General features: G+C 63.6%; 38 protein-coding genes, 5 tRNA genes, 1 rRNA gene, 1 other RNA gene and 1 pseudogene. 21 read left to right on the forward strand and 25 right to left on the reverse strand.

What is annotated here, in order from left to right:
* A 23S ribosomal RNA gene (locus tag C446_RS15935) occupies positions 1-2487 on the forward strand; the annotation flags it as partial.
* A 539-nt stretch (positions 2488-3026) separates the two neighbouring features.
* Here the strand turns inward: C446_RS15935 and C446_RS15940 are convergent.
* The 4 genes from C446_RS15940 to C446_RS15955 form a co-directional block, all read right to left on the reverse strand.
* The gene (locus C446_RS15940; RefSeq protein ID WP_006674161.1) at positions 3027-3293 is read right to left on the reverse strand and encodes a HalOD1 output domain-containing protein; all 267 of its coding nucleotides are present in this window, start codon (positions 3291-3293) and stop codon (positions 3027-3029) included.
* A gap of 148 nt (positions 3294-3441) precedes the next feature.
* The gene (locus C446_RS15945) at positions 3442-3651 is read right to left on the reverse strand and encodes a hypothetical protein (RefSeq protein ID WP_006674162.1); all 210 of its coding nucleotides are present in this window, start codon (positions 3649-3651) and stop codon (positions 3442-3444) included.
* 342 nt (positions 3652-3993) lie between these two features.
* Positions 3994-5358, reverse strand: coding sequence for a DUF7125 family protein (locus C446_RS15950; RefSeq protein WP_006674163.1), 1365 nt, complete (start codon positions 5356-5358; stop codon positions 3994-3996).
* Positions 5359-5678: 320 nt separating this feature from the next.
* Positions 5679-5954, reverse strand: a complete 276-nt coding sequence (locus tag C446_RS15955; protein ID WP_006674164.1) for a PadR family transcriptional regulator — start codon at positions 5952-5954, stop codon at positions 5679-5681.
* Between the two features lie 233 nt (positions 5955-6187).
* Here C446_RS15955 and C446_RS15960 point away from each other — a divergent pair, with 233 nt between their 5' ends.
* From C446_RS15960 to C446_RS15970, 3 genes are all read left to right on the forward strand, one after another.
* Positions 6188-6925 carry a queuosine precursor transporter gene (locus tag C446_RS15960; RefSeq protein WP_049920295.1) on the forward strand — a complete coding sequence of 246 codons (738 nt, stop codon included), beginning with the start codon at positions 6188-6190 and terminating at the stop codon, positions 6923-6925.
* A 108-nt stretch (positions 6926-7033) separates the two neighbouring features.
* Positions 7034-8113, forward strand: a complete 1080-nt coding sequence (locus tag C446_RS15965) for an aminopeptidase (RefSeq protein ID WP_006674166.1) — start codon at positions 7034-7036, stop codon at positions 8111-8113.
* A gap of 298 nt (positions 8114-8411) precedes the next feature.
* Positions 8412-9038: a DUF309 domain-containing protein gene (locus C446_RS15970; protein WP_006674167.1), complete on the forward strand. Its 627-nt coding sequence runs from the start codon at positions 8412-8414 to the stop codon at positions 9036-9038.
* A 75-nt stretch (positions 9039-9113) separates the two neighbouring features.
* Here the strand turns inward: C446_RS15970 and azf are convergent, their stop codons facing one another.
* On the reverse strand, positions 9114-9869 hold the full coding sequence (gene azf, locus C446_RS15975) for an NAD-dependent glucose-6-phosphate dehydrogenase Azf (protein WP_006674168.1): 756 nt from the start codon (positions 9867-9869) through the stop codon (positions 9114-9116).
* A gap of 131 nt (positions 9870-10000) precedes the next feature.
* On the opposite strand from azf, the gene C446_RS15980 reads away from it, so the two are divergent.
* From C446_RS15980 to C446_RS15990, 3 genes are all read left to right on the forward strand, one after another.
* A complete protein-coding gene (locus C446_RS15980) occupies positions 10001-10369 on the forward strand; it encodes a dihydroneopterin aldolase family protein (RefSeq protein ID WP_006674169.1) in 369 nt (122 codons plus the stop codon).
* A gap of 141 nt (positions 10370-10510) precedes the next feature.
* Positions 10511-11218 (forward strand): YqjF family protein, encoded by a 708-nt coding sequence (locus C446_RS15985; RefSeq protein ID WP_006674170.1) that lies wholly within the window; start codon positions 10511-10513, stop codon positions 11216-11218.
* 336 nt (positions 11219-11554) lie between these two features.
* On the forward strand, positions 11555-12040 hold the full coding sequence (locus C446_RS15990) for a DUF5790 family protein (protein ID WP_006674171.1): 486 nt from the start codon (positions 11555-11557) through the stop codon (positions 12038-12040).
* A gap of 79 nt (positions 12041-12119) precedes the next feature.
* Here C446_RS15990 and C446_RS15995 read toward each other — a convergent pair whose 3' ends face one another.
* The gene (locus C446_RS15995; RefSeq protein WP_049920297.1) at positions 12120-12878 is read right to left on the reverse strand and encodes a creatininase family protein; all 759 of its coding nucleotides are present in this window, start codon (positions 12876-12878) and stop codon (positions 12120-12122) included.
* Positions 12879-13093: 215 nt separating this feature from the next.
* Here C446_RS15995 and C446_RS16000 point away from each other — a divergent pair, with 215 nt between their 5' ends.
* Positions 13094-13438, forward strand: a complete 345-nt coding sequence (locus tag C446_RS16000) for a DUF5789 family protein (RefSeq protein ID WP_006674173.1) — start codon at positions 13094-13096, stop codon at positions 13436-13438.
* An 81-nt stretch (positions 13439-13519) separates the two neighbouring features.
* On the opposite strand, the gene C446_RS16005 is transcribed toward C446_RS16000, so the two are convergent.
* Together C446_RS16005 and C446_RS16010 are read right to left on the reverse strand one after the other, a co-directional pair.
* Positions 13520-15460, reverse strand: a complete 1941-nt coding sequence (locus tag C446_RS16005; protein ID WP_049920298.1) for an ABC transporter ATP-binding protein — start codon at positions 15458-15460, stop codon at positions 13520-13522.
* 76 nt (positions 15461-15536) lie between these two features.
* Positions 15537-16103: a DUF192 domain-containing protein gene (locus C446_RS16010; protein ID WP_006674175.1), complete on the reverse strand. Its 567-nt coding sequence runs from the start codon at positions 16101-16103 to the stop codon at positions 15537-15539.
* A 68-nt stretch (positions 16104-16171) separates the two neighbouring features.
* Here C446_RS16010 and C446_RS16015 point away from each other — a divergent pair.
* Positions 16172-16245: transfer RNA gene (locus tag C446_RS16015), tRNA-Val, on the forward strand.
* A 351-nt stretch (positions 16246-16596) separates the two neighbouring features.
* Here C446_RS16015 and C446_RS16020 read toward each other — a convergent pair.
* The gene (locus C446_RS16020; RefSeq protein ID WP_006674176.1) at positions 16597-17043 is read right to left on the reverse strand and encodes a DUF7344 domain-containing protein; all 447 of its coding nucleotides are present in this window, start codon (positions 17041-17043) and stop codon (positions 16597-16599) included.
* 218 nt (positions 17044-17261) lie between these two features.
* On the opposite strand from C446_RS16020, the gene C446_RS16025 reads away from it, so the two are divergent.
* The 3 genes from C446_RS16025 to C446_RS16035 all read left to right on the forward strand — a co-directional run bounded on the left by C446_RS16025 (position 17262) and on the right by C446_RS16035 (position 19364).
* A tRNA-Phe gene (locus C446_RS16025) sits at positions 17262-17335 on the forward strand.
* A gap of 849 nt (positions 17336-18184) precedes the next feature.
* Positions 18185-18691: a DedA family protein gene (locus tag C446_RS16030; protein ID WP_006674177.1), complete on the forward strand. Its 507-nt coding sequence runs from the start codon at positions 18185-18187 to the stop codon at positions 18689-18691.
* A 154-nt stretch (positions 18692-18845) separates the two neighbouring features.
* Positions 18846-19364, forward strand: coding sequence for a cupin domain-containing protein (locus C446_RS16035; protein WP_006674178.1), 519 nt, complete (start codon positions 18846-18848; stop codon positions 19362-19364).
* 138 nt (positions 19365-19502) lie between these two features.
* On the opposite strand, the gene C446_RS16040 is transcribed toward C446_RS16035, so the two are convergent.
* The 3 genes from C446_RS16040 to C446_RS16050 all read right to left on the reverse strand — a co-directional run bounded on the left by C446_RS16040 (position 19503) and on the right by C446_RS16050 (position 22370).
* Complete coding sequence (locus tag C446_RS16040) at positions 19503-19946, reverse strand: carboxymuconolactone decarboxylase family protein (protein ID WP_006674179.1); 444 nt, start codon at positions 19944-19946, stop codon at positions 19503-19505.
* A 67-nt stretch (positions 19947-20013) separates the two neighbouring features.
* A complete protein-coding gene (locus tag C446_RS16045) occupies positions 20014-21858 on the reverse strand; it encodes an FAD-binding protein (protein WP_006674180.1) in 1845 nt (614 codons plus the stop codon).
* 440 nt (positions 21859-22298) lie between these two features.
* A tRNA-His gene (locus C446_RS16050) sits at positions 22299-22370 on the reverse strand.
* Positions 22371-22541: 171 nt separating this feature from the next.
* On the opposite strand from C446_RS16050, the gene C446_RS16055 reads away from it, so the two are divergent.
* Complete coding sequence (locus C446_RS16055) at positions 22542-22997, forward strand: DUF5814 domain-containing protein (protein WP_006674181.1); 456 nt, start codon at positions 22542-22544, stop codon at positions 22995-22997.
* 403 nt (positions 22998-23400) lie between these two features.
* Here the strand turns inward: C446_RS16055 and C446_RS16060 are convergent, their stop codons facing one another.
* From C446_RS16060 to C446_RS16080, 5 genes are all read right to left on the reverse strand, one after another.
* Complete coding sequence (locus tag C446_RS16060; protein WP_006674182.1) at positions 23401-23820, reverse strand: ribbon-helix-helix protein, CopG family; 420 nt, start codon at positions 23818-23820, stop codon at positions 23401-23403.
* A 142-nt stretch (positions 23821-23962) separates the two neighbouring features.
* Complete coding sequence (locus C446_RS16065; RefSeq protein WP_006674183.1) at positions 23963-24520, reverse strand: VOC family protein; 558 nt, start codon at positions 24518-24520, stop codon at positions 23963-23965.
* 98 nt (positions 24521-24618) lie between these two features.
* A complete protein-coding gene (locus C446_RS16070) occupies positions 24619-25254 on the reverse strand; it encodes an RPA family protein (RefSeq protein WP_006674184.1) in 636 nt (211 codons plus the stop codon).
* Between the two features lies 1 nt (position 25255).
* Positions 25256-26185, reverse strand: a complete 930-nt coding sequence (locus tag C446_RS16075; protein WP_006674185.1) for a hypothetical protein — start codon at positions 26183-26185, stop codon at positions 25256-25258.
* A 200-nt stretch (positions 26186-26385) separates the two neighbouring features.
* Positions 26386-26976 carry a MogA/MoaB family molybdenum cofactor biosynthesis protein gene (locus C446_RS16080; protein WP_006674186.1) on the reverse strand — a complete coding sequence of 197 codons (591 nt, stop codon included), beginning with the start codon at positions 26974-26976 and terminating at the stop codon, positions 26386-26388.
* Positions 26977-27066: 90 nt separating this feature from the next.
* On the opposite strand from C446_RS16080, the gene C446_RS16085 reads away from it, so the two are divergent.
* Positions 27067-28533, forward strand: a complete 1467-nt coding sequence (locus tag C446_RS16085) for a DUF6498-containing protein (RefSeq protein WP_006674187.1) — start codon at positions 27067-27069, stop codon at positions 28531-28533.
* Positions 28534-28563: 30 nt separating this feature from the next.
* Here C446_RS16085 and C446_RS16090 read toward each other — a convergent pair whose 3' ends face one another.
* Positions 28564-29910 carry a CobW family GTP-binding protein gene (locus C446_RS16090; protein WP_006674188.1) on the reverse strand — a complete coding sequence of 449 codons (1347 nt, stop codon included), beginning with the start codon at positions 29908-29910 and terminating at the stop codon, positions 28564-28566.
* Positions 29911-31116: a GTP-binding protein gene (locus tag C446_RS16095; protein ID WP_006674189.1), complete on the reverse strand. Its 1206-nt coding sequence runs from the start codon at positions 31114-31116 to the stop codon at positions 29911-29913.
* 125 nt (positions 31117-31241) lie between these two features.
* On the opposite strand from C446_RS16095, the pseudogene C446_RS16100 reads away from it, so the two are divergent.
* Positions 31242-31358, forward strand: a pseudogene (locus C446_RS16100) (CopG family ribbon-helix-helix protein); the annotation flags it as partial.
* A 76-nt stretch (positions 31359-31434) separates the two neighbouring features.
* On the opposite strand, the gene C446_RS16105 reads toward C446_RS16100, so the two are convergent.
* Positions 31435-32403, reverse strand: a complete 969-nt coding sequence (locus C446_RS16105; protein WP_049920300.1) for a glycosyltransferase — start codon at positions 32401-32403, stop codon at positions 31435-31437.
* 317 nt (positions 32404-32720) lie between these two features.
* On the opposite strand from C446_RS16105, the gene C446_RS16110 reads away from it, so the two are divergent.
* Positions 32721-33920 (forward strand): SDR family NAD(P)-dependent oxidoreductase, encoded by a 1200-nt coding sequence (locus C446_RS16110; protein WP_049920296.1) that lies wholly within the window; start codon positions 32721-32723, stop codon positions 33918-33920.
* Positions 33913-34926: an NAD-dependent epimerase/dehydratase family protein gene (locus C446_RS16115; protein WP_239639524.1), complete on the forward strand. Its 1014-nt coding sequence runs from the start codon at positions 33913-33915 to the stop codon at positions 34924-34926. Before C446_RS16110 ends, C446_RS16115 begins: the two co-directional genes overlap by 8 nt.
* A gap of 102 nt (positions 34927-35028) precedes the next feature.
* On the opposite strand, the gene C446_RS16120 is transcribed toward C446_RS16115, so the two are convergent.
* A tRNA-Asn gene (locus tag C446_RS16120) sits at positions 35029-35101 on the reverse strand.
* A 157-nt stretch (positions 35102-35258) separates the two neighbouring features.
* Here C446_RS16120 and cca point away from each other — a divergent pair.
* A complete protein-coding gene (gene cca, locus C446_RS16125; RefSeq protein ID WP_006674194.1) occupies positions 35259-36749 on the forward strand; it encodes a CCA tRNA nucleotidyltransferase in 1491 nt (496 codons plus the stop codon).
* Positions 36750-36846: 97 nt separating this feature from the next.
* Here cca and C446_RS16130 read toward each other — a convergent pair whose 3' ends face one another.
* From C446_RS16130 to C446_RS16140, 3 genes are all read right to left on the reverse strand, one after another.
* Complete coding sequence (locus C446_RS16130) at positions 36847-37929, reverse strand: histone deacetylase family protein (RefSeq protein ID WP_006674195.1); 1083 nt, start codon at positions 37927-37929, stop codon at positions 36847-36849.
* A gap of 1 nt (position 37930) precedes the next feature.
* Positions 37931-38362: a histone gene (locus C446_RS16135; RefSeq protein ID WP_006674196.1), complete on the reverse strand. Its 432-nt coding sequence runs from the start codon at positions 38360-38362 to the stop codon at positions 37931-37933.
* A gap of 64 nt (positions 38363-38426) precedes the next feature.
* The gene (locus C446_RS16140; RefSeq protein ID WP_006674197.1) at positions 38427-39884 is read right to left on the reverse strand and encodes a single-stranded DNA binding protein; all 1458 of its coding nucleotides are present in this window, start codon (positions 39882-39884) and stop codon (positions 38427-38429) included.
* Between the two features lie 354 nt (positions 39885-40238).
* Between C446_RS16140 and C446_RS16145 the strand changes: the two genes are divergently transcribed.
* Together C446_RS16145 and C446_RS16150 are read left to right on the forward strand one after the other, a co-directional pair.
* Positions 40239-40311: transfer RNA gene (locus tag C446_RS16145), tRNA-Arg, on the forward strand.
* Between the two features lie 351 nt (positions 40312-40662).
* On the forward strand, positions 40663-41553 hold the full coding sequence (locus C446_RS16150) for a lipase family alpha/beta hydrolase (RefSeq protein WP_006674198.1): 891 nt from the start codon (positions 40663-40665) through the stop codon (positions 41551-41553).
* Between the two features lie 108 nt (positions 41554-41661).
* Here the strand turns inward: C446_RS16150 and rnpB are convergent.
* Positions 41662-42205, reverse strand: an RNA gene (gene rnpB / locus C446_RS16160) — RNase P RNA component.
* A gap of 199 nt (positions 42206-42404) precedes the next feature.
* Here rnpB and C446_RS16155 point away from each other — a divergent pair.
* Positions 42405-43004 carry a TIGR00296 family protein gene (locus tag C446_RS16155; protein ID WP_006674199.1) on the forward strand — a complete coding sequence of 200 codons (600 nt, stop codon included), beginning with the start codon at positions 42405-42407 and terminating at the stop codon, positions 43002-43004.
* The last annotated feature ends 374 nt before the right edge of the window (positions 43005-43378 follow it).

Below are 43378 nucleotides of genomic sequence, written 5' to 3' on the forward strand. Positions count from 1 at the left end.
AGACTAAACACTCCTCAAGACCGATAGCGAACAAGTAGCGTGAGCGAACGCTGAAAAGCACCCCAAGAAGGGAGGTGCAATAGGGCGTGAAATCAGTTGGCGATAGAGCGACGGGGCACGAAAGGTCCTGATCAAAATGACCGTAGCGCGAGCTACCAGTAAGAAGATCGGGAAGCCGGTGTTCCGTCGTACGTTTTGAAAAACGAACCAGGGAGTGTGTCTGATTGGCGAGTCTAACCCGTTCATCGGGGAAGGCGTAGGGAAACCGACATGGCCGCAGCATTGCGAGGGCCGCCGTGTTCAAGCGCGGGGAGTCAATCGGACACGACCCGAAACCGGATGATCTAGACATGGGCAAGGCGAAGCGTGCCGAAAGGCACGTGGAGGCCTGTTAGCGTTGGTGTCCTACAATACCCTCGCGTGACCTATGTCTAGGGGTGAAAGGCCCATCGAATCCGGAAACAGCTGGTTCCGACCGAAAGATGTCGAAGCATCACCTCTGCCGAGGTAGTTCGTGGGGTAGAGCGACGGATTGGGGGACCGCCCTCCGAGAGGAGTGCGCCCCCCTGTCCAACTCCGAACCTACGAACGCCGTTAGACGCAGGGAGTCCGGTGCACGGGGTAAGCCTGTGTACCGTGAGGGAGACAACCCAGAGCTGGGTTAAGGTCCCCAAGTGTGGACTAAGTGCGATCGAAGGTGGTCCCGAGCCCTAGACAGCCGGGAGGTGAGCTTAGAAGCAGCTACCCTCTAAGAAAAGCGTAACAGCTTACCGGCCGAGGTTCGGGGCGCCCAAAATGATCGGGGCTCAAGTCCACCACCGAGACCTAGCCGTGCCTGTTACAGGGCAATCGCGTAGGTCGGCGTTCTGTTCGGGTGGAAGCACGGCTGAGAAGTCGTGTGGACCGTTCAGTAACGAAAATCCTGGTCATAGTAGCAGCGTTAGTCGGGTTAGAACCCCGACGGCCGAACGAGTAAGGGTTCCTCAGCAATGCTGATCAGCTGAGGGTTAGCCGGTCCTAAGTCTCACCGTAAGTCGAGTGAGTCGAAAGGGAAACAGGTTAATATTCCTGTGCCAGTGTGCACTCAAAGCCGACGCTTTGGGGCCGCCTCTACCGGGCTTTCGCCCGGTCGAACAGTCGAAGTTCGTGGAAGCCGTAATGGCACGAAGCGACCGAATGGCTGGATAGCGCAAGAGAGGTCAACCTAGAGCCCGTGAAAAGGCAAGCACACTGTCCGTACCGAGATCCGACACAGGTACTCGTGGCGGCGAAAGCCAAGGTCTGTCGGGATCAACCGACGTTAGGGAATTCGGCAAGTTAGTCCCGTACGTTCGCAATAAGGGATGCCTGCCTCGCGAAGAGGCAGGTCGCAGTGACTCGGGCGCTCCGACTGTCTAGTAACAACATAGGTGACCGCAAATCCGCAAGGACTCGTACGGTCACTGAATCCTGCCCAGTGCGGGTATCTGAACACCCAGTACAATGGGACGAAGGACCCGTTAACGGCGGGGGTAACTATGACCCTCTTAAGGTAGCGTAGTACCTTGCCGCTTCAGTAGCGGCTTGCATGAATGGATCAACGAGAGCGCCACTGTCCCAACGTTGGGCCCGGTGAACTGTACGTTCCAGTGCGGAGTCTGGAGACCCCCAAGGGGAAGCGAAGACCCTATAGAGCTTTACTGCAGGCTGTCACTGAGACGTGGTCGCCATTGTGCAGCATAGGTAGGAGGCGCTACACAGGTACCCGCGCTAGCGGGCCACCGAGCCAGCATTGAAATACTACCCGATGGTGACTGCGACTCTCACTCCTGGCGGAGGACACTGGTAGCCGGGCAGTTTGACTGGGGCGGTACGCGCTTGAAAAGATATCGAGCGCGCCCCAAGATTTCCTCACCCGCGTCGGAGACGCGGGATAGAGCGCAAGAGCATACGGAAGTCTGACAGTGTCCGGCCCAACGACGGACGCTGACGCGAAAGCGTGGTCTAGCGAACCAATTAGGCTGCTTGATGCGGCCAATTGCTGACAGAAAAGCTACCTTAGGGATAACAGAGTCGTCACCCGCAAGAGCACATATCGACCGGGTGGCTTGCTACCTCGATGTCGGTTCCCTCCATCCTGCCCGTGCAGAAGCGGGCAAGGGTGAGGTTGTTCGCCTATTAAAGGAGGTCGTGAGCTGGGTTTAGACCGTCGTGAGACAGGTCGGCTGCTATCTATTGGGGGTGTAACGGTTCCTGACAGGAACGTGCGTATAGTACGAGAGGAACTACGCATGGGTGCCACTGGTGTACCGGTTGTTCGAGAGAGCACGTGCCGGGCAGCCACGCACCACGGGGTAAGAGCTGAACGCATCTAAGCTCGAAACCCACCTGGAAACGAGGAACCACTGAGGCCACTCGTAGAAGACGAGTTCGATAGACTCGGGGTGTACGCGCCAAGGCAACGAGGCGTTGAGCCCGCGAGCACTAATCGGCCAAGCCACACAGTCATATCGCATTGGATCTGGAACCCGGGAACGGGTCCAGACGCATACTGGACTACACGTAGACACGGTATCGCCTGACCGATCCTGGTGTTNCCCATCCCGAACACGGAAGATAAGCCCGCCTGCGTATCGGCAACTACTGGAGTGGGAGACCCTCTGGGAACGTCGATTCGCCGCCCCATTCATACTTCATCACTCACACTGACAGTGGCAACGGCGGTTCGATTCCGCCAGTCAGCATCTTAGCGGTTAGCGCGGATTGATCGTTTTGTACGCTAATTGTATTTTCACCGTTGAAAGCGACTAACCTGCATCCCGAGCCGACCGGACAGCAATCATCTCGAGTCCGATCTGCATCGGGTCGTTTTAGTGTAGACGGTCTGTACTGTCAACGTCGTCCGTCTCAGCTATCGGCCAGGTCATTGGATAACGAGTGTTGGTCCAAACCCTCCTGAACCGTCCTGCCAGTACCAACTGAAACAGGTCTCGAGCCAGTGAGCACCCTACCAGCTCTTCGAAGTGGCCGATTCTCCGGCGTCGACGTCACACGATGACCGGGGCTGGGTCTTCGATCGTAATCTCGGTCGGACCGTCGATTCGAACGGTGTACCCCTCGTACTCGAACTCGAGCGAGGGGGCCACGCCGTCAGCGTTCGCGTTTCGGGTTCGAAACAGGGCGTCGATAGCATCGGGGTCGATCGCGGAGTGGAGCGGGGGCTCGAGGTTCGTCGACGTTGTACCTTCGTGTTCGGCGAGTTTCTCGACGACGCGATAGCTGACCGAACGTGTGTCGTGTCGATTACGGGACATACCTTCCGCTGCCAGATTCTCAAATATAAATCCCCGTGGCGGTGTAATGACGCACGTCTGTCGTCCGTCAGACGTCAGTCCGCGGCGGTCGGAAGGCGGCCCCGTTCGTGGTGGTCGGTCGTGACTTCGGCAGCCGGAACTCTCCGATTTAGCCTGACTCCTCGTCCAGTTCACTGAACACGTGCCAGAGCCCGAGAAGGGCCGCGACGAAAACGACCCCGATCCCACCCCGGAGTGCGAGTTCTTCCAGTCCGGTCGCTTCGGCGTGGACGAGTCCGCCGGCCCAGCCGCCGACGACGACCGCGAGCCCGGTCGCGGCGACGACCATGATCAGGAGTTGGTCGGTGGAAACGTTCATCACTCCGATTCAGTCGCCATCGTGGGTAAGCGCCGAGCCTGAATGCGCTACGTCAGACCCGTCTCGTCTATTCGGTGATACGGTCGATGGATTCGAAACGTCCACGCGATCGTCGACTGGCACTGTTTCGAGTAGGGTTCCCAATCCGTCACGCTCCGGACACCGAGCGTTCGTACGGCCGTTATAGTACCAACTGCAACGATTTGACACTGATCGCCGATCCGTCTGGTGAGCAGGTTCGCACTGACCTGTAGTGGCTACTATGTAGTGGCTACTATAGACTCGGGGCGGCCAGGAGAGCATGTCGTCGGGGCTTGCCGGGCCGTGGCCGATCGGCGATAGCTACCGGCCGTCGTCCGGCCACGAGCAGATGTCGTGCTCGAGGCTGGTTTCGTCGGCTCTCACGTCCGCTTCGTCCGTCCCGAACTCGAGTTCGAGGACGGGGTTACTGTGCGGGTCTCGACGGCACTTCGATACCGCGAGCCTCTGTTCGACGCCGGTCTCGACGCCTGCATCGATCGTCCGGACGTCGAATACTGTATCGACGGACTGAAGCGTCGTCTCCCGTCGGTCCGATCGCGAGGACGAGTCGGAGAGGCAGTGTAGCAGAGCCACCCCACCGGTCTCTCGCATCCGTTCGCCGAGCACGCTGAGGAAGTTGACGTACGATTCGCTGCCCGTTCGCTCGAGCGGTCTCACGGAATCGATCACGAGGGTCGCTCCGTCGGGTAATACTTCGATCAATTCGGTAGCGTGTGCTAACGGTGCGTCTCGATCGAGACGACGAATCGTCGGGTTTCCGGTTCGAACCTTCGTCGACTCGAGTGCACGTCGGACATCGTCGGCCGAGCGGCCGGCTGTCAAGTAGAGGGTTCCTCGAGTTGCGGTCGCTTCGTACAACAGGAGTTCGGCCTGACTCGTCGGTGCACCGCGTATTGCCACGACGGTCCCCGGCTGTACGCCGCCGAGTTCTCGGTCGACGACCGGGTTGCCGGTTGCCAGGCGCGTCTCGTCGCTGTCGTGTCGAATCGGCTGGCGTGGGGTACCGTTCGTCTCGTGGATGGCCGCCGCGAGTTCGTCGAACGCGGCTCGCGTCGCGATCGCGGTCAACGGCGATTCGTGTTCGGGAACGGTCTCCAGAACTGGAACGCCGATTTTCGACGCGAACGCGTCGGTAACACCGTTGCTTTCGGTGACGACCGCACCCTCGACGGAAACGTCGAGGCGATGGGAGGCCTCGATCGTCGCCTGGCTTGCCTCGACGGCTCGATCACTGGTCGTGGTCACCACGACGACTCCATCGGCGTACTCGAGCGGGTCGACGGCGTCGGATTCGATTCCGGCCGGTCGGTCGATCAGAACTCGCGTATCGCTCGACTCGAGTCTCTCGAACGCGGCCTTGAGGTCGGCCTGCGCTGTGGATTTCGGGGTAGGGAGGATTCCGACCTCGGTGTTTTCCGCTGTCTCGCCATCACCCCCGCCTGTGCTGGCTGTCCGTCGCTGGAGGACTGTCTCGAGCGAGTCGTCGGAAGCGAGCGCAGCGAGGGTCGGCGTTCGATCGACCTTTGCGACGGCGTGTAAGTGAGGTGGCCGTCGATCGGTACTCGCGGCGATTACTGGCGTTCCCGCACGAGCCAACGCGTCGGCCAGGCCGACCGTAACTGTCGTCGTTCCACAATCGTCCGTCCCGCCGGCGATGACGAGCATGCCGTGATTGGCGTCGGCTTCCGTTTTGAACCCCTAGATAGACGTGGGGTAGTGCCGGTGACCCGAGAGCAACGTAGCTCACCGTACCGAGTTACAGCGGATCGTACGAACCGGATTCCAGCGGTTTTCGGTGGCCTCTCCCCCGGTAGCTACGTCGTGCGTTATCGTCGGCGTTTGTCGTGGCGGCGCTTTTCGCCGTTTCGGTGGCAGTAGCACCACTCCGGGGACCAGCCGGCGAGGTATCGTCGAGAGCACACTCGTCTCTCTTCCTCCCCTTTCCTGCGGCTCGGTCCGATCCGGACACGGCCGATGGCTGTCCGTTACACCTCTACGTACTGGCTCTCCCACTCACGTCGTTCTTCGATTGCCCGACGCCCATCGTCGGTCATCGCGTAGTAGTTGGTTCGGCGATCGAGTTGTCCCTTCTCGACCAGCTCTTTGTTGACGAGGGTATCGAGGTTCGGATAGAGTCGGCCGTGATTGATCTCCGAACTGTAGTAGCTCTCGATCTCGTCTTTCACGTCCTGGCCGGACGGCTGGTCGGCACCTGCGATGACGTACAGGAGGTCGCGCTGGAATCCGGTCAAATCGTCCATGTTTCACCCGTCTAATCACACCACACGACTGACTATTTGTTATCGATCCCGTATCACGGCCGTTGAGGCTGTTTTAGATGACTTACCGTGACTTGTGGCGGCTTGTTCAGTGTTTCACTGTTCGTAATGGTGATTTGGTGACACGTATCCGAAGCCGACAGTAATGGGTACGGATGCGGGCCCATGAGCGGATCTCGAACGGTTTAGGTAGTCCCGACCGATACGCGACGGGCATGGCTCGATCGCACTCCGATGACTCCCGCCGCGGTGGTCCGGTGCCGACCGTGCCCCAAGTGGCACTGATCGGCCTCTTCGTGACCGCGCTAGTGACGGCACAGTTGACCGCGTCGAAAGTGCTCGCGTTTTCCCTCCCGGTTTCGCTCCCACTGACTGGCACGGAACTGGTTCTCCCCGGGGCGGCGCTTGCTTACGCACTCACCTTCCTCGCGAGCGATTGTTACACCGAACTCTACGGGCGGCGTGGGGCCCAGATCGTCGTCAACGTGGCGTTCGCGTTGAACTTCGTCGTCCTCGCGCTCGTCTGGTCGACGATCGCAGCGCCGGCTGCTGACACCAGTATCGACCCCGACATGTTCGCCGACGTCCTCGGGGCCTCGACCAACATCGTTGCGGGGAGCCTGCTGGCGTACGTCGTCAGTCAGAACTGGGATGTGATCGCGTTCCACCGAATCCGAGAATACACTGGCGGCGATCGGCTCTGGCTCCGTAACATCGGATCGACGGCGACGAGCCAGGCGATCGACACCGTCATCTTCGTCGCCGTCGCCTTCGCCGTCGGCCCCGCCCTCCTCGATGTCGGGGTGGTGCTCTCGCTCGAGGAACTCGTGGCGTTGATGATCGGCCAGTATCTGCTGAAACTCGGCATCGCCGTCCTCGATACGCCGATCGTCTACGCGGTCGTCGCTCTCGTTCGCTCGAGGGCCGACCGCGTCGCCGATGTCCCCTCGTAAGGGTGCCATATAGCGGTCGTCTGCTGGCTGTTCGTGGAGTCCCGTCGATCGTGGCTTTCCGGCGGAGCGCAACGCTGGGGTTTTGTACGCTGCTCGTAATCACCGGATATGGACGAACGCGTCCGCGAACACGCCGAGGTACTGGTCGACTGGAGCGCCCGCGTCGAGGACGGAGACGATGTCGTGCTGTCGGTCGGGCCGGACGCTCACGAACTGGCCGTCGCCGTCGCCGAAGCGCTCGGCGAGCGCGGGGCCAACCTGGTCGCGACCTACAGCTCCGGTGAGATTACGCGCGCGTACCTTCGTGCTCACGACGGCGACTTCGACGAACCGACCCACGAGAAGGCGTTGCTCGAGGAGGCGGACGTTTACCTCTCGCTGGGAGGCAGCCGTAACGCGAGCGCGACGGCGGACGTTTCCGGCGAGACGCGACAGTCTTATCGCGACGCTCGGCGCGAGGTCCGCGAGCAGCGGTACGATACGCGCTGGGTGTCGACGTACCACCCGACCCGGTCGCTCGCCCAGCAAGCCGAAATGGCCTACGAGGAGTACACGGAGTTCGCCTACGACGCGATCCTGCGGGACTGGGAATCGTTCGCCGAGGAGATGTCCCGGATGAAAACACTGCTCGACGAGGGATCGGAGGTACGACTCGTTTCCCAGGACACCGACCTCACCATGCGGATCGACGACCGGACTGCGGTCAACAGCGCCGCGTCGGTCGCCTACGACTCACACAACCTGCCAAGCGGCGAAGTCTTCACCGCGCCGTACGCCACCGAGGGAGAGGTCACGTTCGACGTTCCGATGACTCTCCGGGGCGAGACGGTTCGGAACGTCTTCCTCGAGTTCGAGGACGGCGAGGTCGTCGACTACGAAGCCGAGCAGGGCGAGTCCGTCGTCGGGGACGTGCTCGACACCGACGAGGGGGCCCGCCGCCTGGGCGAACTCGGCATCGGGATGAACCGTGCGATCGACCGTTACACGGACAACATCATGTTCGACGAGAAGATGGGGGATACCGTCCACCTCGCGGTTGGTCGCGCCTACGACGCGTGTCTTCCGGCCGGGGAGTCGGGCAACGACTCCGCCGTCCACGTCGACATGATCACCGACGTCAGCGAGGACTCCCGTCTCGAGATCGATGGGGAAGTCGTCCAGCAGGACGGACAGTTCCGGTGGGAGTGACTCCTCGAAGTCGTTCTCCGATACCCTAATCGGCGAGTAGTCACCTATTACGCTCCGTCAGGCGGCCACAACTGCAGTAATCGGTCTCATACTAATGGGGGAGTCGCTCGTCCCTTCGAGTACCGCCTCGCCGGTGGCGGCCAGTAACCGGCCGGGACCGCTGCCTCCCGCTCCCCGTTTTTACAGTTGTCTGCCCGCCCGGCCGGAGGCGGAAGATATCCGGCGTCATCGCTTTCGTCGCGTCTCGCGTCTTCTCTTGAGCGACAGCCACAGGCCTCTCGAGCGCCAACGCGGAAGTATGCACGACCAGCTCCGTGCCGGAGCCGCCGTCTACAACGATGGCCACTACCACGCTGCCCACGACGCCTGGGAAGAGCACTGGCTCGACCTCGAGTCGGGTACCGATGACGAACAGCTGCTTCACGGCTTGATCCAGTTGAGCGGGGCCGTCTTCCACGCCCACCGTGGGAACTGGCAGGGAACCGTCGGGCTGGCCGACAGTGCGCGGGGCTATCTCGACGGGCTGCCAGCCACCTATCGTGGCGTCGCACTCGCGTCGCTCCGTGACTACCTCGCGTCGCTGTCGGCCGATCCGGAACTGATCGAACGCCGGTCGCCGGTCCGAATCGAACACGACGGGGTGACGCCGACGCTCGACTCGCTGGACGTCGCCGAGACTGGAATCGCCGCGGTCACTCTCGCCCAGGAGTTCGGGTACGACGAGGGACCGATCGAACGGGCCCGGACGTACGCCCGACGGGACCTCGAGGACGGGGACGACGACAGCCGGTTCATCTCGCTTCTGTTCGATTTCGTCCGCGAAGAAAAACATCGGGGCATCGTCTATCAGCGGTTATCCGAACACGCGGGCAAGCGGCAGGCTCGGGAGGAAGACGTAGAGGGGCTGTTCTCCGACCTCGAGTGAACGTCTTCGCTCGCCTTCCCGCCGGGCTCGAGCGGCAGCTACAACTGCCGGTGTCGTCGAGATCGCTCCAGACGATCAGTCGTGTCGCGCCGAGTTGTCCTGGGGTTCGTACCCGAGTACGTCTCGAGCGCGATCGATCGAGTAGTACTTGCGGTCGTTGTCGGAGATACCGTAGACGATTTCGTACCCGTACTCGGCCCGAATGCAGCGATCGAAGAGGTGCGCACAGTCCCGGTGAGAGAGCCACATCGCTTGCCCGCGCTCGTAGTCGATCGGCGGGTGGTCCTTCGTGAGGTTGCCGATCCGGACACAGACAACCGAGAGACCGTACTCGTCGTGGTAGTACCGTCCGAGGAGTTCGCCGGTCGCTTTCGAGACGCCGTAGAGATTGCCCGGCCGAGGGAGTTCGTCCCCCTCGAGCTGGAACTCGTCGTCCTCGCGGTACATCTCCGGTGTTCGCTCGTCGGTCTCGTAGGCCCCGACGGCGTGGTTCGAGGAGGCGAAGGCGACTTTCTCGACGCCGGCGTCGACCGCGGCCTCGTAGACCGTCTGGGTGCCGTCGATGTTGTTCGGCAAGACGCTCTCCCACGGGGCTGTCTTTCGGGGATCGCCCGCGAGATGGACGACTGCATCGATGCCCTCCATTGCCTCCCGGACGGCGTCTTCGTCGGTGATGTCCGCGACGACGAACTCGCCCGGATAGTCGCGGTCGCTGGTCGGCGGGTCCCGATCCAGCAAGCGCCACTCGTACTCGCGTTCGTCCGCGAGACCGTCGACGATGGCTTCCCCAACGCGCCCCGAAGCCCCCGTGAGCAGGACCGACTGTGCCATTCGTTCGGGTTGAGGAACAGCGTCGGTAAGTAACGTGCGGTTCCGGACTCGCCGTCGCGTCTGGGGAAGATCGGACCCGGACCGCAACCCCCTTCCTCTCTGCCACCGAGGGCTCGAGTACGAGAACGACTATGACCGACGATGCGCCCACCGACGCCGAAGCCGCCTGTTTCGAGGCCGGGATCAAGTTTGGCTCCCTGTACCACCAGTTCGCCGGGACGCCGGTTTCGCCGGACAGCGCCGACAGCGTCGCGACCGCGATGGAGGAAGCGATCGAGAACCAGCCACACTGTCGTGAGGTTTCCGTCGACGTACGTGAGGACGAACTCGAGGCGGCTCTGGCGGAGTCGGCCGCGGACTACACCGAACTCACGGGTCGATTCCTCGAGGTCGAGATCGTCGTCGCAGACGGAGGACTCGAAGTCGTCGCGCGCATGGCGATGGAGGACGGCTATCCGCTCATGCAACTCGCGTCGATCGAGGGCCGGTCGTCGGAGTAATACTGCCGGACAAACCACTGCAGACACCGATCGTACTCGAGACGCGATCGGGTGTGTACCGACTGTTGTCCAGTAGTATACCATTGCCTCCGGCTCCTCGTTGGGCGCTGGGTTCTTCCGCTCGCCGCCCTCAGTTCCGGTATGGTCGTGTCCCTCTCGATGGGGTGGCGACACCTCCTCTTTGCCAACTGGCCGGTCGACCCGGACCGGCTGGAGCCACACCTCCCGGATCGCCTGTCGGTCGATACCCACGACGGCCGTGCGTGGCTCTCGGTTGTCCCCTTTACGAACGTCGACGTTCGTCCACAGCGGTTGCCTGGCGGAACCGGACTCCCGCTGCCAGAACTCAACCTTCGGACGTACGTCACCTACGACGGAAACCCCGGGGTCTACTTCTTCAGTCTCGACGCCGACGGGCTCGCTGCCGTCCTCGGTGCACGGCTGTTCCACCACCTCCCGTACTATCACGCGGACATCGACATCGAAGTCGCCGAGGACGGGACTGTCGCGTTCTCGAGTCGGCGTCGCCACCGCGGCGCGCGATCGGTTCGGTTCGACGCGAGGTACGAACCGACCGGCAGCCGATACCACGCCGATCCCGGGAGCCTCGCACATTTTCTGACCGAACGCTACCGCTACTACACCGAAGCGCCGGACGGTTCGATCCGGTACGCCGACGTCTCTCACGAATCCTGGCCGTTGTACGATGCCGAGGTCTCGATCCGAGAGAACACGCTCTTTGCCGCCAACGGGTTCGATACGCCGAATTCGGAGCCGGTCCATCTCTACAGCCCTGGCGTCGACACGGTCGCCTCCGGGAGCAAACTGGCGAGACGGTTGCGTGGCTGAGACCGGTCGCTGTACCGATGTCTTGGTGGCATTTGGGTCCTGCCACCGGAACTGACGTACAGCATACCCTATGCGTCGTGGTTCGACGGCACGAGACGATGGGGTCGACCGAGGACACGACAGCGTCAACAGCCGTACGTTTGACGGCCGTTCGACCACTGGTCCCCGCTCGCGCCGATCGCACGGCCGCCCCGCGTTCCGTGACCACTGCGTCTCGGGCTCCTGTACTCCTTTTCGAAACTGTCCGGCTATTTCATCTCGAGCCGCCCGCTCGAGCGGTTTTTCACTTTCACTTTCGGGCGACCTTTTAACCTCGGCCCCCGTGAACGTGATGACATGAGCCAAGCGACGTTCGGTGACGACGACGAACTGTTCGGTGAAGCGGCATCCGAAATGCGCGAGGACGTCGAATCCTCGCTCGAGTCGGCCTGGGCGGCGCTGCCGGCGGCCGACGATATCTGGGAGACGGACGCGGACAACGTGCTGGGCGTCCTCAACGGCCTCAACTCCGCGCTGGACGCTGGTGACGCCGAAGACCATCTTCGCGACGCCAAAAAGTGGTACACCATGGGCCAGCGGGCCGACGCCTTCGACGACGCAGACGACCTCGAAGCGGAGATCACCGACCTCGAGGCTGCGATCGAAGACGTCACCGACGCCGGCGAGCAGGTCGGCGATCTCACGTCGACGATTCCGGCGCTTCGTGGGACGCTCGAGGAGGCGACGCCGGGCGAGGAAGCCGCAGACGAGACGGCAGAAGAAGACGAACCGAAGGGTGAAGCCGAAGAGCAAGAGCAAGAAGAAGAAGAAGAAGAAGAATAACCCCCGACGCACGGTCGTTCCCGCCGCTTCCTCTCCGCGTTGCTCCTTCGATTTCTACCCGGCGGCTCGATCAAAACCGCTATTCGCTGTCTCCACCCCGTCGCTCCGGTCTGGACGCGTCTCGCTCCGCGACAGCCTCTAACAGACGTGCCAGCGCCGCCGCCGCCAACTCGAGCAGTTCGTCGCCACGTTCTGTGGGTCCGTCCCGCGGATCGCCGACCACGCCGTTGTCGGTAAACTCCGCGCTATCGTAGGCCAGGTTCGCGTAACTCACCCACTCTCCCCAGCCGTCGGCACCCGACTCGGAGGCGGCGTCGAGACGATCCTCACGAACGAGGTCGGGCGCAACCCGCCGGAGCAGCGCCGTCTCGAGCGGACCGCCGTGGCCCATCTCGCTCGAGTGATCGCCGACGGCGTCGAACCAGGTGAAGGGAACGGCGTAGGTGTCCTCGTCGCCGTCGCGAGTGAGCCGAGCGCCGACTTCTCGGAGCGCGGCGACGTTACCGCCGTGGCCATTGACGAGGACGACGCGATCGATTCCGTGGTAGAACAGACTCTCGACTGATTCGCGAACGTAGTCCCGGAACGTTCCCTCGGACACCCACATCGTCCCGGGGAACTGGCGGTGTTCTTCGGCGACGCCGACGGGGATCGCCGGCGCACGCAGCACGTCTCGCTCGCTTCGCTCGCAGCCGGCGTCGGCGACGGCCTCGGCGGTTACCACGTCGGTTCCGAGCGGTGCATGGGGGCCGTGCTGTTCCGTACTGCCGACGGGGACGACCGCGATGTCGGCGTCGGCGTCCCGAACGTCGGTCCAGGTCGCATCACTGAGGTTCATGCGCGAGTAGATCGGCCGTTCACCCATGAAACCACCGACCGCCACAGGGGTCGTTTCGGTTCGCGATCCGAACTCGTGCTGGCGTCCCAGGGGTTGGTGTTGGTGCTGGTATCGGTGTTAGTGCTGATGGTGACGGTGACGGTGACTCCCGCCTCATGCCAACCGTGGCGAGCGCAGGCTCAACCCGTTTGACCCTGGTCGCGCACTACTTATCCATGACCGACGATAGCCGCGAACAGGGCGTCGAGCTCGGTGACCTCCATGACGACCTCGAGTCCGTCGACTACCCGATCAGCCAGGACGCACTGTTCGAGAAACACGGCGACCGCGAGGTCGACTTCGGCGAGGAGACGATGACCCTCGAGGAACTCGTCGGGCCGATGAACGAGGACGAGTACGAAGACTACGGCGCTGTCGAGCAGGCGATCATGAACATGGTCGGCGACGAGGCGATCGGACGGAAGAACTACAGCGACCGGACGCCGCCGGCGATCGGAGAGGATCGACAGGACGAGGGTGCACCCGAGCAGGAAGGCCAGCGGGAGCAGGAATCGTTTTGAGCGTTGGGGTCGTCGGTGTCCGTCTCGTCCGAGTCGGGAGCGATATCGATATCGATATCGATATCGATGTCGCCGTCGCCGTCAATCGTCGTCGCCGACTTCCGTTCGCGCCTGTCGCCGCTGGGCCCGCTCGATGAACTCCTGGGGTAACTCGTCGATCTCTCCAGCTTGCACGCCCCAGAGGTGGGAGTACAGCCCTTCGTTCTCGAGCAGTTCCTCGTGGGCCCCCCGCTCGACGATCCGCCCGTCCTCGAGGACGAGGATCGTATCGGCGTCTTTGATCGTCGACAGTCGGTGAGCGATCGCGAACGTCGTCCGATCCTCGGCGAGTTCGTCGATCGAGCGCTGGATGAGCATCTCCGTCTCCGTGTCGACATCGCTGGTCGCCTCGTCGAGCACGAGTATCTCGGGATCTTTGAGGATCGCACGGGCAATCGAGACCCGCTGGCGCTGTCCCCCCGAGAGTTTGACGCCGCGCTCGCCGACTTCGGTGTCGTAGCCGTCCGGGAGGTTCTGGATGAAATCGTGGGCCTCGGCCATCTTCGCGGCCTCGATCACGTCCTCGCGATCGGCGTCGAACGCACCGTAGGTGATGTTCTCCTCGACGGTGCCATAGAAGAGGAAGGTGTCCTGGCCGACGTAGCCCATCTTGCGTCGCAGGCTCGCGAGCGAAACGTCCCGGACGTCCTGGCGGTCGATTCGAATCTCACCCTCGTCGACGTCGTACAGTCTGAGCAGGAGTTTCAATACTGTGGACTTGCCGGCCCCGGTCGGCCCGACCAGCGCGACGGTTTCGCCACCGTCGACCTCGAACGAGACGTCGTCGATGATACGCTCGCTGTCGTCGTAGCCGAAGCCGACTCGATCGTACTCGACGCGGCCCTCGCGGACCTCGAGTTCGGTTGCCTCGTCGTCGCGTTCGATGCGGCCTTCTTCGTCCATCAATCCGAAGATGCGCTCGCTGGAGGCCTCCGCGCGCTGGTACATGTTGATCACCTGCCCGAACTGGGCCATGGGCCAGACGAGCTGTTGAGTGTACATGATGAACGCGACGAAGACCCCCGTCTCGAGCGTCCCCGTGAACGGGCCCGGCGCGGTTTCCGTGAACACCCAGTAGCCGCCGACGAGGAACGTGAGGACGAACCCGATTCCCGAGATCACCTGCAGTCCGGGGAAGAACTTGATTCGGAGCCAGATAGCCCCCCAGTTCTTGTCGTAGTAGTTCCGCGAGACGTCTTCGACGCGGTCGGATTCGTACTCCTCGGTGTTCGAAGACTTGATCACGTTGATGCCGCCGAGGTTGTTCTCGAGTCGGGAGTTGACTTTCCCGACCGAGGAGCGGACGGCGGCGTATTTCGGCTGGATCTTCTTGACAAAGACGTACGTGAAGACGGCGATCAGCGGCACTGGCGCGAGAGAGACAAGCGCAAGCTGGGGATTGAGCCAGAACAGAAGGCACGTGATCCCAACGACCATCACGATCAGTCGCGTCGCGGAGTTCATCCCCTCGTTTAGAAAGCGCTCGAGCTGATTGACGTCGTTACTGAGCACCGACATCATCTCGCCAGTCTGCTTGTTCGCGAAAAACTCCATATCGAGTCGCTGCATCTTGTCGTAGGTCGCGGTGCGGACATCGTGCTGGACGCTCTGGGAGAAGGAGTTAAAGCCCCAGTTGCGCAGCCAGTGAAAGATCGCGCCGAACGCGAACGAGCCGGCGATCACGGCAACGACGAACTGGAACTGGCCCGTCTCCGTGGTCGGGAGCCACGCTTCCGGGAGGACCACGAGCGGCACCTGCTCGGCGAACGCCGCGTCGTAGACGATCGCGTCGATTGCAACGGCGAGCATCAGCGCCGGTAACAGGTCGAGTGCTCGCGCAAAGACACTCGAGATCAGGCCGACGACCATCGAAAACCAGTACGGACGACCGTACTCGAACAGCAGCCGTTGCATCGGACTCTCGATCTCCTCCCGCTGCTCCTCGAAGGGGTCGTCTTTGTCCCAGTCGACGCCGCTGCTCATCGAATACGCTTCCGGCTCCACGAACAATAAGCGTTTGCTACGAATCGAAATAGTCCGGTACCGGTTTCGTGGTTGCCTATTCGTGGGAGTCGGAATCGGGTTCGGGGTCGAAGTCGAAGTCGGAGCCAGAATCAGCGTCCGAATCAGTAGCCGGCTCGTATTCGATTTCGACCTCGTCACCGACCGCCATCCCCGTCTCGTTCGCGTACCCACGGGGCACCTCGAGTACCCACTGAGCCAGGCCAGTGTACTCGAGGTCTCCCCCGTCTTCGTCCGGTTCGGGTGCGCGTGCGTGTTCGATCTCCGTGATCTCTCGGTCGGCATCGACGAAGATGATATCGATATCGAAGTCCATCTCACGCATCACGTAGGTGCGCTCGGCTTCTCCGTCGTGGACGAACAGCATTCCCTCGCCGTCCTCGAGTGACTCGTGCTCGCTCAGCCCGGTGTAGCGCTCGCTCCAGGTGTCGGCAACCTCTACCTCGACGGTCGCTCTGGGCTCGCCGTCCTCGTCGAGAACCCGGACTTCCGCTCGGTCTTCTCCCCAGGGGACGGAGACGGCCCCGGTCTGGAGGAGTACCAGTGCGACTACGCCCAGCAACGCGACGACGAGCAACGCCTTCCACGTGCGCTCGAGGACCATCGTGTCTAGTCGTGGCTGCGACTCGAGAAAGTAAAGGTTATTCGGGCGGACGGCTTTGGTCCGGGTACGGGCTCGTGGTCTAGCTGGTTATGACGCGGCCCTTACAAGGCCGAGGCCGGTGGTTCGAACCCGCCCGAGCCCACTGTTGCTGTCGCGAACAACACGTGAGCGACGGCACCGTAACGGTGACGCGAGGGCGGTTCGAACCAGACCAGTCCCAGCGGCCGAACGAAGTGACCGACCGTCCGGGTGAGGTTCGAACACGTCGAGCAGTCCGAACCCTTCCTTCCAGATGCGATCCGAGAGCGCCGAGTTCAGTCGAAACATCGTCGACGAGCGTTAGAACGGAAACGGAGGTCCCGCCGTCGCGGCGGACCAATAGCGATCAGAACGGAGACGTCGAACCCTCGAGTTCGTCGGCTGTTGCGTTCCGTCGTCCGTCGGAGCCGTAATACGACACTATCCTCGTCACCTGCCCACTGGCCCGGAGTAGTCAGTGCTTGAGCCGAGCGACGTTTTCCCGAATCTGGCTGAAGAAGCCATCGCCGGACTCGGCCTGGAGCGCCGAGTGTAGCGTCGAGTTCTCGGGCTCGTCTTTGATGACGATCCGGAGATACGGCTCGAGCTGGTCGAAATTGTCCGAGAGGACGACGGTGTGGTTGTCCTCGTCGTGGTCGACGACGCCCGCGTCGGCCAGTTTCGGGACGTGACATTGGACCGACGAGACGTAGACGCTTTTGTACTCGTTCTTTTCGACCTCGTCCGGCGGAACGTCGTGTTCCCAGCCTGCGACTTGCTCGGCGAGTTTCGAGAGCTCGATCGGCTCCTCACGGCCTCGCAGCGCGTACAGGAGGTACCGTCGCCGCCGGTTGGCGAGTAACTCCAGGATGGTGTCGGCGGAGAGTTCTTGTTCCGCCTGACTCGAGGTAAGAGCCTCCATAACACAAGGTTACCCGCCGGAGCGGAAAAGGGTGTCTTGAATATCCGAATATCCAACAAACGACCGTTAAGACCGATCAAACTGTTCGTATTTGGTGCATACTGCTGCCGGGGTTCGAACGGTCGGGATCGTCGATCGTGGTCGGGGTGTGTCACCGAACCGACGTAGCCGTCGCGATTCGAAATCCTTTTTTATACCATGGACGGAGAAAGAGGTAAGCCGCCTTAGCTCAGACTGGGAGAGCACTCGACTGAAGATCGAGCTGTCCCCGGTTCAAATCCGGGAGGCGGCACTTCTGGCGCGAACAAAACGACGAGCGTAGCGAGGCGTCCGCGAGCGCCAGAAGTGAGACCCGAGCGGATTTGAACTAGACTGAGGTTCTGCGAGCGAAGCGAGCAGGTTCTCAGGCGTAGTTCACAATCCGGGAGGCAGCATAGTTTTTCTACTCGGAGAACGTTCGACGGACAGCACCCCTTACGGCGATAGTCGCGCGCAAATCCCGATTAGAGTTGACCACGGTTCCACTCACGTTCCGATGCTTTCGGCGCTTTATCCTATGTAACTCGGCCTCCCGTGGGGTCCACTCGTGACCGTCCGTCCGGTCTTCCGACTATCGTATTGAGCGAAGTAAGCGTCGGTGCGGCTTGCGCCGCCCCCCGGTTTCGCAAACCCTTGCGGGCTCTTACTGGTCCCCTCCCCGAGCCACTTGACCCCGCGGAAGAGCGGGGGAAGATTGTGGGACGCATGGAGGGTGTATGCAAACTCAAGCGAATCACCTCCGGAACCAGCATCGTTGATTGAAGCCGGAGCAGTAAAAAGCCTAACCTCGATGTAATCGATTTGTTGACGCTCTCGGCTCGTTCTCGGCTTCTCATCGGAGAAGATGGGTAAGTACGAGACTCGACAGGTATGCCAGAACCATCACTCGAGAATGAACCGATATCACGACTTTCCTCTTGCCGTCGAGACTACTGCGACAAATGCAGTACCGGAACCATCGTAGCGTATCAAGAGTGCGGCGAGGAGAGTGTGGGAGACCGTTTGGATAGCAGTGATCTTATACTCTGGGCCAACTGTCGGCCCGACGAACACAGACAGATGTTGTTATATCGTCCCGTTTCCAAGGGCCTGCATACATCGAATGCTTGATGCGCTCATCGACGCAGTGCTCGCGCTTCTCCTGTACGTCGGTTTGCCAGCCTTGTTCGTCCTCTTCGTGTTGAAAGGCGCGTTCGTCGGGAAACCGATCCCTACGACGGTGCTCCTGCCCGGCTACGTGCTGGCGATTTCCGCCGACCGTGGCGAAATTGCGCTGGTCCTTCTCGTCTCGAGTGTCGGCTACGTGGTCGGCCAACTCGTCATCTACTATCTGGCACGTCGCGGCGATCCTTCCGTGATCCAGTCGTCACCGCGGGTCAACATCCCGCCCGGACGGATCGATCAGGCCGAACAGTGGCTCGAGCGGTACGGTGGCATCGGTGTGTTCGTCACTAATTTCGTGCCGTATCTCCGGGGGCTGATCTTTATTCCGGCAGGTATCGTGAGCTATCCGGTTCCGTGGCTCGTGTTTTTCGCATTCACCTCGACGCTGATCTATCACACGCTCATCGTCGCCGTCGCGGTCGGTGCGGTGCGGATGATCTTCTAATCCGTGGGGGGCGTCCACGGTTTCGAAAAGACGAAGACGAGAACGGTTGCCTTCCACTGACGCGCTCTCCGGACTAACTGGTCGACCGGTTCGTCCGACAGCTGGCGATTCCGATCGGGGAAAGAGACTACTCGATGGCTTACGAGCGCCACGTATGGGTAAGACGAACGTCTCGGATCTCGAGTGGGCAACCCTCGAGCGCGGCGAGACGCAGTTCCGACGCAAGCAACTGGGCGCGGCAGCCGGGGGCGGCGAACTCGGCTGCAGTCTGTACGAACTGCCCGCGGAGGCACGGTCGTGGCCGTACCACTACCACACGGGGAACGAAGAGGCGCTGTTCGTGCTCGAGGGAAGCGCCACGCTCCGACTGGGTCGAGAGACGCTGTCGCTGGAGGTCGGCGATTACGTCACCCTGCCAACCGGAGAAGACGGCGCACATCGGGTCGTCAACGACTCAACAGAGCAGGTGCGGTACCTGATGCTGTCGACGATGCGCGAGCCCGACATCACCGTCTATCCCGAGTCGGAGAAGATCGGCGTGTTCGCCGGGTCACCACCGGGCGGCGACGACGAGCGGACGGTCGAGGGATACTTTCGTCGGGCGGACGAGGTGGAGTACTGGCTGGACGAGGAAACGGAACCGGAGACGAAACCGGACGGAGAATCGGAGTAGACCAGTTTTCTACAGATCTTCGAGTTCCCAGCCGACGAACGCCGACTCGAGGTCGACGTCGAACGCTTGCAGGACGCGTGCGAGTCCGAAGTAACAGCCAGGCGATCGCGACCGCCGTCTCCTCGTCGTAGTGTCCCGTCAGCGTCGCGTGATCGTCGTCGTCGACCGTTCCGTCCACGAACTCCCCGACGTACTCGACGATGGCGGCCAGTTCTGGCTCGAGGCGGTCGAGTTCCTGGCGCGAGATTGCGACGATCTGTTCGGGGGTGACGCCTTCGTCCAGGGCGACGCGGGCGTGCTGGTGCCACTCGTAGGCCGAGTCGGGTGGTAGGCCGTCGCCAGGATGACGAACTCCCGCTGGTGAGGCGAGAGCCCGCCCTCACGCCAGACGGTCGAGCCGTACTCCCGGAACGCCTCGAGGAGGGCGACGTTGCACCCCATCGTCCGGTAGACGTTCAGGGTTCCGCCCTCGAGTCGGTGGTCGACCGCGGCGTCTTCGTCGTCTTTCTCCGAGAGGGTATCGAGCAACGAACGCTTCTCTGGGGGCAGGTCCTCGGGATCGGCGTACTCGGTCCGTGCCATACTCGCCGGTCACACTCGAGGGAGAAATACGGTCGGGACCGGCTCTCGGTATTCCCCGCCCGAACCCTCAGTAACTCCGGGCGGTCGGCTCGTAGGTCTGCATCTCACCCTCGAGGATGACGGGGCGATACCACAGCTCTGGCTCTCCGTCGTTCCACGAGAGCATGGTGTGTTTGAGCCACTCCTCGTCCTTGCGCTCCTGGTGGCTGGCCCGCCAGTGGGCCCCGCGGAACTCGGTCCGAGCGAGTGCGCTCACTGCGATTGCTTCCGCCACGTCCAGCAGGTTCCGCAGCTCCAGCGTGTGGACCAGATCGGTGTTGAAGGTCCGGGACGGATCGTCCACGGCGACTGCCTGATATCGTTCCCGTGCTGTCCGAATCTCCCGTAACGCCTCCTCGATCCCATCTTCTTCTCGGAAGACGTTGACGTACAGCCCCATCGCGTCCTGCACTGCCGCCCGGATCGCTGCCGGATCTTCGCCGTCGTCGCTGTCGCGCTCGAGCAGCCGTTCGATACGGTCACGCTCGCGCTCGACTGCCTGCTCGATCGTTTCTGCAGGCCCGAGTGTCGTTCCCGTCTCCGATCCGCCGTCGGCGACTGCGGTCTCGCTCTCTGCCGCACCCAGTTCAACAGGCACGTCGACGTCGCTTTCCTCGTAGACCTCCGGCTTTCCCGTCTCGATCTCGGCCGGCTCGAGTGCGTCGCCTGCGGCGTGGCGACCGGCGCGTTTCCCGAAGACGAGCAACTCGGCCAGGGAGTTCCCGCCGAGTCGGTTGGCTCCGTGCATCGAGACGCAGCCACACTCGCCGGCCGCGTACAGCCCGCCGATACAGGTCTGGCCGTTCTCGTCGACCTCGATCCCACCCATCGTGTAGTGGGCACCGGGCTTGACCGGCATCGGTTCTTCGAGTGCGTCGACGCCCTCGAAGTCCTCTGCGAGGTGGACGATGTTCTCGAGGCGGTCGTTGATCCGCTCCGCACCGAGGTGGCGCATGTCGAGAAACACGTGGTCGTCTTTGATCCCGCGGCCCTCGTCGACCTCCGTCAACTCGGCACGGGAGACGACATCGCGCGAGGCGAGTTCGCCGGCGTTGTTCGCGTAGCCGCGCTCGAACATGAACCGCTCGCCCTCGCTGTTGTAGAGGATACCACCCTCGCCTCGGACCCCTTCGGTGATCAACACGCCGGTCGAAGGCAGCGTCGTCGGATGGAACTGGATGAACTCCATGTCCTCGAGCGGCACCCCGGCGCGGTAGGCCATTCCCATCCCATCACCGGTGTTGGCGATCGCGTTGGTGGTGTGCTCGAAGACCTGCCCTGCCCCACCGGTCGCGAGCACGACGCCACCATCCGCGCGGAAGCCGGACACCTCCCCCGAGCGGATGTCGAACGCGACCAGTCCGTGACAGGTGCGGTCGGACGGGTCCGGCTCGTCGGAGACGACCAGCCGAGTCACGTACCACTCGTCGTAGACCTCGATTCCACGTTTGACCGCCTGTTCGTACATCGTATGGAGCATGTGATGCCCCGTCTCCGCGCCCGCGTAGGCGGTCCGTGGGAACTCCATCCCGCCGAACGGCCGCTGGGCGATCCGACCGTCCTCGGTGCGGGAAAACCCCATCCCCCAGTGCTCGAGGCGGGTGACCTCTTCCGGGATCGTCTCCGCGAAGGTCTCGACGGCAGGGGCATCTGCCAGATAATCGGCCCCCTTCATCGTCTCGTAGGCATGGTCTTCGACGTCGTCGTCGGGATGGAGCGCGGCGTTGACGCCGCCTTCGGCAGCGCCGGTGTGTGACCGAACCGGGTGGAGTTTCGAGACGATCGCGACGTCTGCACCCGCTTCGTCCGCGGCGACTGCTGCTCGGAGCCCGGCTCCGCCGCCGCCGACGACGATGACGTCGTGCTCGTACATGGCCGATACTCGAGTCCAGCGACGCAACCGGGTTTACCTTCATTTTGAAGGTTACTACCCTTATCGTCCCGTTCGATCGGTGTTCCCGGTGTCTTTCGATGGTCGAGGAGACAGGGGCGATTCGGTCCCGTCCTGACAGGTAGCGTGCGAAGACCCACCCCTACAGGACTGGGAGGATGTCAAGTGGGGGCGAACCGGCGCGTTTGCTCGTCTCGCGTGATTCGACCTCCCAGGAGTTTCCGCTGTTCACGTCCGTTTACCGGAGCAGCAGTTATCGGGGCCGTCGCTCACTTCGTTTACGACGCGGTCGCGAAACAGTCCGGGTGCGAGAATCGACCCGTCGCCAGACGGTCGGGCTCACTCCGTTCGGCCACTGCGACTGGCAGGGTTCGATCTTGCCTTCCGCCGTTTCCACTCCTCTCGATGGTCGTCGTGAAAAAGTCCGGGTGCGAGAATCGAACCCGCGTCTCAGCCTCCACAAGGCTGAAGGATAACCACTACCCCAACCCGGACGCGCTTGCAACTCAGTTTACGAGTGGTGTGACTGAAATACGTTACGACTCGAGCACGGCTGTGTGGGACTCCGTACCGCACGATTACGACACTCTCTCTGGGCCCGAACGGAGAGTCTCGCCGCTCGACCGAGACGTTTTTCGCTCGAGAGCCGATACTGCCGACAACGCGTGGCCATCACCGACAAGATCTACGTCAAGAACCACCGCCAGCTCAGCTCCCAGCTCGAGACGAACATCCCCAAGGGCGCGTTCAAGGGCGCGACGCTCGATCTGCTCTTCCAGGGCGAGGGCCTCGAGAAGCTCGACGACGCGACCCGCGAGCGAGTGCTCGATTTCTCGAGTGACTTCCTCGATTGTGATTGCGACAACAACCCCTACTGCGGCTGTCCGGAACGGAAGTTCGTCCGTTACCTGCTGGAACTACGCGCGCAGGGGCTGGGCCCCGATGCGATCGTCGACGTGATGACCGACGACTACATGGTTTATGCCTACCCGGGCGACGTTCTCTCCTTCCTGGACGACGCCGTCCGCACCCTCGAGGCCGCGGAGGGGCTAGCACGCGTTGACGGCGAGGGGGACAAACAGGAACAGATACGGCAAGCAAAGCGGAATCTCGAGCGATAAAACCACCTACTGTAGCTGGACTGGAGGACCGACCGGCGGCTTTTGTCCTGGCCCAACAGACCGGAAACTGCTACGGAATCGGTGAGATGCCGGCCCCCCAACAGACAAGGGTCGGTGACGAACGCGGTCTGTTCGTCACACAGCAATGACATCGATCCCGATGGGGCTGCGTGACCGGGACACGCCCTATAGCGAGGGAGAAAACGAGAGTTTCACCGGTATCAAGCGAGAGCAACGCTCTCGTGGCATCATCGGAAGACTGTGTCTTCCGGGATGCTGCCGGTTCCCTCTGAGTGCGGAGTGGGACCGAAACGTCCTGGCTCGGCAGGCCAGCCATCCGGTGGCCGGATGCCACGGCCTGAGGGCCGTGGAGGGGGTCACTCCCGGACCGACCCCCTACCCCCTATCGTAACTGGTAGGACTCGTCGTCCTCGTCCAAGTCGTCGAGCAGGAGCACCTCGTCCTGTTCGTCCTCGAGTCGACCCTGCAACTCGTTGACGTAGGATTTGTACTCGTCGAGCTGTTCCCGCAGGTGGTCGGCCTCCAGTTCCAGCCGCTCGTGTTCGCGAATGAAACTCTTCGGCACCTCGACGGTCGGCGGGAACGAGAGACCCTCATCGTCGCCCTCCCCGGTTGCGGCAGGTCCCGACTCGAGTTCCGACTCGGGGACGACTGCGACCTGTCCGTCGTGTTCGACGAGCTGGTCGACGTAGTCCCGGAAGACGGCAGACAACGAGATGTCCCGCTCCTCGGCGATATCCTGGAGCGACTCGAAGGCGTCCTCGTTTACTCGAAACGAGATCGTCTTGTTCTTGTTGCCCATTCGTCCCCTAGTGTCGGTCCGGTTCACTTAACGGTTCGTCAGACGACGCTACCGGCGGTTCCTCTCGACCGCCTCCGGAGACACGACTGCAAGAGCCGAGGAACCGCGTCGCGCCCGGGGCCCACGAACGTGAGCGCGCCGGTCAGGAACGATCGTCCGACTCCGGTGCCAGCCCTTTCTCCCCCAGTTCTTCGAGGGCGTCGTCGGATTTCTCCAGTGCATCGAGTCCCATGCCTGCGAGGACGTGGTCGGCCTTCGTGAACTGGATCTCTTCGTAGCCGACGATCTGGACGCGGTTACCCCACGGATCGCGGAACTCGAGACCAGGCACGGCCAGCCGGTCGATCCCCTCGCTCTCGAGTCGCCGCTCGACGGCTTCGGTGTCGTCGACGGCGAGCCCGAAGTGCCGGGCGTCGTCCCGTTCGTCCGCCGCGTCGTCGGTCTCGGCCATCGCGATGAACTGGTCACCCATGTCGACGAACGCCTTCGTCTCGCTACGGCTTCGGAGGTCAAATTCGAACAGCGAGCCATAGAACGCCAGCGCGTCGTCGATATCGCCGACCTCGAGGGCGACGTGATTGATGCCGACGAGGCATGCGCGATCCGGATCGCCGTTTGATTCGGCCCGGTCGTCGCGGTCGCTGGAGTCACTGCTGTCGGTTCCGGGAGTGGAGTCGGCGTCAGTAGTGGAATCAGTCACACCCGAGCGTCTCACGTGCCGACAAGTAACGGTTGTGCTGGGCGGTGTGGACGGCGAACGTCGGTCGGCGCAAACAGAAAATATCGGTCGCCGTTCGCTCAGGCCGTCGCTTCGGCGTCGTCGACGTCCTCGAGTTGTTCGAGCGCCTGGATCACGTCGCGGCGGTAGTTCTCGACGGGCGAGTCGTATCGGTCGCGAGCCATCTCGGCGTACTCGTTGGTCGGGGCGGTGGAGCCGCTCTCGGGGGCCTCCTGTTGGGCCTCCCACTCCTGGAACGCCTCGATTCGTTCCAGCGTTCGTTCGGCGGTCTCGACTACCCAGCGGTCGCGGGTCCCCTCGTCGACGACCGCGATGGACTCGGGCCGGACGGAGACGTTGACCGTGCCGTCTTCGGTCTCGTAGGTGCGTGGTTTCCCGACGACCGAGACGTAGGCCGGCGGCTCCGCGTCTCGAAGCGTCGCGGCCGCCTCGGGCTGGTACTGGCCGGCGTAGACGAAGAACGTCCCCGTCGGGTCGACGACACGGCCGCGCCAGTACTCGCTGTCTTCGCCGACGTCTTCGGTTTCGGTCAGCGTCCCGACGACGAACACGCGGTTCGCGCGGTCGCCTGTAGGCAAGAGCGCGTAGTTCGGTGCACGTTCGTCGTCGCTTTCCTTGAACGAGTACGTCGAATCGTTGAATTCCGAGGCGAAGACGCGGCGTGCGACTTCGCGGGTGAGTTCTGCCTGGCTCATATCACATCGACCTCGCTTTGATCAGCAGTTCTTCCGCATCGATCCGCCCGTCCAGTTCCTCGACGTCGTCGGCCAGCACGTAGCGACCGAACGTCGGTCCTTCGATCCGATAGTAGGTGCCGACGATGTCCTCGTGAATCTCGTCGGCGACGATCGTCGTATCCAGCGCGTCCATCGCCATCTCCTTTGCCTCCTCGAGGCTCAGTCCCGTGAGTTCCTCGGTGGCTTCCTTGTCGAAGATGACTTCGTGGGCGTCGATCCCGTCGTCGACGACGGCCTTGATCCGGAGGTCGAACTCGCCTTCGACCTCGCCGTGTTCGTTACAGCGGCCGTTCTGCAGGACGCGAGTGCAGTCCTCCTTCGGACAGCGCTTGATCAGGCCGCTGCCACTTTGCATGTCGACGAGCGCGCCTTCGATCTCGCTGGTGTCGTTGCCGACCTCGAGGTCCTCCTCGCGTTCTTCGATCACCGTCGTCGAGTTGAGTTTGACCGAGTACTGGCCCTGGTACTCGTCGGTGACGACGTTGCGAAGCTCGTAGACGCTGCCCTCCTCGAGTGCGGGGAGGTCGGATTTGGCCCACTTGGTGAACTTGATCGTTCCGGTGGGGTCGCCCAGCAAGCCGACCTGTGCGACGGCGTCGCTCCGTGGGTCCCACAGTTCGATGACTTTGGCGGTGAGATCGATCCACTGTTCGGGCTCGTCGACGTCCTCGATTTGGACGTCCTCGCTGGAACCGCCGGCCAGTTCGTCACGCTCGAGGTCTGCCTCCTCGAGGTAGTGGTTGGTGACGCTGCGGCGGGCTTCGTCGATCGGTACTTTGTACTCGTCGACGAGGGTGGTCAGGCGGTCCTCGATCTCGTCGACGCTGACGTCTATGTGGTCTGAAAACTGCTCGTGGATGTCGTCGGCATGCTCTCGTACGTCGCTCATTGTGTCACGCCTCCTCTTTGGTTTCACTGGGAGGCATACCGCTGTTCGTGCCCAATCCTATTTAAAGTACGGTGACCGGAGCGAAAGTGAATCCCGCGGTTGTGGCCGCGAGTTCCGCTTCGAGAAGTGAACCTCGGTCTTCGCGTACTACGGACCACGGGGGTGACTCGGTGTCTCCGACTACCCCAGTACGGTGTAGTTCACTCTTCGCCGTACTCCGCTAACGACCCGTCGGTTACGTCCGCGCGGTGGCTCGTCGCCAGCCCCGCGAGATGCGGTGCCTCGGGCACGATCAGTTCCTCACAGGCGGTCTGACACGCACCCGTGCTCCCGGGAATACAGAACACCGGCGTGTCGACGGCGATGCCGGCCGTCGCACGCGAGGCGATGGCTCGAGTGCCGATCTCTTCCCACGAGAGCGCGCGGAATCGCTCGCCGAAGCCCGGCAGTTCGCGCTCGAACAGTGACGAGGTGGCCTCGGGGGAGACGTCGTCAGCAGTTACGCCGGTTCCGCCGGTCGTCACGACGACGTCGATGTCACGGCGGGCGACGAGTCCCCGCACCGCGGTCCGGATCGAAGAGTAGTCGTCCCGGACGAGCAGCCGTTCGCGGACCTCGTGGCCCTCGGCCTCGAAGCACTCCTGGATGGTGTCGCCCCCGGGATCGTCGGGGGCTTCCTCGTCGGCCTGGGCGCGCGAACTCGAGACCGTCACGAGCCCGACGTAGAGGGGATCGATGATATCGTGGCCGTGGTCGTCCGTGCTGCGTCGATCGCTGCGGTCGGATACCATGTGTTCCTATCCACAGTCGACTCCCATAAACTACCGCGTCAGTACTCCTTTCGGAACGTTTTACTGGGATTCGGGCCACGTCAATCGCAGATGCGCGTCCGTAGGGTCTCCGACGACGTTCCGCCGGCTGTGCGGTTCCTGCCGATCCTCCTTGCTAACCTGATACCGCTCGTCGGCGTTCTCGTGTACGGCTGGGAGCCATCGACGCTGGTTGTCATCTACGCCCTCGAGGTGATCCTCGCGTTCCCGCTGGCGGCGGTGAAGGCGCTGTTCGCCGGACAGCCGCCACAGGCCGAGGAGCTAGAGACCGACGAAGACGAGGGCGACTCGAGCGTGATCGATGTCGGAAACACCGACCTCGCCAGAAAGCACGGGAGCGTCAGTGTCGTTTCGTGGCTCCCGCCGGTGTATCCGCGAAACTTGCCGTTCATCGGCGCTATCCTCTTCGTGACCGTCTGGGTCGTTCTCTTCGTCGTGGGCGCGCTGTCCGAAGTCGCGGCCGAGGACGCACTCGCACAGCCGGTGGTCTGGCTGAGCGTCGCAGGATTGTTGCTCGGTCAGGGACTCGAGACCTGGCACGAGTACCTCCGTGGCGGCCGGTACGAGACGACGTCGCCGTACGCCGTCATCGAAACGCCGGCACGGCAGGGTTTTTTCCTGATGATCGCCTTGCTGTTCGTCGCGGAAGCCGGTGGGATCGCCGTGCTCGCGACGTTCGTCGCCGTCAAACTGCTCGTCGACTGGTCGGCGTTTCGTGCGACCCACGGCGGCGGCGGCCGGCTCACAGGGTGGCTCGCCGGACCGGAAAACGAGGAGGAACGCGAGGGCCCAGAGCAGCCACGGATTCCCGACGCCGACCCGGATGCCCGGTTCGAGACGCATACCCGGACAGTGGCCCTCACCGCCGTTTTTCACACGCTCGTGAAGCCTGCCCCCTTCTACGCCGGCATGGTCGTTCTCGCGTGGTTCGTCACCCTCGCAGTGCTCGGTGGGAGTGGCGGGTTCGCTCTCTTGCTGTCGGTCGGCATCAGTCTCGCTGCCTTCGTGGCACTCGTCGCGTTTCTGGTGGCAAAGACCGCCGAACGAGTCTTCGAGTACGCCGCGCTCGAGTATCGTCGGTACGACGACCGTCTCGTCGCCTACGACGCCTGGGTCGAAGAGCCCCAGTGGAGTGTTCCGTGCAACGAGATCCGCGACGTAACGGTCGTCGGCGACCGGCTCCCGGACCGGGTGTTCGGTACCCGGACGCTCGAGGCGAAACTGGGGTGGGGCGACGAGGAGACCATGCGCGAACTCGGTCCCGTCGAGGACGCCCCGGCGTTCGTCGAGGCGTTCGATCTGGCGGTGCGGGCGACCGAGTTGGACCTGCCGGCGGTCGATCGACGAGTCGCTGCGATCGCGGTCACACCGATCGCCGGGGTTCCCGTCGCTGTCGCCGCGTTCGTCGTCGGACTGTTGCCCGTGATCAGTGCAATCCAGTTCGTCGTCTTCGGACTGCCGGCTGTCGTGTTCGGGCTGTACGGAATCTGGCAGCAAGCGTACCCAGACACAGGGTAGTTGAGAGGACCACCTACCTCGCTTTGCCGGTCAGAGCGAGTCCGTGTCGATCACGGTCGTCTCGCCCATCGCCGTCGGCGCACGGTTGTCGTAGTCGTGCCAGTCCTCGTCCATCTCGGCGTCGGTCAGCAGGCAGTCGTCGAGTCGCGCCTCGAGGGCCGAACACTCGAGGTCGCGCCCGATCACTGCCAGCCTCGTTTCGCGGTCGCCCCACTCCTCGTCCCACTCGAGGTCGGGCTGACCCTGACGGTAGGTCTCCTGCCGTTTTTCGGCGAAGCTGGCGATCCAGCGACCGGTGACCTCGAGGCTGGTCTCCGTCCCGGCGTAGCTCATCGTGATAGCCTGGTCTTCGCGGCCGGCGATCCAGCACAGGCCTTTCGCGCGAACGAGCCCGTCCGGGAGGTCCGTGAGGAGGGCCGCGAAGCGTTCGGGGTGGAACGGGCGGCGGCGGTGGTAGGCGTCGACGGCGATGCCGTAGCGTTCGGGGGGATGTGTGTGGTCGTGAGTGTGGTCGTGGCCGTGGCCGTGCCCGTGCCCGTCCTCGTGATCGTCGTCGTGTTCGAGGTGATCGTCGATGCCGTCCTCCTGGTCGTGTCCGTGATCGTCGCCCGCCGTCGCTCCGTCCCCATACTCGTCGGCTTCGATCGCTCGCTTCCATCCCGCGGCCTCGCTCGCCGCCTCGAGATCGAATCGTTCGACGCCGAGCAACGCCGCCGGATCGATCGCGCCGTACTCGGTCGTCAACACGTCGGCACGAGGCTGGAGCGCCTCGAGCAGGGCGACGACCCGCTCCCGTTCGGCGTCGTCGACGAGGTCGCACTTGTTGACGACCAGCAGGTCGCAGAACTCGACTTGCTCGAGGACGAGATCGGCCAGTGGCCGTGTCCCGTCACCACCACTGTCTTCGCCTTCGCCTTGGATGGCCGGCACCTCGTCGGCCGCGAGGTCGACATCCGCGAACCGATCGTGGAACCGCCGGGCATCGACGACCGTCACGACCGCCTCGAGGTCGTAGGGGCCGCCGGCGGGTCCGCGGACGAACTGGCGGGCGATCGGCTCGGGTTCGCCGACGCCGGAGGCTTCGACGACGAGGTGGTCGAACTCGTGTTCCTTCCAGAGTTGGATCACCGCCCGCGACAGTTCGCCGCCGAGGCTACAGCAGATGCAGCCGTTCTCGAGGGCGACGACTTCTTCGCCGGTCGCCAGATCGGTCCGGGCTTCCACCAGGTCGGCGTCGACGTTGACCGCGCCGACGTCGTTAACCAGCACGGCGATATCGCGCTCGGTATCGGCGTCGGGCGACTCGAGCAGGCCCGATAACAGCGTCGTCTTTCCCGCGCCGAGCTCTCCACAGAGGACGGTGACCGGAACGGACATTTACTGGTTCGAGAGCGCGAGTTCACGTCGGTCTTCCGGTTCGAACGGGTCCACGTAAGCGTCCCAGTTCTCGGCCATCTCGGCGTCGGTCAACAGACAGTCGTCGAGCCGGTCGATCAACCCGTCTTCGTCGAACTCGCGGGCGATGAAGACGAGCCGGGTCATCCGGTCGCCGTACTCCTCGTGCCAGTCGTCTTTCAGCCCGGGCCGAGCGGCGAAGTACTGTTCACGCTCCCGTTCGGGCAGCGTCGCGAGCCACTGTCCGGACGGGCCCGCGCGAACCGACGTGCCCGCCTTGTCCATTCCCATCGCGACGTCTTCGCGACCCGCGCTCCAGAAGAAGCCTTTCGCACGCACGACCTCGTCGGGCAGCTCCGACAGCAACGAGGCGATTCGTTTGGGGCGGAACGGTCGCCGACGCTGGTAGACGAAGGAGGTAACGCCGTGTTCCTCCTGTGGATCGTGGTGGTGGTCGTGCTGGAGTTCGTGTTTCCAGCCCGCCGCGTTCTGGGCACGCTGGAAGTCGAACTCGTCGGTGCCGAGAATCTCTTCGGGATCGACGTCGCCGAACTCCGTCCGAACGATCTCCGCACGGGGCTGGAGTCGTTCGAGGACGGCCTCGATCTCCTCGAGGTCGTCGTCGGGGACGAGATCGCACTTGTTCACCAGGAGCACGTCGCAGAACTCGATCTGGTCGAGGAGGACTTCCTCGGGGACCCGTCCAGCGTGATCGTCGAGGTCGTCCTCGGCCAGCGCCGTCCCGGAGTCGAACGACTCCCAGAAGCTGTGGGCGTTGACGACGGTCACCATCGTGTCGAGTCGGTAGGTGTCGGTTGGATCGAAGTCGGCGTCCTCGAATCCAAGCGCGAACGTCTGGGCGACGGGGATCGGCTCCGAGATGCCGGAGGATTCGACCAGGAGGTAGTCGAACTCCCGACGGTCGGCGAGTCGGCCCACCTCCTCTAGCATATCGCCCCGGAGGCGACAGCAGATACAGCCGTTGGACATCTCGATGATCTCTTCCTCGCCACCCAGGTCCGACTGCTGGGCGACGTACTCGGCGTCGACGTTTACCTCGCCCATGTCGTTGACCACGACGGCGACCTCGAGGCCGTGGTCCGCTGTCAAAACGTGGTTCAGGACGGTCGTTTTGCCGGCACCGAGACTGCCGCTCAGGACGGAGACGGGAATGCGTTCGTCGGTCATCGTTCGGTTGTGAATACCTACTCCACTCTTGTTAATGTTAGTCATTATGGCTGGATGGCGAATTAGATAATAAAAGTTATTATTTGGATTGGGTGTATTCATATGTACCCGTAGTCAGCGTTTCGATGCCCGAGGAACTGGCCGACCGGCTGGACGCGTTCGCCGACGAACACGACCACACCGGCCGCAGCGAGGTCGTTCGCGAGAGTGCTCGCCTACTTCTGACCGAGTTCGTTGCCGACGTTGTCTCGGTCGACTACTCGATCGGTCCGCTGGACACACCGGAGACGCTTCGAAACGGGTGACGGAACCGACGCTTCAGACCGTCGAGTTGGGTGTCCGCTCGATATCGAGTTCGTCGCCGAGCGCACGCTCGTACAGCGAGAGCAGTCGGTCGATCACTCGTTGCTGGCTCACCTCTCGTGCCACATCGCGGCCGTTCGAGCGCTCCCCTCGTGCGAGCACCTCCTTGAGCCCGCGGACGAGTTCGGCATCGCTCGTCGCGACTGTGGACGGCTCGACGCGTGAGAGTCGTTCGCGAACGTCGCCGACATCGGTGGCGACGACCGGGAGATTACAGGCGAGCGCTTCCTTGACCGATGTCGGCGACCCTTCGCGGTCGGAGGTGAGCAACAGCGCGTCGGCAGCGTTCATGTACGCCGGCACCGTCTCGTGGTCGACGCCGTGGACCACCTGGAAGTTGACGGGCCGGCCAAGCCGGTCGTCGACCGTCCCGACGATCCGCTTCGCTCGCGAGTGGTTCTTGACCTCGCGTTCGGGCGGGTACGGGAAGAGGACGTGATGCTCGTCTCGGGCCCAGCCGACCCGTTCTCTCGCCTCGGCCGTCGGCTGTGGCTCGAACAGGTCCAGATCGATACCGAACGGCAGGACCGTACAGTCGCTGCCCAGCGACTGGCGCATGTCTTCGGTCATAACGATCACCTCCTCGCACCGGGGCGCACAGAGTTTACTGACCGGGCCGCCGGGCCCCTCGAGGTCGGTGCCCCACAGTGTGAGCACGACTGGCACCTCCCGCTGGGCCAGCGCCATGGGCGCGGTCAGCCCGTAGTGGGCGTGGACGAGGTCGTAGTCCCCGCGGCGAACCTCGCGTCGCACCTGCGGGAAGAATCGGAGGTAGTCCGTCGCGCTTCGGGACTCGCCCGCCGAGACGTGGCCCGAAACCGTCAGGGTCCGAACCGACATTCCGCGGGCCTCGAGTGCGGCTAACTGCTGGTTCATAAACGGCGACTCGTCGTAGGTCGTCAGCGCGAGGACGGTCACGGTCATCGATCGGAGTGGCGAATCTGGACCGCTGAACCACATTGTTAATTCGTTCGCTTCCGGTGACGGTCACTGCGGGAGACGCGTTAACGTGGGCAAACAGCGGCGTTCGCGGACCTCGAGCGGGCACACCTCGAGTGGAACGGCTACTCGAGTGCGCTGGCAGCGAGCCGACCTCCGAACGCCGAACGACCGTGCCCCGGTGTGGTCTCGCGGACGAATTGCCAGCCGGCGGACTCGGGAATCGCTGTAAGGTCGGCCAACGAGTCAGGCGTTCGTGTAGCGTTCGAATTACAAAGGTCGGCCGACCGGAGGATGCCTGTATGTCGCCTACGCTCGCGGGGAAGAACGTGCTCGTTACCGGCGGTTGCGGTTCGATCGGCGCGGAAATCGTCTCGGAGCTTTTGACCCGCGATCCGAACGTCGTCCGAATCGTAGACAACAGCGAACAACGGCTCGCCGCCTTCAGCGGCTCGTTCGGTGACGCGGCGTCGGCGATCGACTGTGTCCTCGCTAACGTCCGCGACAAAGACCAGCTCGCGATCGCGATGCGTGACGTCGACGTCGTCTTTCACGTCGCGGCGATGAAACACGTCCCGATGGTCGAGGACAACCCCTACGGTGCCGTCCGGACGAACGTTACCGGGACGAGAAACGTCGTCGAGGCCGCCGCCGACGCTGGCGTCGACCGTCTGCTCGGCGTCAGCACGGACAAGGCCGCAAACCCCACCTCGACGATGGGGTCGACGAAGCTCATCGCCGAACGGCTCGTCTCCTCGTTCGACAAACATCGGCCGCCCGAACAGCTCACGCTCGGCTCGGTCCGCTTCGGGAACGTCGTCGGCACCACGGGGTCCGTCGTTCCGCTGTTCCACGACCAGATCCGGTCGGGCGGTCCGCTGACCGTCACCGACCCGAGCATGACCCGGTTCGTCATGCGCCCCGAAGAGGCCGCCCGGTTCGCCATCGACGCCTGCCTCGAGTTAGACGGCGGCGAGGTGGTCGTGAAGAAGATGCCCGCGATGACGGTCGGCGATCTCGCGGAAGCGATGCGTGCCCACTACGCGCCCCGGTTCGGCCACGATCCCGACGAGATCGAGATCGACTACGTCGGCCCGAAACCCGGAGAACGGTACCACGAGAAGCTGGTCGCCGAGGACGAGGTCCGCTACGCCGACGAGCGCGAAGATCGGTACGTCCTCTACCCGCAGGCCGAGACTCCGGATGTCTCGAACGACCTCGAGGGCGAGTATACGTCGGCGAACACTCGACACATGTCCCAGGACGAGATCATCGAGATGGTTCGTGGGACGATCGGCGACGGCAAACCGGGGACCGATACCGACCGGGATGAGGCCGCTGGACCGGATGCCGACCCAGCGACGGCTGCGACCTCGAGTGAGGTAGCCGGGCGTAGCGGCGGAACCGACAGCGAGCCCGGACCTTCCGATCTCGAGACGGCTCCGGCCGATCCCCCGTCGTCGACGGGACCGGGCGTAGAGTCGGGTGGCGGCGATGAGTGAGGACGACCGCGACACTGTCGGCGTCCTCGGCGCGACCGGCTACGTCGGACACGCGGCCGTCACGGAACTCCGGGAGCGGGGCTACGCGGTGACGCCGGCCGCCGGCTCCGAGCACGACGAGTTCCCCTCGATCGATGTCCGGGATCGCACTGCAGTTCGATCGTTCGTCGACGACGTGGATGCGCTAGTCAACGCCGCCGGGCTGGTCGGGATCGATGCCTGCGATGAGAACCCGGACGCCGCCCTCGAGATCAACGGGTTCGGCGCGGCGACCGTCGCGTGGGCGTGTGCCCGCGCCGACGTTCCGCTCGTCTCGCTCTCGACTGTCGCAACGATCGGCGCTTCCGACCCTGAGACGGGGCCGATCACCGCCGCGACGGACCGCGAGCCGGCGACGACGTACGGGCGGACGAAACTCCTCGGCGAGCGGGCGGTTCGAACCGTCACGGACGGGCGGGTTCCGTCGATCACCTACAGCGTGACGAACGTCTACGGACGGCACGAGCCGGGGGCCACCAGCGGTAACTCCGTGCTCGATTTCTTCCTCGAGCGGGCGGCGGACGGCGAACCGCTGCCCGTCCACCGACCTGGGACACAGGAGTTCGATTTCGTCCACGTTCGCGACGTGGCGGCGGCCATCGCTCGAGCGGTCGAGTCGATCACTACCGAACGGCACGAGCCGACCGCCTGGTCCTACGTCCTCGGGCGTGGTCGCACCTACAGCGTGCTCGAAGTCGCCGGACTGGTCGCCGACGGCTATCGGCGTGTGACCGGCTCGCCGCTTGGCATCGAACTTCGGGACCCTCCCTCGAGCGACGACCCGATCACCGACCGGTTCGAGGTCGACCCCGAACCGCTGCGTGCTGCGCTCGGCGTCGATCCCACTCGAGACGTCGAGGACTGGATCGAAACGGAGCTCCGGCGACGGCTCGAGGAGGGGTCGACGATCGAAGAAGGGGGGAGGACGGACCGACACGGAGAGTCGACCAGCGACGAGATGGTCTGATTCGTCTCGTCGTGTCTCTGCACCCCAACTCGTTTCGGTGTCGGTTTTCCCGTCGAACACGCTCGAGGCTACGCTTCCGGCGAGTGGGTGCTCGAAAAACGACGCCGAAGCCAGGACTCGAACCTGGGACAACCTCGTTAACAGCGAGGTGCTCTACCATCTGAGCTACTTCGGCTCACCTTCGAGTAGTCGAGTGCATTTGATAGGGCTTTCGTTTTCGCTTCCGGCGGTTCGGCGTTCGACACCCCGTCACGCGCTCGCAACAGACGTACACCCCAGCTCGTTTCGACGGTTCGATACCCTTTCACTCGCCGCGCGAGTAGTGTCGATCGATGAGCGAGGAGACCGCCGAACGAGGTGCGGACGATCGGTCCGATGCGAGCGGGAGCGGAAGCGACGACCCGGACGGAAGCGCAAACGCAGACGGCGACGACAACGCCGACGCCCCCTCCGGGTCGGCCGCCCTCGAGCACGTCCTCGAGACCGTTCGTGACCGCGTCGATCCCGATCCGGACGAGCGAGACCGGCTGCGTAAAGTCGCAGACCGACTCGCCGAGCGCGCGGCAGACGCCGCGACCGACCGCGCTCCCGACGCGGACGTCGTCCAGGTCGGCTCGACCGCCAGGAACACCTGGATCAGTGGCGACCGTGACATCGATCTCTTCGTGCGGTTCCCGCCGGAGCTCGACCGTGACACACTCGAGGAGTACGGCCTCGCGGTCGGACACGCCACACTCCCCGACGGCCACGAGGAGTACGCCGAACACCCCTACGTGAAAGGCACCGTCGAGGGATTCGATATCGACGTCGTTCCCTGTTTCCGCCTCGAGTCCGCGACGGACATCCGATCGGCGGTCGATCGAACGCCGTTTCACAACAGCTACCTGCTCGAGCGACTCGACGACGACCTCGCCGCCGACGTGCGCCTCACAAAACAGTTCCTGAAGGGAATCGGTGTCTACGGCAGCGACCTCCGGACGCGGGGCTTTAGTGGCTTTCTCACGGAACTGCTCGTCTGCGAGTACGGCGGTTTCCGCCCGCTGCTGGAGGCTGCCCGCGACTGGCATCCGCAGGTCGAACTCGACCCGGAAGATCACGGCGAAGCGTCGTTCGACGACCCGCTCGTCGTCATCGATCCGACCGATCCCGAACGCAACGTCGCCGCCGTCTGTTCGTCGGCCAACGTCGCGCGACTCCAACACTACGCCCGCGAATTCCTCGAGGAGCCTGCCATCGAGTACTTCGAGCCCGACGATCCCGCTTCGCTCTCGGAGAGCCAACTTCAGGAGCATCTAAAACGCCGCGGGACGACCCCGGTCGCGATCCGGTTCGACGCGCCGGACCTCGTCGAGGATCAGCTCTATCCTCAGCTCCGGAAATCCCTCGACGGCGTCACGACCGGGCTGGACGACCGCGGGTTCGACGTATTCCGCGCGACGGCGATGGCAAACGACGACGGCAGTAACGGACACGGCCTCCTGTTCGTCGAACTCGCCGTCGACGAACGGCCGACCGTCGAGCGCCACGATGGGCCGCCGGTCCACGTGAAAGGCCACGCGGAAGGGTTTTACGACGCCTACACGGCCGATTCAGACGTGTACGGCCCGTTCATCGAAGGAGGGCGCTACGTCACCGAGCGTCGCCGCGAGTTCACTACCGCGCGGGCATTCCTCGAGAGCGACCGGCTCTTCGACGTCGGTCTCGGTGCACACGTCGAGACGGCCCTCGAAGACGACTACGAGGTCCTCGTCGGCGACGACGTGACTGCACTGCTTGCGGAGTTCGGAGCCGAGTTGCGACGGTACTTCGAGCCGGTCCCCTGATCGTTCGGACTGCTCGGACTCCTCGAACGGCTCTCCGTCCTCCTTTTGTCCCCTCCTGTCAGAATCCTCGAGCCGACTATCGGTCTAAAACAGTCGCCTACCCCTCGAGATCGTCGTCCCCGTGGCTGTCGTCACCAGCCTCACCAACGGCTCCAACGTCGACCTCGAGACCGTGTTCGTCCGCCACGTCGGCGATCACCGACGCGGCGTCGTCGCTTACTTCCTCGTCGTCGTCCGGCTCGATCGGCTCCCGGCCGTCGAAGGTCTCGTGGACGATCGAGACGCTGTCGGCGAGGACATCCAGTCCGTAGCCGCCCTCGAGGACGAACGCCAGCGCGGCATCGGTTCGATCCGCTAGCCCGCGGAGGCGGTCGGTCAGCAGGGCATATGCCTCCGTCGAGAGTCGGATCCGCGAGATCGGATCGTGACGATGGGCGTCGAAGCCGGCACTGACGATCAGCAGGTCGGGATCGTACGCCTCGAGTGCGGTCGCGATCGGCCCTTCGACGGCTGCCAGGTAGTCGACATCGTCGGTACCGGCCGGCATCGGAAGGTTCATTGTCGTCCGCTCACCGTCGCCTTCGCCGCTCTCGTCGATCTGTCCGGTGCCGGGATACAGCCCCTTCTCGTGAATCGAGACGAAGAAGACGTCCTCGCGATCGTAAAAAATGTCCTGCGTGCCGTTCCCGTGGTGGACGTCCCAGTCGACGATCGCGACCCGATCGACGTCGTACGCGTCGTCCTCGAGCGCCTGCTGGGCGGCCACGGCGACGTTGTTTACGAAGCAAAACCCCATCGCGTCGTCGACAACAGCGTGGTGACCCGGCGGGCGGCCGATCGAAAACGGCGTCTCGCGGCCCGTGTTCCCCTCGAGCGCTTGCTCGATCGCCCAGGTTGCCTGCCCGGCGCTGTACCGGATCGCGTCCCACGTCTCTTCGACGGCGGTCGTGTCCGGGTCCCAGTTGCCGCCGCCCTCGGCGCAGAATTCCTCGACGTCTTCGACGTACGACCGGTCGTGAACCGACGCGATATCGTCGAATCCGACGGGATCGGCTTCGACGTACTCGACACCGTGCTTTCGTTTCAGTCGCTCCCTGATCGCCCGCAAGCGATCCGGCGTTTCCGGGTGACGCGGCCCGGGATCGTGTGCGAGACAGACCTCGCTGTAGCCGAACTGCATCTCACTCGAACAGCGAGAAGTACGTCTCGATGTCGTCGTCGGTGATGGTGCGTCGGTCGGCGTGACGGGCGAGGATCGCCGCCGCTCCCGCGACGTTGTCGGCGTAATCCTCGAGAATGTCCGCGAGGGCGACGCGTGCGTCCATCGAGACGCGGTATCGGTCATCGATTTCGAGCCTGGCAATACGATCGACCGGCGCGACCGGCAACTCGAGGTCGTCCTTGTCGACGACCTGCTCGACGCCGAAGTCCTCGGCCATCAGCGTCTTGCGGCCGTCGGCAGTCGCCTCTTCGGCGGCGTCGATCGCGAGGTCGCTCCCGTGTTCCTGGATCCGCTTTGCGAGTTCCTTCGACGCGTCGGCGCTCACCCGAAGATCGCCCGCGTTCCGCCGGATGATCGTATCAACCGGGGCGAACGGGAGTTCGACGTTCATATAATGATACGCGGAACTGACCCCCTTAACGCTTTTCCTAGCCGCTCGAGGCTGTCTCGTCGGCTCAGAACACGTCGTTTGCCTCGAGGCGGCCGTCGCGGACGACCCCGCGTGCGGTGATCTCCTCGCCGAGACCGACGTCGACCTCGGTATCGACGCTCATCGTCGTCTCGCCGTCGTCTAACACGACCGGATTGCCGGCCTGCACCACGACGCCGGTGAACTCGACTTCGTCGCCATCGGCGGGTTCGTCCCCGCGTTCGCGTTCGGGTCCGCTTGTCTCCGAACGTCCGGCATTCGACTCGGCGGCTGCGGTCGTACCCGACTCCGAGTCGCTTCCGCCACTCGCGAAGTCGGACAACCCGGCGTTGTCGTCGTCCGACTCGCTCGCTTGTGAGTCGCTCGCAGCTCCGCTCGAATCGGACTCGAGGACGGTGATCGTCGACTGCCAGCCCGCCGACGCCTCGAGGTCGTCCTGCCAGCCGTCCTGGATTTCGACGTCGCCCAGCGCGATCTCGTCGCCGGGGCCGACGTCGAGATCCGCTTTTTCGCCCCAGAGCGCGACGCGGATGTCGCCGGTCGCATCCTGAATGCGGACGTTTCGAACCTGGCCCTCGGACCCATCGTCCCGGTCGAAGGTTCGTTTCGGGTCCGCCGAACGGACGACCCCGGCGAGATCGACCGTCTGCCCGATCTCGATTTCCTCGATGGGCGTGCTGTCGGGGACGTACTCGACCTCCGCGTCGACCTCTTCGATCGCGCCGCGGTTCCCCACGTGGAGTTCGAGGCTGCCGTCGCGCTCACGGACGTAGCCGTCGACGACCTCTACTGTCGTCCCGGGCTCGAGTTCCGTCGCCGTCTCGGCCTGCTCGTCCCACAGCGTGACCCGGACACGTCCCGTCGAATCGCCGAGCGTGACGTTCGATACTTTCCCTTCGGACCCGTCGTCCCGATCGAAGGTCCGGATGCTATCGGTATCGAGCACGAGCCCGACGAGATTGACGTTCGAGAGTCCCAGCGACAGGTCTTCGATGTCGTAGGTGTCCGACACCTGGACGTCGACTTCGGTGTCCTCGTCGGGTTCGGCCTCGTCGACGCTCACTTCGACCCCCGAGAAGCCGTCCTTGGGTCGACCCTTGATCCGCAGTACGTCGCCTTCCTCGAGTTCGTCGGTCGCCGCCTCGGCGTGCTCGTCCCAGAAGGCCGCGCGCACGGAGCCGGTCTCGTCGGCCACCTCGACGTTGACGACGCGGCCGTCCTCGTCTTCGCCGTCGCGTTCGAACGTGCGTACCTCGCCGATCGAGATCACCTTGGCGACGAACTTCGCTTCCTCCATCCCGGGCTCGATGTCGGCGATTCCGCCGACCTCGCTCTCGCCGACCTCGTGAGCGACGAGCATCGCCGCCGTCTCCTCGTCCGCGAGTCCCCCCATCTGCTCGACTTTCGCCTCGACGGCCTCGCGAAACTCCTCGAGAGAGACGTCGGCCTCGAGATCCTCGTAAACGGCCTCAATGTCGCTCATTCTATAGTCGTGCATGCATAGGCCGCGCATAAGCGTTGTCCATTCGGCGTGTTCGGCTCCCCGTCTGGCGATCGGTCGTCGCCCGACTGTCGCCTCGGAGTCGTCTTTCCCGGAATCGGGAGGCACATACGATTGGTGGGGGTCTCCCCGAGTCGTCGAACCCGACGCCGTCCCGGCCGTCTCGCGATCATGCCTCCGCTGGCCGCCCGTTCGTATATAAATCGCTGGCTCGTGCTCGAATTCCTCGCTCGAGCAGCGACGGGATACCAACCGGAGACGAGTGCCACGTGGACCCACGCCGGTGGGCGATCGTTTCGAAAGGGCTTTATTAGTTCCACCGCTACGTAGAGATGAGTCCTGATAGGGTAGTGGACTATCCTCTTGGCTTGCGGAGCCAGGGACCGGAGTTCAAATCTCCGTCAGGACGCTCACTTATCGCGAGTGCTTTACGTTGTTCAGCACCCGCTCTCGTGTTCGGACCTGACGTGCCCACCGCTCGCTTCGTTCGCGTTGGACTCCGTCAGGACGGGTTTCCGTACACAACGATGGCGAGCGAACAGGGATTGACCCCCTTCCGCGTCTAAAGACGCGGGTATACGCTCGTACTCTGTATCACACCAAACATCTGTCCGAGAGTCCCGAGACCTCGAGACCGGTGAGATCGACTGGTCACTCGAACTCGACTACGTCATCAGCGATAGCTCGCTTGCCGCCACGCTCTCGTCGGACCGGAAGCTGCCTGCCCGGAACCTACTCGGCTCGAGTCCGCACTCGTACTGTGAGCGGACCGTACGCACGAACGGACGGCGATGGCGACGAGTCGGGCCGGTCTCGAGTGAGCCGACGGCACTTGCTCGGATCGGTGGCGGGAGCGAGCGTCGGCGTTGCGGGGCTCGGCGCTGCAACCGACACGACCTCGGCGACGGGTTTCACCGGCTGTGACGACTGGCTGGACGCACCCGCGGCGTATCCCGAAATCGATCTGACGAGGGCTAACCCGACCGCATCGAACGTCGATCCTCTCGAGGACGAGGACGAATACGTCGTCTACGTCCACGGCTGGCGTGGCCTCGAGACGAGCACGGACCAGACCCACACGCTCGAGCAGGCGTTCGAGGACGAGGGGTACGACTCGCCGGTGGTTGCGGCCGCCTGGGAGGCGGATACGGTCAACTACTGGCGGGCAGAGAGCAGAACGGAGACGGCAGGGCGACGACTCGCGTCGTGGCTCTCGACCGTGGCGGATGCCGAGGTCGAGACGATCCGTCTCGTCGGCCACTCGCTCGGCGGCCGGGTCTGTCTCGAGACGCTGCGTTCGCTCTCGGACGGGGCCGTCGAGTCCGTCTCCCTCCTCGGAACCGCTGTTGACGACGATTCGGTCTGTACCGACGGGCGGTACGCCTACGGCATCGAGACCGCTGCGAACGAAGTCTACAACTACCACTCCGAAAACGACGATAGCGTCTGCTACGGCTACGACATCCAGTCGCTCTCGAGCGGCCTCGGCTGTGGCGGAGCCGACTGTGGCGACGGGTGGATCGGTGACGATCCCGGCACGACCCCGAACGGCTATGCCGACGTGGACGTGACCGACGCAGTCGAGGATCACTGCGGGTACGGAAAGCCGGACGTGGGGTGTGTGTCGCGTCTCGTCGCGGATTTCGAGTAGCGCGGACTCACGACTCGTCCCTCGTCCTCGTGGTCCGGGGGCGACTCGAGACGATTCAGGACGATTCGAGACGACTCGAGCATCGCCACTCACGGACGAAAAACGGGTGAGAGGAGTAAGCCCCCTTCTGTTCGTCCCGGCATTCGGCTGAGCGTCCGCGCCGTCCACGATCGTCGCGCCGTTCGCGACGACCGTGGGGCGTTCGGGCTACCACGGCGCGGACTTGCACCGGTGAGGGTTCGCCGTTCCATCGATCCTCGGCCGTCTGCGTGGTCGATCGCTCCGTGCGTGTTCGACGACTCGCGCCGTCTCACCGTTTACGGTTCTCGCGTCGGAGACGCGTCGAACCGTGCTCGCGATCCACGGGTTCGAACCGTGAGGGCGACCACGCCGGTGGCGGCGACGCCGCCGTTCGAGACGTGGTCACGACGTGACCACGCTCCCTCTGCGGGTCAACTTCCCTTCCTTACGGTCGGGTTCGCACGCATCATCGGTCGGGCCGAGACGTGTCGTTTCTGTTCCAGAGCCAGCGGTCTCCCGCTCCGGACTTGCGTCCGGTCACCTGCCCGAACAGGTGGGGGGACTTTCCTCGCGTTTGTGATTCATCCGGGAGGGATGGATCACGGTAACGTGTTGCCCGACTCGAGGAGTCGGGTAACCTTGAACGATCGCGCCGTTGCCGACGCGACCGCCGCGGCAGCCAGGCTCTCTCTCCCAGTTCGGGTAGGAGCCGGCATCGAATAAGTTCCTCGGTCGTTCAGTCCGGTTCGATTCGTCCATCCTGTTGGCTCTGGTCCACCCCTCGAACGGAATGGAAGCGTTTTAGGACGATCCTTCCCATGTACATCTATATGTCCCAGCGACAGGGCGTCGACCTTTCCTACGAAGACGGGGCGCGCGCCGTCGAACTCGCGCGCGAAGCCGTCGAATCCTACGTACAACACGGGCAACGAGAACAACCGGGCAGCATGCGAGAGACCTTCTACGAGCGTACGGGCGCGTTCGTCCGCCTCGAGTCTACGCGCGGTCGGGGGAGCCTGCGAGGCTGTGCCGGCGGCTATCGGTCCGACGACCAGCTCGGCCACGTCATCGTCGACGCGGCGATCGAGGCCGCAAGCGACGACTCCTGTGGCTCGGAGGTCACTCCCTCGGAGCTGCCGAACCTCACGGTTTCGGTGTGTGCGGTCACGAACGTCGTGCTCACCGACGACCCGCTGTCGGACCTCGAGCTCGGCACACACGGCGTCGCGATCGACGGCGGTGAGGGCGGCTGGCTCTATCCGACGGTGCCGGTCGAGAACGGCTGGAGCGCCAGGGAGTACCTCGATCGAACCTGTCGGAAGGCCAAACTCGCGCCGGGTGCCTGGCAGAACGACGACGTCGTCGTCACGCTGTTCGAGGGGCAGGTGTTCCGCGAGCGCGAAGCGGACGGCAGCATCGAAGAGCTGTAGTTCCTCCCGGTGGATCGTCGAACGCAGTTGGGGACAGTCCCAGTCCCAGTCCCAGTCTCGAGTCGCACATCTCTTCGACCACGTCTCGAGTCGCAACCGTCGGTGCCCCCGACCAGGACGAGTCGTTGTTCCCGGAACTCCGGGACTGCAGGGACATCTCGCGGCAATCCACGGTTACTCGAGTCGGGCACACGTCGAACGAGCAGTCGTCACGTCGTTGGCTCTTCGGACTGGTCGTCCGTTCCGTGTTCCGTCGATTCGACTAGCACTCTCGTCGCTTCGAATCTGCTCCGTTGCGAGGTCATCTAATCCTCCTCTCAGGCGTTCACTCCACTGTTCTTCGTGAGACTTGTAGGGAATTGGACGCCGTCTTG

The sequence above is a fragment of the Halobiforma nitratireducens JCM 10879 genome (assembly GCF_000337895.1).
Lineage (GTDB): Archaea > Halobacteriota > Halobacteria > Halobacteriales > Natrialbaceae > Natronobacterium > Natronobacterium nitratireducens.

Bases quoted from the DNA above. Each gene is read 5' to 3' on its own strand.
- C446_RS16035 (WP_006674178.1), top strand. From the start codon at position 18,846: ATGGGTAAGACGAACGTCTCGGATCTCGAGTGGGCAACCCTCGAGCGC.
- C446_RS15965 (WP_006674166.1), top strand. From the start codon at position 7,034: ATGGACGAACGCGTCCGCGAACACGCCGAGGTACTGGTCGACTGGAGC.
- C446_RS16080 (WP_006674186.1), bottom strand. From the start codon at position 26,976: ATGGTATCCGACCGCAGCGATCGACGCAGCACGGACGACCACGGCCAC.
- C446_RS16070 (WP_006674184.1), bottom strand. From the start codon at position 25,254: ATGAGCCAGGCAGAACTCACCCGCGAAGTCGCACGCCGCGTCTTCGCC.
- C446_RS16060 (WP_006674182.1), bottom strand. From the start codon at position 23,820: ATGGGCAACAAGAACAAGACGATCTCGTTTCGAGTAAACGAGGACGCC.
- C446_RS16130 (WP_006674195.1), bottom strand. From the start codon at position 37,929: ATGCAGTTCGGCTACAGCGAGGTCTGTCTCGCACACGATCCCGGGCCG.
- C446_RS15955 (WP_006674164.1), bottom strand. From the start codon at position 5,954: ATGGACGATTTGACCGGATTCCAGCGCGACCTCCTGTACGTCATCGCA.
- C446_RS16010 (WP_006674175.1), bottom strand. From the start codon at position 16,103: ATGGTCCTCGAGCGCACGTGGAAGGCGTTGCTCGTCGTCGCGTTGCTG.
- C446_RS16140 (WP_006674197.1), bottom strand. From the start codon at position 39,884: ATGAGCGACATTGAGGCCGTTTACGAGGATCTCGAGGCCGACGTCTCT.
- C446_RS16105 (WP_049920300.1), bottom strand. From the start codon at position 32,403: ATGACCGTGACCGTCCTCGCGCTGACGACCTACGACGAGTCGCCGTTT.
- C446_RS16095 (WP_006674189.1), bottom strand. From the start codon at position 31,116: ATGACCGACGAACGCATTCCCGTCTCCGTCCTGAGCGGCAGTCTCGGT.
- C446_RS16020 (WP_006674176.1), bottom strand. From the start codon at position 17,043: ATGGAGGCTCTTACCTCGAGTCAGGCGGAACAAGAACTCTCCGCCGAC.
- C446_RS16045 (WP_006674180.1), bottom strand. From the start codon at position 21,858: ATGTACGAGCACGACGTCATCGTCGTCGGCGGCGGCGGAGCCGGGCTC.
- C446_RS16040 (WP_006674179.1), bottom strand. From the start codon at position 19,946: ATGGCACGGACCGAGTACGCCGATCCCGAGGACCTGCCCCCAGAGAAG.
- C446_RS16135 (WP_006674196.1), bottom strand. From the start codon at position 38,362: ATGAACGTCGAACTCCCGTTCGCCCCGGTTGATACGATCATCCGGCGG.
- azf (WP_006674168.1), bottom strand. From the start codon at position 9,869: ATGGCACAGTCGGTCCTGCTCACGGGGGCTTCGGGGCGCGTTGGGGAA.
- C446_RS15945 (WP_006674162.1), bottom strand. From the start codon at position 3,651: ATGAACGTTTCCACCGACCAACTCCTGATCATGGTCGTCGCCGCGACC.
- C446_RS16155 (WP_006674199.1), top strand. From the start codon at position 42,405: ATGTCCCAGCGACAGGGCGTCGACCTTTCCTACGAAGACGGGGCGCGC.
- C446_RS15985 (WP_006674170.1), top strand. From the start codon at position 10,511: ATGGTCGTGTCCCTCTCGATGGGGTGGCGACACCTCCTCTTTGCCAAC.
- C446_RS16030 (WP_006674177.1), top strand. From the start codon at position 18,185: ATGCTTGATGCGCTCATCGACGCAGTGCTCGCGCTTCTCCTGTACGTC.
- cca (WP_006674194.1), top strand. From the start codon at position 35,259: ATGAGCGAGGAGACCGCCGAACGAGGTGCGGACGATCGGTCCGATGCG.
- C446_RS16110 (WP_049920296.1), top strand. From the start codon at position 32,721: ATGTCGCCTACGCTCGCGGGGAAGAACGTGCTCGTTACCGGCGGTTGC.
- C446_RS16075 (WP_006674185.1), bottom strand. From the start codon at position 26,185: ATGAGCGACGTACGAGAGCATGCCGACGACATCCACGAGCAGTTTTCA.
- C446_RS16000 (WP_006674173.1), top strand. From the start codon at position 13,094: ATGACCGACGATAGCCGCGAACAGGGCGTCGAGCTCGGTGACCTCCAT.
- C446_RS16090 (WP_006674188.1), bottom strand. From the start codon at position 29,910: ATGTCCGTTCCGGTCACCGTCCTCTGTGGAGAGCTCGGCGCGGGAAAG.
- C446_RS16115 (WP_239639524.1), top strand. From the start codon at position 33,913: ATGAGTGAGGACGACCGCGACACTGTCGGCGTCCTCGGCGCGACCGGC.
- C446_RS15960 (WP_049920295.1), top strand. From the start codon at position 6,188: ATGGCTCGATCGCACTCCGATGACTCCCGCCGCGGTGGTCCGGTGCCG.
- C446_RS15980 (WP_006674169.1), top strand. From the start codon at position 10,001: ATGACCGACGATGCGCCCACCGACGCCGAAGCCGCCTGTTTCGAGGCC.
- C446_RS15940 (WP_006674161.1), bottom strand. From the start codon at position 3,293: ATGTCCCGTAATCGACACGACACACGTTCGGTCAGCTATCGCGTCGTC.
- C446_RS15990 (WP_006674171.1), top strand. From the start codon at position 11,555: ATGAGCCAAGCGACGTTCGGTGACGACGACGAACTGTTCGGTGAAGCG.
- C446_RS15950 (WP_006674163.1), bottom strand. From the start codon at position 5,358: ATGCTCGTCATCGCCGGCGGGACGGACGATTGTGGAACGACGACAGTT.
- C446_RS16085 (WP_006674187.1), top strand. From the start codon at position 27,067: ATGCGCGTCCGTAGGGTCTCCGACGACGTTCCGCCGGCTGTGCGGTTC.
- C446_RS16005 (WP_049920298.1), bottom strand. From the start codon at position 15,460: ATGAGCAGCGGCGTCGACTGGGACAAAGACGACCCCTTCGAGGAGCAG.
- C446_RS15995 (WP_049920297.1), bottom strand. From the start codon at position 12,878: ATGAACCTCAGTGATGCGACCTGGACCGACGTTCGGGACGCCGACGCC.
- C446_RS15970 (WP_006674167.1), top strand. From the start codon at position 8,412: ATGCACGACCAGCTCCGTGCCGGAGCCGCCGTCTACAACGATGGCCAC.